The 57,671-nt window shown below is 42.0% G+C and carries 47 protein-coding genes and 1 pseudogene (1 of these 48 only partly in view); 28 read left to right on the top strand and 20 right to left on the bottom strand.

Annotated features, from left to right (window positions below):
- The first annotated feature begins 83 nt into the window (after positions 1 to 83).
- Positions 84 to 1,805 carry a phosphoethanolamine transferase family protein gene (locus tag HMPREF1536_RS18330; protein ID WP_028728773.1) on the top strand — a complete coding sequence of 574 codons (1,722 nt, stop codon included), beginning with the start codon at positions 84 to 86 and terminating at the stop codon, positions 1,803 to 1,805.
- Positions 1,806 to 1,835: 30 nt separating this feature from the next.
- Entirely contained in the window at positions 1,836 to 4,325 is a 2,490-nt protein-coding gene (locus HMPREF1536_RS18335; RefSeq protein WP_028728774.1) for a hybrid sensor histidine kinase/response regulator, read from the top strand.
- On the opposite strand, the gene HMPREF1536_RS18340 is transcribed toward HMPREF1536_RS18335, so the two are convergent.
- Together HMPREF1536_RS18340 and HMPREF1536_RS18345 are read right to left on the bottom strand one after the other, a co-directional pair.
- Positions 4,288 to 4,617 carry a hypothetical protein gene (locus HMPREF1536_RS18340; protein WP_028728775.1) on the bottom strand — a complete coding sequence of 110 codons (330 nt, stop codon included), beginning with the start codon at positions 4,615 to 4,617 and terminating at the stop codon, positions 4,288 to 4,290. The genes HMPREF1536_RS18335 and HMPREF1536_RS18340 overlap by 38 nt on opposite strands.
- The gene (locus tag HMPREF1536_RS18345; protein ID WP_044192828.1) at positions 4,605 to 5,099 is read right to left on the bottom strand and encodes a glucosaminidase domain-containing protein; all 495 of its coding nucleotides are present in this window, start codon (positions 5,097 to 5,099) and stop codon (positions 4,605 to 4,607) included. The genes HMPREF1536_RS18340 and HMPREF1536_RS18345 overlap by 13 nt, the downstream gene beginning before the upstream one ends.
- 113 nt (positions 5,100 to 5,212) lie before the next feature.
- On the opposite strand from HMPREF1536_RS18345, the gene HMPREF1536_RS18350 reads away from it, so the two are divergent.
- Positions 5,213 to 5,440, top strand: a complete 228-nt coding sequence (locus HMPREF1536_RS18350; RefSeq protein WP_028728776.1) for a DUF4248 domain-containing protein — start codon at positions 5,213 to 5,215, stop codon at positions 5,438 to 5,440.
- Here HMPREF1536_RS18350 and HMPREF1536_RS18355 read toward each other — a convergent pair whose 3' ends face one another.
- From HMPREF1536_RS18355 to HMPREF1536_RS28200, 8 genes are all read right to left on the bottom strand, one after another.
- Positions 5,441 to 5,893 carry an HU family DNA-binding protein gene (locus tag HMPREF1536_RS18355; protein WP_028728777.1) on the bottom strand — a complete coding sequence of 151 codons (453 nt, stop codon included), beginning with the start codon at positions 5,891 to 5,893 and terminating at the stop codon, positions 5,441 to 5,443.
- Positions 5,894 to 6,025: 132 nt separating this feature from the next.
- A complete protein-coding gene (locus HMPREF1536_RS18360; RefSeq protein ID WP_028728778.1) occupies positions 6,026 to 6,424 on the bottom strand; it encodes a HEPN domain-containing protein in 399 nt (132 codons plus the stop codon).
- Entirely contained in the window at positions 6,421 to 6,765 is a 345-nt protein-coding gene (locus HMPREF1536_RS18365; RefSeq protein WP_374938065.1) for a nucleotidyltransferase domain-containing protein, read from the bottom strand. Before HMPREF1536_RS18365 ends, HMPREF1536_RS18360 begins: the two co-directional genes overlap by 4 nt.
- A gap of 54 nt (positions 6,766 to 6,819) precedes the next feature.
- Positions 6,820 to 8,313 (bottom strand): CHC2 zinc finger domain-containing protein, encoded by a 1,494-nt coding sequence (locus HMPREF1536_RS18370; protein WP_028728780.1) that lies wholly within the window; start codon positions 8,311 to 8,313, stop codon positions 6,820 to 6,822.
- 37 nt (positions 8,314 to 8,350) lie between these two features.
- Positions 8,351 to 9,760 (bottom strand): replicative DNA helicase, encoded by a 1,410-nt coding sequence (locus HMPREF1536_RS18375; protein ID WP_028728781.1) that lies wholly within the window; start codon positions 9,758 to 9,760, stop codon positions 8,351 to 8,353.
- A 22-nt stretch (positions 9,761 to 9,782) separates the two neighbouring features.
- A complete protein-coding gene (locus HMPREF1536_RS18380) occupies positions 9,783 to 10,244 on the bottom strand; it encodes a hypothetical protein (protein WP_052349870.1) in 462 nt (153 codons plus the stop codon).
- A gap of 380 nt (positions 10,245 to 10,624) precedes the next feature.
- Positions 10,625 to 11,101: a hypothetical protein gene (locus HMPREF1536_RS18385; protein ID WP_028728782.1), complete on the bottom strand. Its 477-nt coding sequence runs from the start codon at positions 11,099 to 11,101 to the stop codon at positions 10,625 to 10,627.
- An 801-nt stretch (positions 11,102 to 11,902) separates the two neighbouring features.
- Positions 11,903 to 12,193 (bottom strand): hypothetical protein, encoded by a 291-nt coding sequence (locus HMPREF1536_RS28200; protein WP_150115635.1) that lies wholly within the window; start codon positions 12,191 to 12,193, stop codon positions 11,903 to 11,905.
- A gap of 79 nt (positions 12,194 to 12,272) precedes the next feature.
- On the opposite strand from HMPREF1536_RS28200, the gene HMPREF1536_RS18390 reads away from it, so the two are divergent.
- The 3 genes from HMPREF1536_RS18390 to HMPREF1536_RS18400 all read left to right on the top strand — a co-directional run bounded on the left by HMPREF1536_RS18390 (position 12,273) and on the right by HMPREF1536_RS18400 (position 18,084).
- Positions 12,273 to 15,161: a hypothetical protein gene (locus HMPREF1536_RS18390; protein WP_167331513.1), complete on the top strand. Its 2,889-nt coding sequence runs from the start codon at positions 12,273 to 12,275 to the stop codon at positions 15,159 to 15,161.
- A 378-nt stretch (positions 15,162 to 15,539) separates the two neighbouring features.
- A complete protein-coding gene (locus HMPREF1536_RS18395; protein ID WP_028728784.1) occupies positions 15,540 to 16,715 on the top strand; it encodes a DUF418 domain-containing protein in 1,176 nt (391 codons plus the stop codon).
- 49 nt (positions 16,716 to 16,764) lie between these two features.
- Entirely contained in the window at positions 16,765 to 18,084 is a 1,320-nt protein-coding gene (locus tag HMPREF1536_RS18400) for a sigma-54-dependent transcriptional regulator (protein WP_028728785.1), read from the top strand.
- Here the strand turns inward: HMPREF1536_RS18400 and HMPREF1536_RS18405 are convergent.
- Entirely contained in the window at positions 18,081 to 18,545 is a 465-nt protein-coding gene (locus tag HMPREF1536_RS18405) for a TspO/MBR family protein (RefSeq protein ID WP_028728786.1), read from the bottom strand. The genes HMPREF1536_RS18400 and HMPREF1536_RS18405 overlap by 4 nt on opposite strands.
- 376 nt (positions 18,546 to 18,921) lie before the next feature.
- Between HMPREF1536_RS18405 and HMPREF1536_RS18410 the strand changes: the two genes are divergently transcribed.
- The 5 genes from HMPREF1536_RS18410 (at position 18,922) to rsgA (ending at position 23,087) form a co-directional block, all read left to right on the top strand.
- The gene (locus tag HMPREF1536_RS18410; protein ID WP_225608020.1) at positions 18,922 to 19,227 is read left to right on the top strand and encodes a hypothetical protein; all 306 of its coding nucleotides are present in this window, start codon (positions 18,922 to 18,924) and stop codon (positions 19,225 to 19,227) included.
- The gene (locus tag HMPREF1536_RS18415) at positions 19,175 to 20,479 is read left to right on the top strand and encodes a DUF3440 domain-containing protein (protein WP_081693367.1); all 1,305 of its coding nucleotides are present in this window, start codon (positions 19,175 to 19,177) and stop codon (positions 20,477 to 20,479) included. Before HMPREF1536_RS18410 ends, HMPREF1536_RS18415 begins: the two co-directional genes overlap by 53 nt.
- Positions 20,463 to 20,972 carry an IbrB-like domain-containing protein gene (locus HMPREF1536_RS18420; protein WP_007659314.1) on the top strand — a complete coding sequence of 170 codons (510 nt, stop codon included), beginning with the start codon at positions 20,463 to 20,465 and terminating at the stop codon, positions 20,970 to 20,972. Before HMPREF1536_RS18415 ends, HMPREF1536_RS18420 begins: the two co-directional genes overlap by 17 nt.
- Before the next feature lie 283 nt (positions 20,973 to 21,255).
- Positions 21,256 to 22,035: a class I SAM-dependent methyltransferase gene (locus HMPREF1536_RS18425; RefSeq protein ID WP_028728789.1), complete on the top strand. Its 780-nt coding sequence runs from the start codon at positions 21,256 to 21,258 to the stop codon at positions 22,033 to 22,035.
- Entirely contained in the window at positions 22,032 to 23,087 is a 1,056-nt protein-coding gene (gene rsgA, locus HMPREF1536_RS18430) for a ribosome small subunit-dependent GTPase A (RefSeq protein ID WP_028728790.1), read from the top strand. The genes HMPREF1536_RS18425 and rsgA overlap by 4 nt, the downstream gene beginning before the upstream one ends.
- A 77-nt stretch (positions 23,088 to 23,164) precedes the next feature.
- Here the strand turns inward: rsgA and HMPREF1536_RS18435 are convergent, their stop codons facing one another.
- Genes HMPREF1536_RS18435 through HMPREF1536_RS28450 form a run of 3 tightly spaced genes read right to left on the bottom strand, consistent with a single transcriptional unit; the run spans position 23,165 to position 24,872 of the window.
- Positions 23,165 to 23,836, bottom strand: a complete 672-nt coding sequence (locus HMPREF1536_RS18435; RefSeq protein ID WP_028728791.1) for a DUF2461 domain-containing protein — start codon at positions 23,834 to 23,836, stop codon at positions 23,165 to 23,167.
- Positions 23,837 to 23,839: 3 nt separating this feature from the next.
- On the bottom strand, positions 23,840 to 24,667 hold the full coding sequence (locus tag HMPREF1536_RS18440) for a zinc finger domain-containing protein (RefSeq protein ID WP_028728792.1): 828 nt from the start codon (positions 24,665 to 24,667) through the stop codon (positions 23,840 to 23,842).
- Between the two features lie 4 nt (positions 24,668 to 24,671).
- Positions 24,672 to 24,872 (bottom strand): GyrI-like domain-containing protein, encoded by a 201-nt coding sequence (locus HMPREF1536_RS28450; RefSeq protein ID WP_081693368.1) that lies wholly within the window; start codon positions 24,870 to 24,872, stop codon positions 24,672 to 24,674.
- A gap of 527 nt (positions 24,873 to 25,399) precedes the next feature.
- Here HMPREF1536_RS28450 and HMPREF1536_RS18445 point away from each other — a divergent pair.
- Positions 25,400 to 27,211 carry a reverse transcriptase/maturase family protein gene (locus tag HMPREF1536_RS18445; RefSeq protein ID WP_046151773.1) on the top strand — a complete coding sequence of 604 codons (1,812 nt, stop codon included), beginning with the start codon at positions 25,400 to 25,402 and terminating at the stop codon, positions 27,209 to 27,211.
- A 64-nt stretch (positions 27,212 to 27,275) separates the two neighbouring features.
- Here HMPREF1536_RS18445 and HMPREF1536_RS18450 read toward each other — a convergent pair whose 3' ends face one another.
- From HMPREF1536_RS18450 to HMPREF1536_RS18460, 3 genes are all read right to left on the bottom strand, one after another.
- A complete protein-coding gene (locus HMPREF1536_RS18450) occupies positions 27,276 to 28,313 on the bottom strand; it encodes a zinc ribbon domain-containing protein (RefSeq protein ID WP_052349858.1) in 1,038 nt (345 codons plus the stop codon).
- A gap of 213 nt (positions 28,314 to 28,526) precedes the next feature.
- Positions 28,527 to 29,486, bottom strand: coding sequence for a nucleotidyl transferase AbiEii/AbiGii toxin family protein (locus HMPREF1536_RS18455; RefSeq protein ID WP_028728371.1), 960 nt, complete (start codon positions 29,484 to 29,486; stop codon positions 28,527 to 28,529).
- A complete protein-coding gene (locus tag HMPREF1536_RS18460) occupies positions 29,483 to 30,208 on the bottom strand; it encodes a DUF6088 family protein (protein ID WP_028728370.1) in 726 nt (241 codons plus the stop codon). Before HMPREF1536_RS18460 ends, HMPREF1536_RS18455 begins: the two co-directional genes overlap by 4 nt.
- A 226-nt stretch (positions 30,209 to 30,434) precedes the next feature.
- On the opposite strand from HMPREF1536_RS18460, the gene HMPREF1536_RS18465 reads away from it, so the two are divergent.
- Both HMPREF1536_RS18465 and HMPREF1536_RS18470 read left to right on the top strand, forming a co-directional pair.
- The gene (locus HMPREF1536_RS18465) at positions 30,435 to 31,700 is read left to right on the top strand and encodes an ATP-binding protein (RefSeq protein WP_028728369.1); all 1,266 of its coding nucleotides are present in this window, start codon (positions 30,435 to 30,437) and stop codon (positions 31,698 to 31,700) included.
- A gap of 190 nt (positions 31,701 to 31,890) precedes the next feature.
- Positions 31,891 to 32,050, top strand: a pseudogene (locus HMPREF1536_RS18470) (AAA family ATPase); the annotation flags it as partial.
- Positions 32,051 to 32,816: 766 nt separating this feature from the next.
- Here the strand turns inward: HMPREF1536_RS18470 and HMPREF1536_RS18475 are convergent.
- Genes HMPREF1536_RS18475 through HMPREF1536_RS18485 form a run of 3 tightly spaced genes read right to left on the bottom strand, consistent with a single transcriptional unit; the run spans position 32,817 to position 37,904 of the window.
- Positions 32,817 to 34,031 (bottom strand): 5'-methylthioadenosine/S-adenosylhomocysteine nucleosidase family protein, encoded by a 1,215-nt coding sequence (locus tag HMPREF1536_RS18475; RefSeq protein WP_157395722.1) that lies wholly within the window; start codon positions 34,029 to 34,031, stop codon positions 32,817 to 32,819.
- A gap of 14 nt (positions 34,032 to 34,045) precedes the next feature.
- Positions 34,046 to 34,489 carry a response regulator gene (locus HMPREF1536_RS18480; RefSeq protein WP_028728366.1) on the bottom strand — a complete coding sequence of 148 codons (444 nt, stop codon included), beginning with the start codon at positions 34,487 to 34,489 and terminating at the stop codon, positions 34,046 to 34,048.
- Positions 34,470 to 37,904 (bottom strand): hypothetical protein, encoded by a 3,435-nt coding sequence (locus HMPREF1536_RS18485; protein ID WP_147337555.1) that lies wholly within the window; start codon positions 37,902 to 37,904, stop codon positions 34,470 to 34,472. The genes HMPREF1536_RS18480 and HMPREF1536_RS18485 overlap by 20 nt, the downstream gene beginning before the upstream one ends.
- A gap of 1,124 nt (positions 37,905 to 39,028) precedes the next feature.
- Here HMPREF1536_RS18485 and HMPREF1536_RS18490 point away from each other — a divergent pair.
- The 14 genes from HMPREF1536_RS18490 to HMPREF1536_RS18555 all read left to right on the top strand — a co-directional run.
- Positions 39,029 to 39,949 (top strand): tyrosine-type recombinase/integrase, encoded by a 921-nt coding sequence (locus HMPREF1536_RS18490; protein WP_028728364.1) that lies wholly within the window; start codon positions 39,029 to 39,031, stop codon positions 39,947 to 39,949.
- 468 nt (positions 39,950 to 40,417) lie between these two features.
- The gene (locus HMPREF1536_RS18495) at positions 40,418 to 41,833 is read left to right on the top strand and encodes a DUF3575 domain-containing protein (RefSeq protein WP_028728363.1); all 1,416 of its coding nucleotides are present in this window, start codon (positions 40,418 to 40,420) and stop codon (positions 41,831 to 41,833) included.
- 4 nt (positions 41,834 to 41,837) lie between these two features.
- Positions 41,838 to 42,776 carry a DUF5119 domain-containing protein gene (locus HMPREF1536_RS18500; RefSeq protein WP_225608021.1) on the top strand — a complete coding sequence of 313 codons (939 nt, stop codon included), beginning with the start codon at positions 41,838 to 41,840 and terminating at the stop codon, positions 42,774 to 42,776.
- Positions 42,777 to 42,824: 48 nt separating this feature from the next.
- A complete protein-coding gene (locus HMPREF1536_RS18505) occupies positions 42,825 to 43,775 on the top strand; it encodes a fimbrillin family protein (RefSeq protein ID WP_028728361.1) in 951 nt (316 codons plus the stop codon).
- A gap of 9 nt (positions 43,776 to 43,784) precedes the next feature.
- Positions 43,785 to 44,759, top strand: a complete 975-nt coding sequence (locus HMPREF1536_RS18510) for a fimbrillin family protein (protein ID WP_028728360.1) — start codon at positions 43,785 to 43,787, stop codon at positions 44,757 to 44,759.
- A 42-nt stretch (positions 44,760 to 44,801) separates the two neighbouring features.
- Positions 44,802 to 46,106, top strand: a complete 1,305-nt coding sequence (locus tag HMPREF1536_RS18515; RefSeq protein WP_225608022.1) for a fimbrillin family protein — start codon at positions 44,802 to 44,804, stop codon at positions 46,104 to 46,106.
- Positions 46,107 to 46,134: 28 nt separating this feature from the next.
- Positions 46,135 to 47,247, top strand: a complete 1,113-nt coding sequence (locus HMPREF1536_RS18520; protein WP_028728358.1) for a fimbrillin family protein — start codon at positions 46,135 to 46,137, stop codon at positions 47,245 to 47,247.
- A gap of 11 nt (positions 47,248 to 47,258) precedes the next feature.
- Positions 47,259 to 48,419: a BF2992 family fimbrillin-A clan protein gene (locus HMPREF1536_RS18525; RefSeq protein WP_028728357.1), complete on the top strand. Its 1,161-nt coding sequence runs from the start codon at positions 47,259 to 47,261 to the stop codon at positions 48,417 to 48,419.
- A 39-nt stretch (positions 48,420 to 48,458) separates the two neighbouring features.
- Positions 48,459 to 51,455 carry a BACON domain-containing protein gene (locus HMPREF1536_RS18530; RefSeq protein WP_028728356.1) on the top strand — a complete coding sequence of 999 codons (2,997 nt, stop codon included), beginning with the start codon at positions 48,459 to 48,461 and terminating at the stop codon, positions 51,453 to 51,455.
- Between the two features lie 38 nt (positions 51,456 to 51,493).
- A complete protein-coding gene (locus HMPREF1536_RS18535) occupies positions 51,494 to 51,772 on the top strand; it encodes an HU family DNA-binding protein (RefSeq protein WP_028728355.1) in 279 nt (92 codons plus the stop codon).
- Positions 51,773 to 51,880: 108 nt separating this feature from the next.
- A complete protein-coding gene (locus tag HMPREF1536_RS18540) occupies positions 51,881 to 52,363 on the top strand; it encodes a hypothetical protein (protein WP_028728354.1) in 483 nt (160 codons plus the stop codon).
- Between the two features lie 338 nt (positions 52,364 to 52,701).
- The gene (locus HMPREF1536_RS18545; RefSeq protein ID WP_044192562.1) at positions 52,702 to 54,543 is read left to right on the top strand and encodes an MrcB family domain-containing protein; all 1,842 of its coding nucleotides are present in this window, start codon (positions 52,702 to 52,704) and stop codon (positions 54,541 to 54,543) included.
- 5 nt (positions 54,544 to 54,548) lie between these two features.
- Positions 54,549 to 56,822: a DUF2357 domain-containing protein gene (locus HMPREF1536_RS18550; RefSeq protein ID WP_044192559.1), complete on the top strand. Its 2,274-nt coding sequence runs from the start codon at positions 54,549 to 54,551 to the stop codon at positions 56,820 to 56,822.
- 775 nt (positions 56,823 to 57,597) lie between these two features.
- Positions 57,598 to 57,671, top strand: the beginning of a protein-coding gene (locus HMPREF1536_RS18555; protein WP_007659352.1) for an HU family DNA-binding protein. It continues 370 nt past the right edge of the window; 74 of the gene's 444 nt are visible here — the first part of the coding sequence; its start codon is at positions 57,598 to 57,600; its stop codon lies off the right edge, out of view.

Genomic DNA, 57,671 nt, shown 5'->3' on the forward strand with positions numbered 1-57,671 from the left:
ACCTACTTTTGCCGTTCGCCCGGTGATTAATCCGGGCGGCGAATAAAAGAATAGTTGTTTTTTCAGGTATATACACTACATCGATGAGTTATTTTATTAAGTTGAGGGATTGGTTTACTTCCCAGAAGCATTTACTGTTTCTGTTTGCGCTGTTGTTTATCATTCCTAATTGTGTGTTTCTTTTCACGGAGCCTTTGCCTATTACGGTAGGAATTGCCTCTTTAATATTACCCTATGCTTTCTGGGTCGCTTTGCTTTTGCTGGCGCGTAAACCCGGGATTGTCGTATGGTGCCTGTTGCCTAAAGTGATTCTCGACGGCGGACAGCTTGTCCTTCTTCATCTTTTCGGCGAATCGGTTATTGCGGTAGATATGTTCCTGAACCTGACCAGTTCGACAGCCTCCGAAGCCAGCGAGCTGCTGGGAAATATCTTCCTGGTCATTATCGGTGTCTTTTTCCTGTATACCCTGCCTACGTTGCTGCTGGCAACCTGGTCTATCCGGATGAAGGAGAAGCTGGACAACCCGTTCCGCAGGAAATGGGCTATCAGAAGCCTGGGTGTTTTTGTGGTCGGGATCATTCTTTGCCTGCTGGCCCCGATACAGGGACATAATGTTTCATTGAAGGATGATTTCTATCCTGCAAATGCGCTTTACAACCTTTACTTTGCGATCAATAAAGCGGAGAAGAACAGCAATTACCATATCACTTCATCCGATTTTACCTTCAATGCCACGAAACCTGTACAGGCCGAAGGCAAGCGTGAGATCTATGTGCTGGTAGTGGGTGAGACTTCGCGCGCTATGGAATGGAGCCTGTATGGTTACGAGCGGAAAACGACTCCCCGTATGGAGAAGCTCGACGGCTTGGTGCATTTCACGGATGTAGTCACCCAGTCGAACAATACCCATAAGAGCGTCCCTATCATCCTGTCTGCCGCCAGTGCGGAAGACTACGGGGTTATCTACGATGAGAAAAGTATCGTGACGGCTTTTAAGGAAGCCGGTTTCCATACGGTTGTGATCGCTAATCAGAACCTCAATACCTCGATGATCGGTGCTTTTTACCGGGAGGCCGATACCTTTATCGACATGAGCCAGTTCAAAACAGGCTCCGCTTATCTGACCTCCTTGCATGACGGGGCATTGCTCCCTTACCTGCAAAAGGAACTGGATAAGACGGACGGAAACCTTTTCTTTGTGATCCATACGTACGGATCGCATTTCAACTATCACGAACGTTACCCGAAAGAGTTTGCCTTCCACACGCCCGACAAGGCGGAAGGTATACGTGCTTCTTATAAGACGCAGTTGCGCAACGCATACGATAATTCGATCCATTATACCGATTACGTGTTGGGAGAGATCGCCGATATGCTGGCCAGGACGAACGCCTGCGTGTCGATGCTTTACCTGAGCGATCACGGCGAAGATATTTTCGACGACAGCCGTGCCCGTTATCTGCATGCGTCTCCGATCCCGACCTATTATCAGCTGCATATACCGTATATCATCTGGTTCTCGGAAGCCTATCGTGAAGCCTATCCGGAGAAATACCAGACAGCGATTGCTCACAGTACCTTGCCGGTCAGCACGAACAGCGTGTTCCATACCGTGCTCGATATTGCCGGAGTACATACTCCGGTAGCCGATTCGACACTGGCCGTGTCGAACTCCGCTTTTACCGTTCGCGACCGTATGTACCTTGGAGATCATGACGACCCTGTTCCTTTCTGGAAGATCGGACTGAAGAAAGCCGACTTCGTCATGCTCGATAAATGGGGTATTGTGTACGATAAAGATTGATATTCCGCAACAAACTTTTATCTTTGTTTCATGGCTGAACAAAGTGGACATATCACCCTCAAGGTAATTATGGGATATTTGCTGTTGGTTGCAATAGCAGTATGCTCGGTTGTCTACATCTACCAGATCATAGAGCAGGTGGCAGGCGAAGAGGAACCGGACAACAAAGCCCGCCAGAAAGTCTATCTCGTAACGAATACCTTATCGCTCCTTTACGAAAGCGAGGCGATGGGACAGCTTGTCGGCATGCCCCAGAACGACGTGAACCATTTTAACAGGACGCTGAACAAGGCACATCGCAACATGGATTCCCTGCGGGTGCTGATCACCGACTCCGTCCAGCTGCTGAAGATCGATACGATCGATATGCTGCTCAGGCGGAAACGCTTGAATACGAAACGCCTGCTCGAAACCTGGAAAGAGACCAATGTGGAGCACCTGTATACAGTCAATATAGAAAAGGTCATAGCCGAACAAGATACGATCATCGAACAGAAAGAGATCAAAGAGCATGTCGTTGTCAAGCAAGACACTGTTTTTTCTCCTAAAAGGCCTAAAGGATTCTTCCGCCGCCTGGCCGATGCTTTTTCGCCGGGCAAGGCAGATACCAGTATCATTGTCAATACCACCCGCCAGGTCGTGACCGATACGTTGGTGACGGCCTACAACCCTTCCGACACTATCGTCAGTGTGCTGAAAAGCCTGCAGGACAGTGTGGCCGGACAGCGTAAGTTGCTGGTGGAACAGCTGCTCGACCGGGCGGCCAACCTGCGCTATAATAATAGTGTGGTGACCAGTAAGATCAACCAGATTCTGCGTGATATAGAAGAGGAGGAGGTGAACGCCTCGATCGAACGTATGCAGAGCAAACAGGAGCTGTTGCGTGAGACATCCCGATCGATTGCCGGCATTGCCATTGTCGCGGTCGTTGTGCTGATCGTCTTTATTTTTATGATTACCCGCGATATTTCCAAAAGTAAATATTACCGTATCCAGCTGGAGAAAGCCAAGCAATATGCCGAAGACCTGCTTCATAGCCGGGAGAAGATGATGCTGACGATCAGCCACGATATCCGTGCCCCGCTCTCGTCCATCATCGGGTATATAGACCTGCTGATGCGGAGACATCCCGACGAAAGGCAGCAATATTATCTGGAAAACATGTCCGGTTCGGCCGGCCATATCCTTTCGCTGGTCAACGACCTGTTGGATTTCCATCGCCTTGAATCCGGGCAGATAGAGATACAGCGGGTGCCGTTCAGCGTGTCTACGTTGTTTAATGAGATTTATACCAGCTTCCGTCCGATTGCCGAATCGAAATCATTGGAGTTTGTCCTCAATCTGAAGGGGGATAGCGTTGATAAATTGTATGTCGGCGACCCGATCCGTATCCGCCAGGTGGTAGGCAACCTGTTGTCGAATGCCATCAAGTTTACCCCCGAAGGAAGGGTGGTGATGGTCGTGTCCGTTCGTCCCGGGGCAGACAACAGTGCGCAGCTGAATGTCATTGTAAGCGACTCGGGCCCCGGTATTCCGGAGGCAGAACAGGAACGTATTTTCGGAGAGTTTACCCGCCTTTCGGTCAGTGAAAAGGCGGAGGGCTTCGGACTCGGATTATCCATCACCCGCAAGATGACGGTGCTGATGGGTGGCTCCCTTTCTCTGAAGAGCGTCGTCGGAAAAGGATGTGATTTCACGATCGAGCTTCCTGTAACGGTGGCGGACGTGCAGGTTCTTCCGGCGCCGGAAAAAGAAGAAGAGGCAGCGGAGTCTCTTCCCCCTGTCTTTTCGGGACGCGACGTGTATTGCCTGCTGGTGGACGACGATCCGCTGCAACTGGCCCTTACCGAAGAATACTTGCGGCAGAACCATGTCGAGGTGCTTTGTTGTACCGACCCGTTCTCCGTTCTCGGCCTGTTGGAGAAAAATACCTTCGATGCTGTTATCACGGATATACAGATGCCCGGCATGGACGGCTTCGAACTGCTTTCCCGCATACGTTCTTCTTATATGCCGGGAACGGATACGATTCCGGTAATCGCCCTCTCCGCCAGCGTGGAGAATGAGCATACCCATTACCTGGAGTCCGGCTTTACCGGTTTCCTGAACAAGCCGTTTACGGCCCGCCAGCTGATCACTTTGCTGAATAAGCTGCTTTCGACGGAGATCGAAGTAACGGCGGAATTCAATTTCGACTCGCTGACCGCATTTGCCGGTGAAGATAAGGAAGCCTCCGCATCGATCCTGAACACCTTTGTCGAGGAAACGGGCAAGAGCAATGCGCTGCTGGAAGCAGCTTTGCAGGAGGGCAACCGTGAACAATCTGCGAAAATATCCCATAAGATGATCCCTCTGTTCACTATGCTTGGCGCCACTTCATTGGTCGACACTTTGCGGACGATCGAGAAAAACGCCGTTACCCTGCCGGCCGATGAATGGGAGGCGCGGCTCGGGGAAGTGATCGCTTCCGTCCGTTCCATCCTCAATAATGTACCATCTTATATAGATAACCGGCAATAGCTACGAGGATCAGTGCCTGTCCCATCAGCCTGCCGGATCGGTCGGCGGCTACCGGTTGGTCGGGTTCGGGGGCGTCTTCCGTTTCGGCGGTCGTTTCGCCGGTTTCGCTATCGACAGGATGGCTCCCACTGCTGCCAGGGCTACTTCCGTCTCCCTCAGGAGCAGGGCGATCAGGGCAATGACACTCAGGAACGGGGTGATCCGGATGGCTGTGCCTCCCGTTGTTCTTTCCGGGAAAGAATACCTTCACGACGGAAAGGATGAAATCGAAAATAACTTTTAGTGTTGACATAAGGCTTCCGATAGATTAATACGTTTATAATTATTTACTTCGATAAGACGTTGCAGGCTGATGGTGATGCTGAACAACAGCCGGCGGTAGGCCACCCGGTTATCGCCGTTCACCTCGCTGATATAGCGGCTGTAGGCAATTTCGGAGGCATAGGAGGCAGGTTTCCGGCTGACGTTGGCAGCCGTAGGGTAGGCGGTGCGGATCAGGCGGGCGAAGTCGAAAATGCTTTCGCGGGTCGTGCGGTATTTACGGAAACAGAGTCCGCCTTCGCTCAGCTCCACTTTGCAGCCGTGCCAGTACTCGTTGCTCCGACCATAGCCGGTGATGCCGAACAGATTGTGATGCTCTTTGGCCAGCCTGCTCTCTCCCCAGCCGGACTCGATGGCTGCCTGTGCCAGGATAACAACGGGGTAGATGTGGTAGATGCGGCCTGCCTCTTCTGCATCGGAGAGGTAAAGGCCAATGAATTCTTGTTTTGTCATGTTTTTGTGGTGTAAACCTTGATTGTTAACTGAAGATAGCTGTTATTTCGCTTGCTTATGTGATAGGTTATTCGTATATTTATGACTAATAAACAAGCAAAAAACGATGAGTTATGACTGACGAAAAACGAAAGATCGAACGTGCGTGGGGGTATCAGGAGCTGGCCCTGAAGTATTTCCCCGACAGTAAGCCCGAATGTGCTTCCGTGCAGTTGCGGCGCTGGATCAAACTGAGTGGCGAACTGACCGCCCGGCTGACGGCTTGTGGCTGGCGGCCGGGAAGGAAAGTGTTGACTCCCCGTCAGGTGGCCTGCATTGTCGACCACCTGGGGGAGCCTTGACTATTCGATCACGGGCCTGTCGTCTTCGCCACCGCCGCCTGTGGGTGGGGTGGCAGGCGTATCGGTGGAGTAGCGCTCCGTCTTGAGGTTCTGCGCCAGCTGCACCAGCTGTTTGCCGGGGCGGAAGAGGATGTGGCGACGCTTGATCAGCGTAGCGGAAAAATCCTTTTCGGTATCTGCCCCCTTGCTTCCCAGTATCGCTTGGAAATAACCCAGGTCGCCTACCTGTACGGTCTGCCCGTCGGGCAGTTTCTGTTTCAAAACGTAGAGTATCCCGTCGAGCACCAGCTTCACATCACCCGGGGTAGCCGCCGAACGGTCGGCAATGATTTCACACAATTGGGTAGTGTCGCACATACCAGTGGAACTACTCACCGCAAAAAATAACTTGGCATCCGGTGCTGCATCCTTACTCATGTCCTTTCGTTGGACCAAACGATATTTTACTGCCATAATCCAATAAGTTTTAATAGTGAATACCTGTGTTGTCTGTTGTAATATTACATTACAAAACTACGACAGGCGGCAGCGTGCCGGTTCGGGTTTGTCGGCCGATGTACGGGAAGATTCGGGGTTGTTTGGGTTCTATATTATATTTTCGATAACTGTAATGAATTCTTCTGACAAGGGACGTAATTCGGAGAGCATATCTTCATCGTAGAACAGGAAATCGTCATAATCGCCACTCATCCTGTCGTTAAATAACTGGCTGTAGAAGCGAGAGTATCTACGGTCGATCTTACCTGTTAGGACAAAATGCATTCCGAACATCTGTTTTACGCCATCATGAGTCTGTGCTGTGATATGATTTTTTACTAACAAAGCTATAACAGCATAATAGCAAGCATAATAAAGCCTGTTTACAGCCGCATTATAACAGTTGTCCTTAATCAGGATATCCGCTTCATGTAATGTCTCTTTTGCCCGTTTCATGCGGTATGAGACGAGTGCCTGTATGCTTTCTTCATCCATTTGTTGTCTCATAACCTGATCCCTTCATTCATTACATTTATATAAAAAGGAGTCTTGAAAGGTCTGTTTTCCCATTGTTTACGCGTGTAGACCAAGGGGCTGATACTGACGTTCTCAGATAGTTCCAGATCGTATAAAGGATAAGTGATGGAGGTTATATCCTGATAAGATAGACGATCTTTGTCTATCAGGATGAGAATATCTATGTCCGAATCGGAACGAGCTTCTCCTCTCGCTTCCGATCCGTACAGAATGACTTCTGCCCGTGGAGCTATACGGTGCACAATCTCTTTAATCTTATGTACAATTTTAAGTCTGTTCATTGTACTACCTTTTTCACAAAGTAACGATATATTTCACAGAAAAGCAAATTCGGAAACTGTTTTTCGCCGGAGACGGAAACACTTTCAGAACCATCTTTCCTCCACTGCCGGCGTTCGTTCCGCTTCGCGGGTGAGGGCGGAGAGGAGGTGGAAGTGGTGGTGGAGGGAGTGGAGAAGGGGCGGGCGGAGAGCAGGCGGCGTCCGGGAAAGACGGCTGCGCAGGGTACGGGCTTCGCTGATGACTCTTTCTTCGTAGTATTCGGTGAGGAGTATCCGGAGTATCGTTTCGGGCGCAAGAGGGATCCCCCCGTCGTACATTCCTTCCGGTACTCCCGCGAGGTCGGGTGGCGGAGGGAAGAGGACGGCAGCCAGCGAGCGGAGGAAACCGGCCAGCACCTGCAACTCCTCCGGGCAGCCCGACAACTCCTCTGCAGGGCGGAGCGCCAGGAAATGCAGCATATCCCTGTAATCGCTGTCGGCAAACGGCATATCGTCTGTTTCCATCATCCGTTCCAGTAGCGGGGCGGTGGCCCGATGGTCGAGGCACCAGGCCAGCAGACGGCGTGCACAGAGCTGTCCTGGCGTGGTGAGGTAGCGGAGATAGGTGCGGAAATCCGCTTTACCCAGCCGGCGGAACAGCTCGTCGGGATCTTCGCCGGAAGGGATGAAAGAGAGGCGCATGGCGAACCGGTTCCTGCGCTCGCCGGCAATCTTCGTGGCAGCATTGCGTCCCGGGCCGTCGCCGTCGAGCAGGAGGTGCAGGCAGGCGGTATGGCGCGCGAGGATCTCCGCCTGCTCGTCGGTCAGCGCCGTACCGCAGAGGCCTACCGTGTGGCGGTAGCCGGCGGCATGCATGGCCAGCACATCCTTGTAGCCCTCCACCACGAAGACGAAGCCGGCCTCACGGATAGCCCCGGCTGCCCGGTCGATGCCGTAGAGCGTGCGGCTTTTGTCGAACAGCCCGTTGTTAGCCGTATTGATATATTTCGGGGAGGAGTCGGAGGGGGCGCCGTTTTTCCCGTCGATGCGCCGTGCACCGAAACCGGTCAGCCGCCCCGTCTCGTCCCGTATCGGGAAGATGAGACGGCTGCGCATGGCACGGAAGGCATCGGGAACGAAGGCCGGGGCAACGCCGACACCGAAGTCGATCCAGGTAGGCGACAATTCGCTGTGGCCGGATGCGGCGGGAAGGAGAGAGCGGAGGAAAGCTTGCTGTTCGGTGGATAGCTTTTCGGGATGGCTGTGACACACCCCCTGCCCCCTCTCGAGAGGGGAAGGGGTACTCTTTGTCGCACAGTTGTTTGTCGTGTCGTGCTGGCAGCTGTCTCCCCCCAACTTCTTCACCGCCTCCGCAAACGAACATTTCTCGAGCCCCATCACCAGCCCGATCACATCGCCTCCGGCCCCGCAGGCATGGCATTTGAAATACTGTCCCGCCACATGCAGCGAGAGAGAAGGATGGTGGTCGTCGTGAAACGGACAAAGCATCTTATAATTCGCCCCTGCACGGTGCAAGGTGGCATAACGTGCAGCCACCGTCTCTATCGGGTTGGCTGCCTTAATCTGTTGAGTATTCATTGTTAATTATTCCTTATTAATTATTCATTGAAAAACATCACTTGTATGCATAAATCTGTGTCAGGCTCTTGTTGTACCGGAAGCGGATCTCGCCTGTCGACCCGTTGCGGTTTTTGGCGACGAAGAGCTGGCCTACGCCCCGCATATCCTCTTTCGTCTGCTTGTCGTAATACTCGCGGTACTGCTCCGGGCGGTACACGAAAGCGATACTGTCGGCTATCTGTTCGATCTCACCCGAGTTGCGCAGGTCGCTCATCACCGGGACATGGTCGGTACGCGCCTCGCAGTTGCGGTTGAGCTGTGCCAGCACGATACCCGCCACGTCGGCCTCCATGATCAGGTTCTTCAGCCGGCGGCATATGTCGCCCAGCGCCAGATCCATCGTGTCCTTCACGTCGCCCCGGCCGGCCGTCGGCACCTGCACCAGGTTGAGATAGTCTACCTCTACCAGGTCGAGCGGCAAGCGGCGGTGCAACGCCATCGTCTTGGCGCGTATCTCCTCGAACGAACAGCCGCTGCAATAGTTCAGGAAGAGCGGCAGACGTTCCAGTTCGCGGCCGGCGGCATCCAGCTTCGTGCGGTCGGCCGCCGTCAGTTGCTTGAACCTGAGCTTGTCGGGCTCCACGCCGCTGATCATACAGAGCAGGCGGCTGATCAGCTGCCGTTCGGTCATCTCGAGGCTGAAGAAGCAGACCCGCTTTCCCTGTCGTGCCGCCCCGAGAGCCATATGCAGGGCCAGAGCCGTTTTACCCATCGAGGGACGTCCGGCCAGCACCAGCTGTTCGCCCCGGTAGAGTCCGCCCAGGCAGCGGTCGAACTCGTCGATCCCGGTGGTCAGCTGCTGCATCTCGCCTGCGGCCTGCAGTTCCTGTTCGCGGTAGATCGTGTCGAGCACCTGCCGGCTCACTTCGCCTGCCGCCCGGGTGGTGCTCGACACGGCAAAATGCTCCTCGAGTTTCTGCATCCCCTTGTGGATGCTCCCCAGCAGTGACACCACATCGACCGCCGGCTCGTGTGCCTTCACGGCATATTCCTTCAGGTCGGCACACATCCGGCGGAGCACCCAGCAGCGCACCACCGCAGCGGCATAGGTACGGATATGTGCCGCGTTGCGCACCGTCAGCAGATGGTCGGCGATGAAGGAGAGGCCGCCCAGCCTTTCCGCCTGTTCGGGTTCGAGCGTCCGCATTTCGTTTTCGATACTCAGCATATCGATGTCCGCCTCGCGGTCGAAGAGGGCGGTCATGGCGCGGTAGACCAGCCGGTAGTTGCCATCGGTAAACATATCCGGCAGGAGCCGTTGTGCCACATCGGCAATGGCCCCGCTTTGCATGATCACCGCCATAATCACCGCCAGCTCCATCTCCACCGCCGCCGGTTGGGCGGAAGAGGGGGCAGGAGAAACAGATGGGACGGATGGAATAGGAGGTTCTTGTTGTTGTTTCATGATGATTTGTTTTTAATATTTTCTAATTCTCCATTAACCGCGTATACACCGGTATGAACACTTCCCCCTGGCGGAGGGGGGACGGAGGGCCGGCAGGAGCGGGGGTGGAAGAGACGGGGATCTTGAACCAGCTGTCGTACCCGATGATCGTGATTACCGTGAAACGTGCAAACCGCCGGATGCTGATCAACCCGTCTTCCACCAGCGTTTCCAGCAGCTCCCTCAGGCACGAACGCGAGATATTTGTTTTCTGTTCGATGATGCGGTAACAGGTCACCCACTCGCCCCGGCGGCAAGGCACCGTCTGTGCATTGATCATCGCATCGCGGTCGCGGAAACTGGCATGATACAGCAGGCAGAGATACAGGAAACCATACATACGGGTGCATGGCTGCTCGGAATAGACCTTGCCTAAAATCTCATTAGGCACTTTTGTAAACCCTTTTGAGAAAAAACTAAGTGTTTTGTTTTCAGTTGTTTTCATAATAACTCGTTTTATGTAAGAATTTAACAAATAATTGCAGACGATCTCACTGACAGTCTCCCTGACACCATTTTGTCCTTGTAACCGGTTCTGTCTTAACCTCTTGCCCGGCCTGTTTTCGCTACCCTTGCGAGCCTTGCCGGACGATCTCACTGACGCTTTTCCTTATATATAATATTATATATATAATACAGGGGAGAACGTTCCCGTTTTTCTGATTACAAAATTACATCTCGGAGACCTACCGGCGTATAACTATTTTCTGAGCCGTTAAGGTCTTGATAGACAGTGCAACCCTGTCGATCGCGCCTTCATTTTCATACAAATCCGGGAAATCCGGCCGGTAAAAAAATACACAAACCGCCTCTCCCGGGTGTATATTATTTGTCTTCTTTCATTGTTTTGTTCAGGGAGTTGACGGCGTCGCGTACGAAGTCAAACTCCGGCAAAGGATTTCTCAGGCGGTTGACCATGCCGCTCTGCGTATAGCCCGTATCGATGGAGCAAACCAGTATCCGTGCAAGTCGTGTGACGGGCATGTCGCCCAGCAGGTTTTTGGAATGTAGTGCAAGCATCAGTTCGATCAGGAATTGCGTTTTCGAAGGGTTATTGATCCGCAGATGGTCGGGTACCACCTCACTGCATCCGCACGGCCCGGCCAGTTCGCGGGCAAAAGTGGCGAAAAAGCTGTTTTTGAAGGCCAACTGTCTGTCTGTCAGTGTGTCTTTGCTTAAAAGATAGGTTGCCATATTGTATAGGGCTTTTGATCTGTCGGTTTGATGTTCCAGGTATTTCCGGAATTGTATAAACGACTCCGCTTCTTTGGCGGAAATGATTCTTTTTTGTTTACGTTGCATATTCTTTGTTGGTTAACGGGAGGGCGGTCTGGTATGTGCATATTGTAAAATATTAATTATTTAAGGTGTCTGTTTTCACTTCGTCGCAACGGCTTTCCGGCACTACTGTGCTACCGTCGTGGCCTGCCTGTGCCGGATCGGCAGCACTACTAACCTACGACGCCGGCTTGCCTAAGTCAGTTTATCGTGTATATTTCGTGTAAGCTTTAAAAAATGATTTCTGACGAACAAAGATAGGTTATTTATTTCTGAACGGACAAGATGCGAAGAGCGGCTACAATCGCAATGCATTGCCGGAGGATTGCGGTTTTTATGAAGGGGAATTAATGACAGAGTCTTTATAGAACTATGGTATCTCAGATACTGTATATTTCCATTCAGCTAAACAGACAAATTGTCACCACTTTATGCGGAAATAAAAAACATAATAAAATACAATAATTCTACAGATAGAATACAGGTATCTTTTGGTAGTCTTTTTAGACCGAAAATCCTATCAATAATGTGGTAAAATTACGTCAAATACCATAAGAACCTACTGCAATATAAACCTTTCAGTCGTAAACGAATTGTTTATTAATGCAAATATAAGCAATTATTTACGGGATATGAAAACAATGGCGATAAATTGATAAAGATATTTCATCGGCTGAAAAATAGTGCTTAGCTGTTGTGACTATTGTATTATAATTTTTAATCAATGTTAATAAGAATGAATGAGAAAAAGTGAATAACCCTTAATCTGTCGGATTGGGAAAATTGTTGAATATCCTTAACTATCATAGTTCTATAAAGACTCTGTTAAAGTAGAGATAAAAGATCGTAATTGATAATTAATAAATACATTACAATGATACACAAAAACTTGATTTTTACAACATTACTTTTATTTCTTCTCCCTGTGTTAGCTTGGGGGGATGGTGAAACTATTGATTTATCGTTACCAGAAAACTCTGAAGGAGTTACAATTGATAATGATGGAACATATACATTTGCAGGTACATATCCGTCAAGTGCAACCCCTGGCCAAGATATAAATGGAACAAAAAAGGCTGTAATAAATGTTGCAGCTGGAAAGGAAGTTACTATCATATTAGATAATGTAAATATATATCTTACCAAAGCATACCAATGCCCTCTATCAGCCAAAGATGCCAAGAAGGTGACAGTGATGTTAAAAGGAAAGAATGTTTTATCAACAACGCATGCATCAGGACAATGTCCCGGCCTTTGGGCGCCGCAGGGAGATGGGAATGAGTTGGTAATACAGAATGGAGAGACAGGGAGTGTTCTTGGTCTGTTGGAGGCTCAAGGTGCAGAGTCTTGGCCTGGAATAGGTATATCTCAAGGTACAACAGGGAAAATAACGATTGAAAGTGGAAGTGTAACTGCATATGGAGGTGAGTCAGGAGCAGGAATAGGCGGTTCTAGTGGTGGCAATTATAAAGGAGTTATTACTATTAATGGAGGTGTTATATCTGCTATCGGTGGAATTGATGATGACCGCGGAGGTAGTGCTGGAATAGGAGGAGGTTATGGAGGTAGTGGTGGTACTATTATTATTAATGATGGAATTGTGAATGCAAAAGGTGGAGCTACTGGTGCAGGTATTGGGGGAGGAAGTGATGGTTCTGGAGGTTCTATTACTATTAATGGAGGGAAAGTAAATGCAATCGGAGGCGTATTGGGAGCTGGTATCGGTGGAGGTGGCGGTGGAGCAGGAAAGTCTATTGTTATTAATGGTGGAATAGTAAATGCAACGGGAGGAGAGTTTGGAGCAGGTATAGGTGGTGGTAGCGATTGTTCTGGTGGAACTATTAGTATTGGTGCAGGAACAGTAACAGCAACAGGAGGAGATTATGGTGGAGCTGGTATCGGAGATGGGGATTATGGATCAGGAGCCACTTTTTCTACCGGCTCAAATGGTAATGCCTTTATTGTCGCAAGCAGCATCAGCGACAAATCTGGAAAAGACTCGAACTGGAAAGGCATCATCTTTGAAGATAACGACGGCTCAATATACGGTAGCCCAACTCTTTCCACAGACGCTGTAATACCCGAAGGAAAAACTCTTGTTATTAATACTTCACAAACGCTTACGATTAATCTGGGAGTTACGCTGGTTAATATAGGAACAATCAGTAATAGCTCCGGCGGAACGATTACTAATAATGGAACAATATTAAATACAAAGTTAAAAGAATATGTAGGGCCTGGAAAGATAGAAGGAACTTCACCCAATAATGGTGTTAAAGAAGGCTTTGCCGTTACTTGCTATTTGAATTATGAAGATGCTCCTAGTGAAGAAATACAATATATAGAAAGCGGAAAAAAACTTTCTGATCCAATTTTTTCTCCTAAAGGCTATGCTTTTGATGGATGGTATACCAAGGCAACTGATGGTACTCCGATTATGACCATTTCAGCTCCTGTTGATGCATACGCCAATTGGAAAAGCAATATGAGTTCGACAGAAATTAACGCATTCCCTACAATAAGCAACTTTACCTATTCGGGTAAAGCAATCAGTATAACTGCGCCGGATGTAATGGACAAAGCCAACAACAGCAAAATAACAGATGCAGCATTAAGCTATCTGATTAAAGATATCTTAGGTTCTTATTCTGAAACAACAGCTGAAAACAGTGGTGCAGATGCAACAGGTGGTGCACCAATATATGCAGGCGATTATAAGGTTATAGCAAGCTATGCCGGTGACGACTCCCATTACAAAGCAGACGATCAGGAAGCTACATTCATTATTAACAAGAAAGCCTTACAAGTAATACCAGATCAAGATCAGAAGCTCTATGCCGACGAAACACCAACTTATAAAGTTGAAGATGCCGTTAATGGGGATGTGCCGGAATTTGAAGGAGCATTAACCATTGAAGGAACAACAATCGTTGCCGGTAATGATTTCAAGCTTAAAGCTCCTTTCGATAGAAACTATTCATTTACTATCACCGGGGACGTTTCAGTCACTATCTTAGGAGACAAGGTTGCCGAGGCAACAGCCACTAAAAGTAGTATGGCCGAGTATGGCGGCTGGCATACCGGTATGGTTACCATTACAGCCCCCGAAGGTTTCAAAATAGCCTTTATCAGTTCCAGCTTGAAAAGTACAACAACATTTGAAGATAACTTTACCTGGGATAGTGATGTAGATGGCTGTCATATCATTACCTATGATTTGCAGCGTCAATTAGGAGAGAAGCAGGAGTTTGCAAATAAAACGATTGAAGTGAAACTTGACAAACAGGATCCTTATCTCGCTAATGAAAAGCCACAGACTTCTGATCTGTCTGCTACCTTCACCCTAAAAGACGATGGTAGCGGGATAGCTTCCTATTCTTATACCTTGAATGGCGACAACCAGAGTGTTACGATCGATAACGCTCCACAGGAACTTTCATTTAATGTCGCAGGTAAGAATGGTGACAATACAATGACGCTAACAATTACAGATATAGCAGGGCATACAAAAAACTACAATGACATTTCTTTTGCATTAACGGCAGAGCCGGAGCCTGAAGACCCTGACGATCCGGTCATTCCCGATGATCCCGATCCTACGCCTGTTATCTATACCGTTATTCTTCCTGTAACGGAAGGTGTCACTTTTTCACCTGCTGCAGGCCGTTATTACGTGAATGCCGATAATGATTTTGTCTTTTCGCTAACTATCGATGAAGGGTATCGCGAGCAGTCGCATCCCGTAGTAACTCTTTCCGACGGCACGATCCTTGAGCCGGATGTTTCGGGCCGATACACAATCGCCGACCTTTCTTCCGATCAGGTCATTTCGGTGAGTGGTATCGAAAAGGATACTCCTGTGGCCAACGAATCCTTGTCGGCCGGTGCGCAGCTAACGGTCTTCCGCAATGCTTTCCGCTTGCAAACGGATCGTGCGGCTACCTTATATATCTTTACGATAAGCGGCCGTCTCGACCGCAGCATCCCTGTCGCTCCCGGTGAAACCCGTGTCGGTGATCTGCCGTCCGGTATCTACATCCTTCGCCTGAGCAGCGGGGAGAGGTGGAAGGTGATGATGCGGTGAGAATAGGGGATAGATGAGGATTACTGTGGAAAAGTGTGTGGAAAAAATCCCCACCTGTGTACGTTCTTTCCACAATAATCTCCGCCTATATTTTTTTATTGCAGAACATTTTATCTCTCTTCTCTGTTAAGTTATAAGAGTTTATGAAATGAACGAAGCTTTTTTGCGGACTTTGGCATGAATTTCGTACTCCTAGTATCAGAATCGTAAGTGGACGTTTCTACATTTAAACCGTTTAAAACAAGAAAAGATTATTTCTGAGTATTCTATTAAGTCTGCAAAAACAAAAAAAGCATCTGTTGGGGATGCTTTTTTTGTTTGGTGTAAGTTTGTTTGTTAACTTTGCGTCCATTATTAAAAAAGACCAATAGTTATACCATGAAGCACGAAATGCCACTCAAGTCGGCACGCATTGAAGTTGTCGACGCCCTAAGAGGTTTTGCCGTTATGGCGATTATGTTTTTGCATAATATCGAACATTTTAATTTCTATGAGTTTCCCGAAGCGACTACTGAGTTTATGAAGTCGTTGAACGAAGGTGTTTGGGATACGTTGTTTTTTCTCTTTGGCGGGAAAGCGTATGCTATCTTCTCCCTACTGTTCGGATTTAGTTTCTTCATACAATATAATAACCAGGCTAAGAAAGGGAAAGACTTCCGTCTGCGTTTCCTGTGGCGGTTATTCCTGCTGTTCCTGATCGGATGTTTTAATGGTGCATTCTTCCCCGGTGATATCCTGGTGTTGTATGCGATAGTAGGTGTCATCCTGCCCCTGGTTTGCAAATGGAGCGATAAAGCTGTGTTGATAACGGCTATTCTCCTGATGCTTCAGCCTGTAGAATGGGCAAAGTTCCTTTATGCGCTGAACAATCCCGACTATGTGGCTGCTCCGGGACAATGGCTGGTGCATCATAGAAATATGTATCCCTTCCTGGGACAGACGGACTTCTGGGCGATGGTGAAGTCGAACCTGTGGGACGGACAGCTTTTCAGTCTGTTATGGGGTTGGGGACATGGCCGTTTCTTCCAGACCGCTTCCCTGTTCCTGATCGGTATGTTGATAGGACGTCGGCAATTCTTTGTCGATCTGTCCGGTCACCGGAAGTTCTGGCTTCGTACGCTCCTGATCAGTGCTGTCTGCTTCATTCCTCTGTATTATTTTACGGAGGCTTTACCCGATCTGTTTACAAATAAGAGTATGTTGTCTCCGCTCAATACGATTTTCTCCTCTTTCCGTAATTTTGCATTTATGTGTGTACTGGTGGCTGTCTTTGTTTTCCTTTGGCAACAGGTTTCAGGACACAAAGTGTTGCATGGACTGGTACCCTATGGAAAAATGAGTCTGACTAACTATCTGAGCCAGTCTATTATAGGTTCATTTATCTATTTCGGTTATGGTTTGTCGCTGTATAGCGAATTGGGCGTTGCCGCTAGTTTCGGGGTGGGAATCGTGCTGTTTATCCTTCAGCTGGGCTTCTGCCATTGGTGGTTAAAGAATCATAAACAGGGACCGTTCGAAGGAGCCTGGCGCAAAGCAACCTGGATTTGTTCCTGATTTATTCCTAAAATATATATCTTTGCGTAAGGATTTAATATAATTAAGTATGCTATCAGTTCTTATTGTTGAAGATGATATAACTTTTTCTTTAATGCTCACAACCTGGTTAGGAAAGAAAGGTTTTGAGGTAAAAGCACTTAGCTCGGTTTCGGATGCAAAACGCCAGATTGAGAGTGTCAGCTACGACCTGATCTTGTCGGATTTACGTTTACCGGACGGTGACGGGATCGACTTGTTGAAGTGGGTAAAGGAAAAATATGCCTCTTTGCCTTTGATCATGATGACTAGCTATGCGGAGATACAGACCGCTGTTCAGGCCATTAAGCTGGGAGCATCCGATTATATTGCCAAACCCCTGAATCCGGAAGAGTTGCTGAGTAAGATTCGCGAGGTGGTGAAAACGCCTGCGGTAGAACATACTCCGGCAAAGAAATCGCCGGAAGGGAATACTTATATTGAAGGACAGAGTCCTGCCGCCCGTCAGTTGTTCGATCATGTCCGCTTGGTTGCCCCGACGGATATGTCGGTACTGATCACCGGGGCGAGCGGGACGGGGAAAGAATATATAGCCCGTCGTATCCATGAGCAGAGTAATCGCAGTAAGGCTCCGTTTATTGCAGTCGACTGTGGGGCGATCCCCAAAGATCTGGCGGCATCCGAGTTTTTCGGTCATGTGAAAGGTTCGTTTACCGGGGCGATAGATAATAAGACCGGTGCTTTTGTGGCTGCTCACGGAGGAACGATCTTTCTGGATGAGATCGGTAACCTGACCTACGAAGTGCAGGTACAACTTCTTCGTGCCTTGCAGGAACGTAAAGTGAAGCCGATCGGTACAAATGAAGAGATAGCTATCAATGTCCGGTTGATCTCTGCCACAAACGAGAATCTGCGGACAGCTATCGATAAAGGTGATTTTCGTGAGGATCTTTATCATCGTATCAATGAGTTTACTGTCCGTATCCCGGATTTGAAAGAGCGGAAGGAAGACTTGTTGCTTTTCGCGAATAATTTCCTCGACCAGGCGAATGCCGAGCTCCAGAAAGATATCATCGGTTTTGATAACGAGACGATCCGTCTTTTCCAGTCTTATTCATGGCCGGGTAACCTGCGTCAGATGAAGAATGTCATCAAATATGCCACCCTTCTGGCCACCGGCCGGTATATCACCCGTCGTGAACTCCCCGAAGAGCTGACGGAAGCCCCGGAAAAAGACACCCGCATCCTCCTGAAAGACGAAACCCATGAATGCGAACTCATCAAACGCGCCCTCCAGGAATCCGGCAACAACAAAACCCGTGCCGCCCAACTATTGGGTATCGACCGGAAAACGCTTTATAATAAACTGAAGCTTTATAATTTGGATTAGTTATACATCAATATATACCCATTTAAATAAGTTGCAAACAACAACCATATTAAATATGGTATGAAAAGTATTGAGCTGGCTTTGTTTACCTGATAACTCTTCAATGTGTAATTGATAACGAAGATGTCGAGCAACAGGATATTGATAAATCCGATAAGCGGGTTCTGGATATAAAAGAAACTGATGCTCCAGGTGAAATTGAAAAATAGCTGAAAGATAAATGCTTTGATGAAGAACCTTCTTCGCTCTATGGTCGAGTTGATAAGTAGTCCGATGGATAACCCCATGCATACATAAATAATGCTCCACGCAATCGGGAAAACAATATTCGGAGGAGTTACCGCCGGTTTGATAAGGGTTGGATACCAGTTCTTTATTGCGTCAGCCTGGAAATAGGTGGCGGAAAGCCCTACAAGGAAACAAACCAGGATAGGGATAATAATATTCAATGCTTTTCTCATTATTTTTTGTTTTTCTTATTGAATAACAATAGGAACTTCGCTCTTGTTGTCTGAAAGTAGAAAGTTTTTGTGATATATGATATGGGCGGGATATCTACTCTGTTTTCTGCTGCTCCTGAAAATTAAAGGGTGAACTCTTTATTTTAAGTTAAAATATTAGCTGTTAATACCCTTTGGTATAGTATTTTGTTTATTTTTGTGTTTCGAAGGATTTGTATAATCTTAGTCTCTTTGGAATATGAATATAGAAGTGTTATCCGGAATCGCCCCGAGGCTATATGAATTAGTTGCTCCACTAGTTATGAGTTGCAGCGTTTTGCGACAGAATAATAATTATCCTTTCAAAACATCTAAACATTATTTATGGTTTGTCGCTATGGAAAGAGACACGGTGATAGGGTTTATACCCGTTGAAATCAAAGGTACATGTGTCGTTATTAATAACTATTATGTGAAAGGAGAGGACAATGCGGTACTGGCATCCCTGATCGATGCTGTTTTGGAACATTTCAAGAATATTTCGGTTGTCCGGGCCGTTGCCCATACCCGGCATAAAGAGCTCTTTGCTTCAGCTCATTTTTTCGTAACTCAGGAATGGAAACTATATAATAAAATGGAATATAGATGTGATGATGAGAGAGAAACTCAATGTGTACGAAGCAGTACAAGTTCGGTTGGATAAGATATTTTCCGACTTCGATAACGTATACGTCTCTTTTTCCGGAGGTAAGGACAGTGGTGTTTTGCTGAATTTATGTATTGACTATATACGCGAACACCGCCTGAAACGGAAACTGGGAGTCTTTCACATGGACTATGAGGTGCAGTACCGGGAAACCACTTCTTATGTAGACCGCGTATTGTCTTCCAATTCCGACATCCTGGAGGTCTACCGGGTGTGCGTCCCTTTTAAGGTTCCTACATGTACTTCGATGTTCCAGAATTACTGGCGTCCGTGGGACAGAGAGTTGCAGAATTTATGGGTGAATAAGATGCCCGAAAACTCGCTTTGTGTGGAGGACTTCCCGTTTTATGATGAGAATATGTGGGATTACCAGTTTCAGTTAAAGTTTGCGGAATGGTTGCATGAAAAAAAGGATGCCGGACGCACCTGTTGCCTGATAGGGATACGGACACAGGAAAGTTTCAACAGATGGCGCGCTATCCATATAAAGAATAAAGTGCAGACTTACCGCCGGCTGAAATGGGTTCACCAGCTGGCACCACGTATATATAATGCTTATCCTATATTCGATTGGAAAACAAAAGATATATGGGTTGCCAACGGTAGGTTCGGTTGGGATTACAATCACTTGTACGATTTGTTTTATCAGGCAGGAGTCCCGTTGGAAATGCAGAGAGTAGCAAGCCCTTTTATCTCCCAGGCCATAGCCAGCCTGAAATTATACCGGGCAATAGATCCGGATATGTGGGGAAAGATGATCGGGCGTGTCAACGGAGTCGGTTTTGCCGGGTTGTACGGTGGCACTTCCGCGTTGGGATGGCAGTCTGTCAAATTGCCGCAGGGAATGACCTGGAAGTCTTATATGGAATTTCTATTGGGAACCTTGCCGGAGAAGACACGGGAAGGGTATTTGCAGAAACTCTCCGTCAGCATAAAATTCTGGCGTGAGAAGGGTGGTTGCCTGGCAGAAAACACCATCGAGAAGCTGATACAGGCAGGAATTCCGATACGGGTTGAAGGCCGTACAAATTACAAGACGGTAAAGAAACCGGTTCGGATGGAATATCTGGATGATATCGATATTCCGGAATTCCGCGAACTTCCAACCTATAAGCGTGTCTGTATCTGCATATTGAAGAATGACTACTATTGTAAATATATGGGCTTCTCACTGAATATTCACGAGAGGAAACAAAAGGAAGACATATTAAAACTTTATAACTCTGAATTATATGGAGGAATATACTAGTCCTGTGTACAAAGTAAGGGCTGTCCCTGTGGAAAAGGTGGTAGCCAACAGCTATAACCCCAATGTCGTAGCACCCCCGGAAATGAAATTGCTGGAAGTCTCTATCTGGGAAGATGGGTTTACTTCCCCGTGTGTATGCTACTATATTCCGGAGGAAGACATCTATGAACTGGTCGACGGCTATCACCGCTATATGGTGATGAAGACATCAAAACGTATCTATGAGCGTGAACGCGGCTTGCTCCCCGTCACTGTCATCGAAAAAGACCTCTCCAACAGAATGGCTTCGACCATCCGCCATAACAGGGCACGTGGTACCCACAATATTGAACTAATGAGTCATATCGTCTCCGAGCTCTCCAAATGCGGCATGTCGGATGCCTGGATACAACGTAATATCGGTATGGACAGAGATGAAATATTGCGTTTGAAGCAAATATCAGGTTTGGCGGAATTATTCTCTAATAAGGAGTTTAGCTTGTCGGAAGAGTAAAAATTATATGGCCGTTTGAGGTTTTAAGGATGATGGAATGGCGTTTATAGTAGAGTTTTTGCATATTTGATAATTACTATGTATCTTTGCCCCATGTTAAACAAACTATTTAAATCGGATTTGGTGTAGTAAACAATCTGTATTCCTTGTACAGGTTGTCCTTTCGTTTGTTCTCGGGTAATTCTATCCGGGCATAATTCCTATTGTATTAATTCAATTTTAATCAGTGTACAATGATGACGGCATTGTTATGCTTTCACGGGTATACTATATACATAAAGAAATGAGTAACGAAAATAAAACAATTCACGAATTCGATTTTAATTTAATCTGCGAATACTTTTTAAATACAGAACGCCAGGGGCCCGGAAGTCCAGAAGTGACTCTTAAAGCATTGGGCTTTATAGATAACCTTACCGATCAATCCCTTATCGCCGATTTGGGTTGTGGCACAGGCGGCCAGACAATGGTATTGGCCCAGCATGCACCGGGACATATTACCGGTCTTGACTTTTTTCCGGGATTCATCGACAGGTTCAACAGTAATGCCAGAGGGCTGAATCTTCAGGATAGAGTGAAGGGAATCGTCGGTTCGATGGACAACCTTCCTTTTGGAGAAGGAGAGTTAGACCTGATTTGGTCGGAAGGAGCCATTTATAATATAGGCTTTGAACGCGGACTGAACGAATGGCGCAAATATCTGAAAACAGGAGGATATATCGCTGTTTCTGAAAGCGCCTGGTTTACTGAAGAACGTCCAGCAGAGATTCATGATTTCTGGATGGAAGCTTATCCGCAAATAGATACGATACCCAATCAGGTTGCCCTGATACAAAAGGCGGGGTATCTTCCTGTCGCTTCTTTTATTTTACCTGAAATTTGCTGGACAGAGCATTATTTTGCACCGTTAGTTAAAGCTCGGGAAAAGTTTCTGGCCAAATATCCGGGAAATAAAACCGCCGAAGAACTTGTCGCGATGTCGCATCACGAAGAGGAGTTATACCGCAAGTATAAAGAGTTCTACGGCTATGTATTTTATATAGCTAAAAAGATAACGCTATGATTCGTTTAAATATGTATGGTTGGAACGACCGGTTGAACCAACTAAAACAAGAATCGGCTTATAATACATTGTCTCACGGACGGATAGCCATCGTGCATCGTACCTGTTACGAGGTTGTATCCGAAAGCGGACTGTACCAATGCGAGTTGACGGGAAATATGATGTACGGGAAATCTGACTTTGAACTGCCCTGTACAGGTGACTGGGTGCTGTTTCAGCCATTCGACGATAGCAAAGGCATTATCGTCGGTATGTTGCCTCGTGAACGGACTTTATACCGCAAGAGAAATGGAACGGTAGCCGGAAAACAGGCAATTGCTTCGTATGTTGACAAGGCGTTTATCGTGCAGAGTCTCGATGATAATTTCAATATGCGCAGGGTGGAACGTTTCATGGTTCAGATATTGGAAGAAAACATCCATCCCGTATTGATACTCAATAAGGCTGATTTGCCTTTTGATAAACAGGAGACAGAGGAAGCAATCAGGCACCTTACCCGTAGGATGCCGGTGTTCTTCACAAGTATCCATCACCCTGAAACGGTCTCCCGGTTACGGGATTCCATATCGGAAGGCGAAACGGTTGTCTTTGTCGGTTCTTCGGGGGTAGGGAAGAGTTCTCTTGTTAATGCACTTTGTGAAAGGTCGGTGCTGCTGACGTCAGATATAAGCCAGTCCACCGGAAAAGGACGGCATACTTCCACCCGGCGGGAAATGGTCTTGATGGACGGTTCAGGTGTTTTAATCGACACTCCGGGTATCCGTGAGTTTGGATTGACTGTAGATAATCCCGATTCATTAGCCGAAATGCTGGAAATCTCCAACTATGCAAAATCGTGCCGTTTCAAGGATTGCACACATACCAACGAACCCGGTTGTGCTGTTCTGGAAGCAGTCGCAGGAGGTTCGCTAGATACCAAAGTGTATGAAAGCTATCTGAAACTAAAGCGTGAAGCCTGGCATTTCTCCGCTTCTGAGCATGAGAAACGTAAAAAGGAAAAATCCTTTACAAAGCTCGTGGAAGAAGTGAAGAGGCGCAAGGCTGAATCCTGATTTTATATTTATGGTGCAGGTGTCTTCGGATTCCTGCACTGTATTTTTCAAGGTGTATGATCCTGATTTGATCTTTATTATTTAGGGTTTCTAGATAATCCTTTATTTATAAAATCATTAAATGGTTTCATTAACTTGATTTTATGGACTATTTCATCAATGAATAAATCAGATTGGAGGAAACAATTATCTTCGAGTTCGGCATAAATGTCCCATGATTTATGTTTTAAGTATTCTGATACAGGAGACTTATCAGAATATTCCTTTGGAACTTTTTTTAGTTTTTCCCCTTGAATTACAAAATTCATCGAGAAATCGGGATTGTTGATGATATCTAAGAAGTCATTAGAATTATCTGAAATATGCTTTCGTATAAGTTTTGTTGCTTCCGGTATCTGTGAAGTGTATATTCCGCCACCCAATAATATATTATGTGGCTTAATATGGATAAAGTAGCCTACAGGTATTGGATACTTTCCAGCGGGAGAAATATGAGCGCGAAAAGCAGGAGTATAGGGTGATTTGTCTTTGCTAAATCGTATATCCCTATTCAGCCTAAAAATCATATTGGCAGGAGTTAGTCCAGTATATGAAACGTCAAAATAACTAATCCGGTTTATTAATTCTTGAATTATATTTTCAAATTCAGCTTTTGCTCTGTCATAACGCAGTTTGTTCTCTTTCATCCATTCAGATGAATTGTTTAGCTCTAAATCGTTTAAAAAATCTAGAATTATATTTGTATCCATATTTTATATTTTTTGGCAAGTAGGACAGTAGTAAACGGCTCCGCCACCGTTAGATGCATCTTTAATAATAGAATTATCACATCTTGGACATGGATTATTCAATGTATTTCTGGACAAAATGGTTTTATAGTTCCCATGTTTGCCGAACAGGTCTGTTTCAGTATCTCTTCCGCCTTGAAGAATCATACTCTTTAAGGTCGTTTTGATCGATTGCAATAAGGCCGATTTATCGGTATCTGTCAATGAACTTATTTCTCTTTTAGGATTAATTTTTGCATTGAACAGTATGTCTTGCAATACTCCGTTCCCCAAACCGGGAATGCGTTGTTCTGCAGCCAACAGCATTTTAACTGATAATTTAGGCTTTAAACCAATAAATAGCTTCTCAAAATAGGAATCATTGAATTCATTATTTAGCGGAGAAATGCTTTCTGCACTTTTTTTGTAATATACTTCGTCATATATTCCGGTATATGCAGCTATCACTCCAAACATACCTACGGTAAAAGCAAGATAGGTATTATCATCAAGCGTAAGCAATAGTTGATAATTATTCGGCATCTTGCCCGATATTGTACCGTATTTCAGGTTTGTTCCATCTCCGAAACTGATTTTTGTGCCTTTATCCAATATTATATCTACATACATACCAAAACTTTCGGAAGATTTGATTTCTCTTCCGGTAAGTAGTTTGCCATAAGTGAGGGGATCGCCATAATAGAATGTATTCTTATGATATTTTGTGGCATTGAATACTTCTGTGATAATTCTACCTTTTAAGGTAACATCGATCTGTTTCGCTAATGTTTGATTTTCCGGTAATTCTTTCATGGTATTATTTCTTTGTTGTTTTTTCAATAGGAATATATATTTCTGTCAATAAGTTATTATAGTCTTCCTCTATCGGAGTCTTAATATATAACTCGAAAGTTAATGTGTTTTTCTGTCGATATTCACTCTGTGGAAGCCATGTTAAGTAAATGTATCTATGTGCGCCCGTAAAGGTTGCATCGTAAACATCTCTTTGGCAAGAGATTAGGAAAGTGTTCTTTGAAAATAACCTATCATCAGCCGACTTATCTGTTTTCGGGAAAACTTAACCGAGCAGGGAGTGTAGCATGTCGGAAAAGTCATAAGTCAGTTAGTTACCAAACTGCGACTGAATGGCGAGATGAAAAGATAGATATGAGGATAAAGTCCGAATTGATTAAACGATAGTCCGAGTGGTTCCCCTTTAGGCTATGGCGTAAGGTAACTATCAATCGCCATATCGTGATACTACTTCAGTGTATAGGTATGAATGTAGCAAGAACTTATCACGACACAACCGCAGTAAGCGAGTGAAGGACGGAAGTCGTATCCGACAATCTATCATGCCAACAGTTACGATGTAATAAACGGGGATTACCTATCCCGAAGTGCCGAAAGGCTATTAGGTTTGACCTATGAAAATTCGGAGTGGTAACGGAGCTTCCATAGTAGTCCGAGCAAGGTAACGCCTTGTACATGGCGAAGGGAAGCAGCTAATTATTAATACAATTAACGGAAAATGTGAGAGACATTATGAGAAGTCCAGAAAGAGTATTAAACAGTCTATCAGAACACAGTAAGGATGTAAGCTACAAGTTTGAACGTCTTTACAGAATTTTGTTCAATGAGGAAATGTTCTATGTTGCCTATCAGCACATCTACGCCAAAGAGGGCAACATGACTAAAGGTTCGGACGGTCAGACCATTGACAACATGAGCCTGAAACGAATTGAAAAGTTGATTGATACGTTAAAAGATGAAACGTACCAGCCCCAACCGTCAAAGAGGGTGTACATACCGAAGAAAAACGGTAAGAAAAGACCTCTTGGCGTACCGACTTTCAATGACAAGTTAATACAAGAAGTAGTAAGAATGGTATTGGAAGCCATATACGAGGGAAATTTTGAATACACCTCGCATGGGTTTCGACCCAATCGAAGCTGCCATACTGCATTAACTCACATCCAAAAGGAGTTTAGCGGTGCAAAGTGGTTTGTAGAGGGAGATATAAAAGGTTTCTTTGATAATATAAGCCATGATGTATTAATAAACATACTCAAGGAGCGCATTGCGGACGAACGCTTCATACGCTTAGTACGCAAGTTTTTGAAAGCGGGATATATCGAAGAATGGCAATTCCACAATACTTACAGTGGCACACCGCAAGGGGGTATCATCAGCCCGATATTGGCTAATATATACCTTGACAAGCTGGATAAGTATATAAAGGAATACATAGCCAAATTCGATAAAGGGAAGAAACGAAAATTCAGTAGAGAAAGTTTGGACTTCGGCAATGCAAGAAAACGTATTGTGCGAAGATTGAAGTCCGTAAAAGACGAAAGGCAAAGGGTAAAGCTAATCCTTGAACTGAAAGCAATAGAACAAGGACGGGCTAAATATCCCAATGGCGAAGAAATGGATGCCGATTACAGGAGAATGAAATATGCGAGATATGCAGATGATTTTCTCGTGGGAATTATCGGAAGTAAGCAAGATGCGCAACAGATAAAGGGAGATATTAAAAACTTCCTTGCTGATAAACTGGCATTGGAACTGTCTGATGAAAAGACACTTGTCACCCATACCGAAAGACCTGCCAAGTTTCTCGGATATGAAATTACTGTAAGAAAGTCCAACGACCAAAGACGTGATAAACGGGGTAGATTAAGAAGAACCTATGGTAAAAGGGTCTGCTTGAATGTCAGTATGGAAACTGTCCGTAAAAAACTGTTCGATTGGGGAGTCTTGGAAATGACAAACCGTAACGGAAAGGAAATATGGAAACCGAAATGTAAATCGGGACTGATATTCAATGACGACCTTGAAATCCTTGATAGCTATAATCGGGAAATCGTGGGTTTCTATAATTACTACTCCATAGCCAACAACTGTGCCCATGCCTTGAATAATTTCAAGTACATCATGGAATACAGCATGTACAAAACGTTTGCAGGCAAATATAAGTGCCGCACACGCAAGGTAAACAAGAAATATCGTAAGAACGGTAGGTTTATCATAAAGCACATGACTAAAACAGGTGTAAAGGAAAGATACTTTTACGACGGTGGCTTCAAACGCAAGAAGCCCACCTATAAATCGGAATGTGACACCATGCCACGAACAATTTATACTGCGGGGCGGACAAGTCTTGTTGAAAGGCTGAAAGCCCATGAGTGTGAATTATGTGGAGCGACAGACGACCTTGTTATGCACCATGTAAGGAAACTAAAGAACTTGCAGGGTAAGGAAAGCTGGGAACGACACATGATTGCCCGCAAACGCAAAACGATTGCCGTGTGCAGGAGTTGTCACAAAAAGATACATGACGGAAAGATAGACTAAAATTAGTGGAGAGCCGGATACGCTGAGAGGTGTAAGTCCGGTTCGGGGGCGAGCATTTGGAAACCTACCATAGAAATATGACAAGGCGCTGGGTGCTTAGCCTACATAAATCGGGTAAAGAGGAATAATCGCCTTCATATTTGAATACCGCATAATGTCCGGCAGGTATTTCCATCATTCCGAATTTGCCTTTTGCCTTCACTTTTTGATTAACAGTAAGTCCGATAAGAAAGCGGCAATTGCTATAAGCAGTAATAAGCGGGTCATCCATACTCACGCTTATAAATCTGTTTTCAGGACTTTTTGTAATATTGCTTTCTGCAAAAGATAGTAGTTCTTTCCATATATCCTTATAGGCTTTTATCGTAGAACACGTATTATCAATGGTTCTATAAATCATACTTAAACTACTAATCTTCTTAATTTGAGGTAATCTTTTTTCTGAAAGTATGGGTGCTTCATTATAGGGCTGTTGTTTGTATTGCTGTTTATAATCTGATGGAGACAACCCAAAGTGTTTCTTGAACGCTTTGGATAGGCTATGTTTGGTTTGATAGTTAGTTTGCAGCACGATGTTGTTCAGAGAAAAATTTGCTGTCAAAAGCAGATGTGCGATATGTTCTAAACGTATACGCTGGACATAAACTCCTATGCTTTCGCCGGTGTACTCTTTAAATATACGCAGGAAATGGAACTTTGATAGTCCGGCAATTTTGGATAATTGTTCGGTATTGAGCATATCAAACAAATGGCTGTTGATATAAACCTTTATCCGATTTATTATTTCATGATAAATATTTTCAGTGTCAATCTTTTGCTTCCATCGTTTAAGGGTAGGTAATCTTTTGTTAAGAACAGTTCGAAGTTCATTCGGTGTATATTGGGTATGAACATGATTATTGAAAAGATCTGTATTCTCAACCCATACATCAATTACTTTTTTCATTGAATAATCCACTGTGTATTGCCCATTTTGATAACAGTAGACACAATATTCATCACATTTCGTTTGATCGCCATTAGTTCCAAGAAGTTCTTCCTGATTTATATCTAATGGCATTCCGCAACTTTGGCAATATCTCTTTTCTATTTCCAACTCCATAATTAACTATTCGAATTATATCATGCAAATATAGAGAAGATATATCCGGAAAGGTTGTCCGGTGTTGCTATCTTGTATAAGACGTACAGTGGATACCCAATTAACCGTGAATTTGGTATTTATCGTCTGGGATTTCCTAATCGTGAAGTGGAGGAGGGCTTTATGAAATATTTGCTTCCTTTATTTTGTACTTAAACCGGGGAAAGGAAAAAATCATAGCTGATTTTTAATAAATCGAATAAAGTCTTCTATTTCAATTTTTATTTTATTAGAAGTTGGTATTTCGCTATAAGCTAATGCTTTTAACTCCTTTTCATAAAGTCCGCTTAGTTCATTCCACAACTTATCAAACAAATTTAGCAAAGGAGCTTTATTGATAGAACTATTGTGCCATTTCTCTGGAACATCAAAAGCCTCCTTGTCATGTTCAATCAACTTTTTTAAATCTTTGATAAAGTCACTTTTCACATATTCTGCACATTCCATATCATTCAGTAGAAAGTAAATGTCATAGAAGTGACGAATTTTACTCCCCAATCCTTCTGCTGGGTTATCCATGAAAGAGAAGCGTAATAATGCAACAATCTTTTCACATAACGTTCTTCGTTTGTCCAGTATATTCAATTCAAATGGATACATATCGTGTTCTTCAATCAAAGATTGCATGCCGGTTTCTTCCATATAAGATGTGATAAAACTTCTTATATACCGTTTTATATAAGGGTATGGGTTTGCAAAGGAATTAATTTCTACGATGACGTGGTTGGCGACAAAACTATGTAGCGGCTCATTTGTCGATGAAGGATACTGATACAATGCTTTTCGATACCGCGAACCTTTGCTTGTCAGTTCAGGTACGATTTGTTCCTGTAAACCTTGTGTCATTTCCTTGCATACTTTTGAAATAAGTGTCTTTATCTGGTTTCCACTCAATTCGCCGGTAAGCACAGCGACATCAACATCCTCTGAGAACCTATTTATCAAACCATATCCTTTTGATAACGAAGTACCTCCTTTAAATACTGTACTTTCAGCATAAATACTGCTGGAAAGTTGTTGCAGTATTTTGCTTATCCAATAGTCTTTTTCTATATAGACCGGTGCTATATGGTAATATTCCGACGTGGCTCTTATTGCGTCCGCCAATAGTTCCGGGTGTTGATCCAATTTCATTCAATCCTCCATTTTCTTATTTCGGGTAACACTTGTTCGTTAATCCCTATTTTATAGGTGGTCAGCGGATTTAGCGTATTCCACAATGATACTGCTTTGTTTGTGCCATAGATGTTCTCTACCATCGCTCCGAACAGGGCACGTGCCATTGGAGGATATTTTTCTGCAAGTATAAGTAATTTATTTGTTTCTCCCTCCTCTAATTCCTGGATAATAGCAATAATACGTTTGCATGACTGGTTGATAGTAGTATCCGGTATTTCTTTAATAAACCGGATGGTATCCAGTATTTGTAGCAGAGGAATATTGTCTTTCGTTATGGGATTGGATTGCAACACAAAGCTAATTGTAAATAAACCTCTTTGTTTTTTGTTCTTACGTACATTTGTACCGATTTGAATGGTATTTGGAATTTGTGTAGTTAATCCCAGTCTGTTAAAGACTGAATAGCCAGTCATATAACCGATAATTTCTCCATCTTTTTCAAGTAGGTCTTTTACAATCTCTTCCTGTTTAGGCTTTAAAGCACCAAAAACACTTTTTTTCGGCTTGTAGAAGCGCCCTTTCGAAATTTTAGCAATAACACCTTCATTAACCAGACGATTCAGCATTTTGATAACGCTTTCACTCCACTCTGGAGGTAAATTGAGATCCTGATATGTGAAAACATAGTCAGGTTGAAAGTTTTCGACTAATTTTTGTACTTCTCTTGTTATGGTCATGAACTTATTTCCTTGTTTTACAGATGCAAAGATAATAAATATTCCAGTTTTTACGCCATGAAACTGGAGTTTGTGTATTGTTTTATCCCTATTTTTTTAGACATGCCTACTTTAGAATAGGATAAGTTTTATTCTGTCGGTAAAACGATAAGTATGAATTTTTGTTTTGTGTGTAAAACAAAAATAGACTATCTTTGTATTGTGACTAGAATGAAAATAGGAAGATATGGACAAAAATATTTTGAAAACAGTTATCGCCGACAATCAAGTGGAAGTTCCCAGATATAAGGTGATTCCACGAAATTTTACTTTCGAGGAGTTTGGAAACTATGTTTTTGTGGGTATTCGACGAGCGGGAAAGTCTTTTCTGCTATATCAACGGATGCAACAACTACTTGCACAGGGTGTACAGTGGAGTGAAATGCTTTATATCAATTTTGAAGATGAGCGTCTTACCGGAATGAAAGCAGAAGATTTAAATCTGTTGTTGGAGGTTCATTTAGAAATGTATGGAAAGAAACCTATCCTGTTTTTGGACGAAGTGCAAAATGTTTGCGGATGGGAGAAATTTGCCCGCCGTATGGCTGACACGAAACATAGGGTTTATATTACTGGAAGCAATGCCAAAATGTTAAGTCAGGATATTCAGACAACTTTAGGTGGACGTTATATTCCTATTGATGTTTATCCATACTCTTTCAAAGAGTTTTTGACAGCAAACAATGTTCCTGCTACTACTAATCATTTGCTGTCTACGGAAGGCAAAGCCGAAGTATTACGAAAATTCAATGACTATTTCTATTTTGGCGGATTCCCGGAAGGAGCCGAGTTATTGGTTAAACGGGATTACTTGACCAGTGTTTACCAAAAAATCTATTTGGGGGATATTGCAGCCCGTCATACGATAGATAACACATTCGCTTTACGTATCATGTTCAAGAAATTGGCTGAAAGTGTCAAGCAGCCTTTGTCATTTACCCGGATAGCAAATATTGTATCGTCAACCGGAGCAAAGGTCGGAACGCAGACAGTTATTAACTACATGGAGTACGCTAGAGATGCGTGGCTTATCAATCCTATACAGAATATAGCGGGGAAATTGGTTGATAAGGAAACTTCTCCCAAGTACTATTTCACAGATAATGGCATTCTGAACCTTTTTTTATTGGATGGGAATACTTCTTTATTGGAGAATATGGTAGCCGTAAATCTACTGCGTAAATATGGACGAAATGATGCTGTTTATTTCTATAATCAAGGTATTGAGGTAGACTTCTATATTCCCGACGATTACACAGTGATTCAGGTTTGTTACAATCTCGACAATAGCGATGGCACATTTGACCGGGAAATAAAAGCCTTGCTGAAAATTACCGAAGTTTTGGAATGTAAGCAACTATTAATTATTACCCGCGATACAGAACGAACGATAGAAATGAGTGGAAAAACTATTGAAGTCCTTCCGGTTTGGAAATGGTTGTTAAGTTTGTAATAATAAGAAAAGTATGATGCCCTGCGAAGAAATCTTTAAGGGCATCATACCTAATTTGAGTCAACTTAATTTGTATAGGAGTTTTCATATATCAGATTTGAATACCTCTAATTAACCGATTCTTTTTTTTGTAAATGCTGATCTTTATTGAGTACTTTGCGTAAAAGGTATTACTTCAATCAGATAAATTATGGCAAAGCTTTATCCTATCGGTATACAGAATTTTAAGAGTCTTCGTCAGGACGGATATATCTATGTTGACAAAACAGAGCTGATTTATCAATTAGTGAAAGCGGGTCGCTATTATTTTCTGAGTCGTCCGCACCGGGAAAAGTTTGCTTATTTCTACCTAGGAAGCTTATTTCTTGGGGAAGAAAGAGTTATTTGAAGGCTTGGCTATTGAAAAATGAACTTTGGGCAATAGGGAACACAGAGTAGGGGTAATCTGAAGTGGATATAAAGTTTTATGGTAAGATACATTTTGACTGTAGCCGTTCCGATAACAAACTGAATATGCACTTTATTTGATTGTGAGCCAGAAAGACTAAGCTAATAAAAATTCCGTTTACCAATCCAAGAATATCAAGAAGGGAATGATAACAGCTGGTTTTGATTGTGTGAACCATTCCAGCAAACAGAATTATTCAATTATCCCAGCATAATAAAGAGCACTTCTATAGTTGAACAGCTTAAGTTACAGGAATAAAATATTCAATTTTATGAAAGAAAAATAGGAATCAATCAGAATAGCATTCAAAAAACTTGTTTTTATCAATCTTAAAATCAAGGAAGCAAATAGTCAGACATTCAATATAGACTCATGTTGCTATCAGACAAAAAATATCAAAGATACAGTCTATTCAGTTCAACTATTCCCCTAGATATACACTTGTCTTTCAATTAAAACAAAGAAGAAAGAGCGCAAATTATAACTATTGTACTGAATATTAATATGTGCTGTAAACATTAAAAACAAAGGTAAACATATAGAATATACCATATGCTTACCTTTGAATTATTTTATTACTTCCATTCTAAATCTCAAATTTGTATTTTACAAAATAAAATATATCTAGGAATTGCATTATCTGAATTGAATGAGCGGTGTGAACAGATTTAATAATTATATTTTAAGAAAAAGTACACAAAACTAGCACTGGAAAAAGCGCACATATTTTGATAATCATCACCTTTTGCTTCATTGGCAAAATCACATACTGATTTAACCATTAAACATTGTTTTTTTTCTATATAACCTGTTTTATATAATCCATATCCTTCCATTTCCACCCCAGCAAGCTTTCTTTCGCCAACTTTCAGGCTGTTTGCAAATTTAGAATTAGCAACAACATATGAACCACAAGCTGTAGGAGCAATCACTATTTGGGGAATTTTGTCGGATTTATGCAGAAAAGCTTTTCTTAATTGATTGTAAATTTTAGTATCTATATCTTCTTCTGTAAGAAAATGATGGATCGTACCCAGCAACTCATATTCAACATCTAAAGGGTTGTAACTAGGTTCCAAAAAAGCTTCACCATTTTCATTCGATTTTAATTTTCCACTACCATAATCAAAAATTCGCTCGGCTATAATAATATCCCCCATGTTTACTTTTCCTTCAATACCAGCACAAATCCCTGTCATAAATAAACATTTAAGCTCAAAAAGGCTAAACATCAATGCGGAAACTACTGCAGTAGCTTGCATCCCCATTTCGTTTACACAACACGATACTATTTTTAATCGACTTCCATTCATTGTTGAGATTTCTGCTGAGTAAAAAATAAACGGATGTCCTTCAATTTTAAACTTCTTCCAATCGATATTCATGAATGCGGATTGCATTAGTGAAAATTCTTTGTCTAATGCACAAATTACACCATAATCAAAGCGATACTTTTCACCTAATGATTTTGAGAAATATTCTTTAGTTCTTATTAAATGTTGTATCTTATTTTGCAACTTTGTTTTCCAATCATTTTTACTTAAATCAAATTTAAGCAAATGCCACAGCTTATCTTCAAATTTACTCTTAGAGGTTTCTAGTAAATCGTCAAATTGAGAAAATCCTATTATATGTATAGGGATATGAATATATGTACTTGTGTATATTTCATCAATAAATTTAGGACTTTCTTCAGCATCTGGTTCACTGTCATCATTTAAAGGCATGACCAAATCCAAAAGCAGCAAATCATAGTCATACTTAGTTAATAATTTACGTCCTTCATTTATTGTTATTGCAGTATCAATTTTATCAGAAGGTATTAAACAATCATCTGTTAAATATCTTTTTATAGCCTCTGTTTTAGGACGAGAGTCGTCCATTATTAAAATTTTAATCATATACTTTCTTCTATCATTTTTTTTAAATTAAATTGCCATTCATTGTTAGAATGAGAGAAAAAGACATATCCACAATATATATCTGCATATTCATTCCTCAAATTCTCATCCAATTGTTTAATCTTAGTTCCTACAAAATTTTCGTACATTGTAACAACTATAACCTTTACTGTAATTTCTCGTAAGTACATCTGACTTAATATTTTAGTGCCTGCAAGTGGTTCAGGCTCTCCACCCATTTCATCTTCTGAGATATCATATGTTTGCATACTCATATCTAATAACATAAGGTCATAATTTTTATAATTGAGCACAATTTCTTTTGTTGCAGAATTATAAGACTGACGATCTGTTATCTCATAATCAGGAAACTCCTTAGATATATATTCTTTCAATTTATCTAATTTTTTTTGATTATCTTCAACTATTAATATCCTCATCTTCTATTTTTAGGTTTTCAACATTAATATCTATATTTACAATGAATTTTCCATCTTTTAATTCAACTTGTGCATTGTTATTCTCGCACCTTAAGTCATATTTGATAATTTTTTTAGCTTTACCTAATCCACTCTTTCCTTCTGTTAAGCATGAAATATTCTCATTTGACATTGTTGTTTTTACACCCTCTATTTCAATCCTTTCTGGAGATTTATTCTCAAACACACAATTTAAATGATTTTTATTATTTAAATTACATATTATATTAAAGTTTTTTTCATCTTTAATCGGTTGAGTGTACTTGAACATATTATCTAAAAAGATGCGAAATAAATCTGTAAAATGTATCAAATAGTCTCCTTTTATTTTCAATCCTTTAACACACTGTATTTGAAGATTCGCATTGTCTTTAGGATAGCATTTTGCAGTATTTTCCCAAACTAAATCCAATAAAGTTTCTATATCGAAATCTTCCAACTCTGGTCCAGAGATTTTAAACCACCCCTCTATTTTATATAGACGTTGATCTATGGTATTATACGCTGTATTTATTGCACTGTAAATTTCTGGAAAACTCTCTTGTGATATCTGTACCAACAAATTACTTCTTAGTATATTAAATGCTTGCTCAAAATCACTTCTGACATTTGTATTAATGAATCTTCTTATGTTTTCCAAATTTGATTCAGTACGCTCCCATAATTTACGTAATATAGCCCAACAGCACTCCTGGTAAGTTTCCATATTTCCTATTTCATAAGTCCATTGTTCTATTTCTGAATTGCTAACATCGTAATTAAACAACCCATCTTGATGAATAGCATCTTCTTTAATTTGAAGCTTTTCTTTTATTAGGTGATATAATAGCGAGTCTACTTTTATAGAAAACTGTTCAAGTTCTTTATTAATGATAGCATTCATTCGACTATCAATACCATATTTTTTTTGCCAAAAATTGTTAGAAATATACTTGTTGTTTGTCCGATTAAAAATCAAGTTCTCTTTGTCTATTTCTGGTCGTAATTCTCCTTCTAATACCCCATGCCTGATTCGAGTACTTAAATAGGCCACAATACCATACTTACTATTAAGAAATTTATCTCTAACCAAATCAAATATAGAATAAAATACCTCCAATAATGCATTGTCTGAAAATTTCACCCCAGGATCTTTTTTTTCTCCATCTTCAAACTGAACAACTTTATAGGTTCCACCTTGTAAAATGACAATTTTTAAATTGTCTTTTATAACAAGTTTGAATATTGTTTTGAATCTATTGAACAGTCCATCAACATCTCTCAATTCATAATTAACAATAGCCTGATCATTTGCAAATATTTTACTGTCATCTAATTTCTTACTTCCTTCATATACAATAAGACTATTTGATACTATATCTAATTGTTCTTGATACGCTTTTCGGTTTGGAGTGTTTAGATCTACTAAAAATTTTAAAATACGCTGCTTTTCTTGTAAGTTATCTAATGTACTATTTATGTATATAAAATGTCGTAATGTTTCTTCTTTATAAATAACATAATAGAAGCATTCGATTTTTTTTATATCCTCAGTAATTAACTCTTCAAATAGTTCAGAGGGCTTTTGTTTGTCGTAAACTTCACAATAACTTTGCAATATAAAGCTTTTATCTGCATCATCTCCAGCGTTTAATCCAACAAAAATAGGTAACTCTATACAACGTCTAATTCCCTTATATTTCATTTTTCTCAATATATGCATAAAATCAGTAATATTGATTTTTGCCACACTGACGGGATTTTCAATATAATTATTTACATAGAATTTTATAGCTTCTAAATATTTATCTTCATTAACCATACATTCAAATGCATATTTCAATGCAACTTGGACAATAGACTTTGAATATTTATACTTTTCCACTATGCACTTCCATCCTTCTAAAGATAAGTTAAATTCCTTATTCTCAAAAAGGATTTTTGCATTGTCTATATCTCGTATGTAATCTACAACTTCACCACTGGGAGTATCTTCTTTTTTTATTCTTCTCAAATATTGTCGAATCGTAATTGAGTTATTAAATAACTTTTCCCCTAGTTTCAAATACTCTAGAGCTTTATTTTTTTCACGTTCTGCAATTGCTAATGGATCATAGTGACATAATGAACTTTGTTTTAAACGTAAGGATTTCTCATTATTTTCCTCTTCTTTTATGAAATAATCCAAACCATAAGCTAATTTGAAACTATAAATATTTTTATTTTTCTGATATAGATTATATAAAGCATCAGAACTGTTATCTTCATTGTTTAATGCATAAAATATTTTTATAGATATTTGATTTAGTAATGAATCAATATCGTTTGAGATATGTATATATCCTCTATTTAGAGCTAATAAACTTCGACAATAAAATACTAAAACATCAAAACAGCATGAGGATTTTTTTACATATAATTTTGATAAGTTTATTACTTTCTCATATTCTCCACTGTAGTAACTATCTAAAATATCTAAGTATTCGAAGTCGAAATAAATATCAGGAATACGTTCAGGATACACCAATGCAAATAAAGGTATCCACATTGTATCTTTAGTTTTATTGTATAGATATAGAGCTCTATTGGCTATGTATTCATCATTTTTACCATGAATATATATAGTTTGCATTAAATAAATTAAAGTTAAATATCTATCAACTAATGAATTGGTATTTTCAAAAGCGAATATTGTTTTGAATTCATCGACATTGTAGTTCTTAAAATAATTTAATTTAAACAGAAAGTAGTCACAGTTGCTTTTTTGAAAATCAGTTCTATTTCTTTGGAAATAGTTTTGTAAATCCAAATCATATTTATAAGCTGATAGATTTCTAGCTGTGCGGTAAGAAATAAAATGTAGAATGGAAGTAACAAAACCAGCATGTGTCTCCCCCTGTTTTTCATTAATATCAGATATCAACAAAAACTTATCATCTGTTTTATTACTATATTCATATAATAAAAGTTTTGCTTCATAATACCAAATAGATACACCTAATTCTTTTCTCACATTTTCTAGTACATTCAAAGCTTCACTGTATCTACCATGTAAAAAAAGATGTTCAAACAATCTTTTTTGCAAAACAAAGAACTGTATTTTTTCTTTATTATACTTAATTTGTAATGAGATCCAGGAAATTTCACTTTCTATGCTGGTTGGTTTCAAATAGAAATCTCTATTACCTCCCAATGTTTTTGGATCATTGGGGAAAATAGTTCCAAACATATACTCTTTAAACTTAGAAGATTTTTTAATAAAACTTTCAACTATTTCCAAAAGTGTACTATAGTCTACAGAATTCCTTATTGATACTAATCTTCTTGTAAACCTTGGATAATCTAATCCTTGGTTTAGTAAATCTTGTATTAGCTGATATTTCTTTATTTTTTTCATATTATTACATAGAAATACGACAACACTATTATCACCTGATTTAATAATCATGGTAAAGATAATAAAAATATGGCTTAAATCTATTTACAATCAAAAGAAATAAAAAATAATTACTATTTCATCTAGCTGTACGTTTCTACATTAAAGTATATACTGAATTAGAAATTGAAACACTATTCTAATGTGAACATAAAACAAAGATATACTGCAATATATCTTATCGAAAAATCATTAACCACTAGTTCGTCGATAGTTTTGTAACTCCATGCTACCTTTACCTCTAATATTCTCCATAGAGTAAACTACCGCAGAAGCACGGAGAAAATCAGTAAGTTAAATCATGGAGTATGTTTGGAATTGAAAAATATAAAATTCTAAATATCAGTATTGTAGTTCTGGGACGAGAATCCTAGGTAGATTATCAAAAACTAACTAGGGAAAAAACTCCTAGAATACAAACATATTGTAGAATTTTTTATGTCTAAGTATTGTTTGAAGAACCCAAATTGACACTTATATCAATTGACATTCTGTCAATCTAACCATTGTCTCCCCACTCTGTACATAAGCAGGGAATAGATAAAGCGCATTTATCCCCTCAATCCGAACTTCAGCAATAACGGATTGAGGGGATTTTCTTTTTTTCAACGGCATTCGGATACTTGAAAATGCAATCATCATAATGATTTCAGTCCAAATGACAGACATAAGACAAAACCAACTACAATCTGTCACATAAAAACGGCCTATCCAAAAAGAGCTTCCAGCTTTGTAAAAGGTATATTAGCCTACTTTTAGAGTATACCCCCGAAGAAAATTCCCTTATATTCTGCAATGTTAAAAATTTCATTGTAATGATCAACCCAATTCATTGTGATAAGTGCCTGGAGTCATTGTGATGACTTCCCCAAGGCATTATGATGATCGGGAAGAATCATTGCAATGAGTTTGTGTAAAGGTGGAAATGAGGGTAGGAAATGATGGTGAAAGATGTGATTTTCTTTCTAAAACATACTTTTTTAGAGATAGTGCCGTTAGCAGAAACTGCGAAAACCGAACAATCTGCAAGCCCTGAATGTTTATCTTTATCTTTTTGATTAATAACGATAAAGAAGGAATAAGTTATGAGAAATAAAGATTTTTGCATACTGATGCTTGAGCAGGAAAAGCAGAAGCGCAGTAATGGGGATGAAAGCACGGCCGATCTGTATCGTGCTACCCGAAATCATTTTGCAGCATTCATTCGTGAGAGAGGAAAGAGCAGATTGTTGGGAGATGTGACGCAGGATGTTGTGCAGGAGTTTATTCGGTATCTGAAAGGAAAGAAACTGCGCGTGAATTCGGTGAATAGTTATATTAGTAACTTGCGTGCGATGTACAACCGTGCTTGCCGGGGGTGGAAAGGGCGGCCTGAGGAACGGCCGTTCGAGGGGATGCAGTTGCAACGGGAGGAAACTGTTAAACGGGCAGTCCCGGTGGAAGTGATCAAGCAGATGGCTGCACTTGATCTGGAAGAGGAACCGGAGAAAAAGCTGGCGGTGGATATGGCCCTGTTTTCTTTTTTGGCTTGCGGTATGCCTTTTGCGGATATCGATCGTCTAGGAGGGGAGAACCTGGTTGAAGAAGGAAAAGTATTGTCGTATCGCCGGCAAAAAACAGGTGCACTGATCGAGATGGAAGTTTCGGAGCCTATGCAGTTACTGATTAATCGTTACAGGCGGGCGGATTCCAAATATCTTTTTCCAGTGTTACAGGAGGGAGCTACGCATGAACAGTATAAACAATGTCTGGCACAGGAAAATCAATATCTGGCAGATGTGCAGGTCTTATTGGGTTTATCTGCAAAGTTGACGACCTATGTTTTTCGCCATAGCTGGGCATCTGCGGCTTATCATCTTGGGATACCGATCGCTATCATTAGCCAGGCCCTGGGGCATTCTTCCGAGAAAATGACACGCATTTACTTGTCTGCATTTGATGCAGGTAAGGTAGGAGAAGCAAATAAAAGGGTTTCTGAAGGTGTGAAGGAACTGATGGCTGCATAAATTATCCTTATTTATATAATAAGGTAATTACCTCTCTTTTTGTTTGATATCCAAGCCTTTACAACTTGTGGATTTCGCAAAAGAGTTTGAATGCTCTGCAAACATAGGAAGAATCTTATGGAAAAACAAAGCTTTTGGGTAAAATCCTAAAAAAAACATATAGAATTTGTATTAATTAACCTAGTTTCCTGCTTGTGACCTTTAAATCATAATTTTCAAAGAATAAGACATAAGGCGGGTGAAGACTGCTGTCTTATTAATATCCGTTTGAAAAAAACTGTTATCATTTTTACATGTTTTTACTCCACAAAATATTGAAATAAGACATCATTCTAAAATATCCCAGGGATAAAACTCATTAAATCCCCCTTAAAACCGAGGTGCTTTTTATCTTTTCCCCTTATTATATAAATAAGGGGCACCTTAGAAGTAAATCGGAAAATCAAAGACTGGTATTGATATAATATTATGTATAGGATAAAAGGATCACAAAGAAAAGCGTTCTACCTGTTGTTATTTTTCAGCCTGGTTTGGCGGGAAGTGACTGCGCAGACAACGACCTATCATAAGGCGGAATCTTTTTTATTCTCTTTCAAAGAGAACAGCGACCTGTTCCTGGCTGATTACGGCGATAACGCTTACCAATTAGAGCGTATGGGGCAACTTCTGGATGCCTCCCGCAACCGTCTGCTGAAAGGAGACAACCACCTCTTGATCGTTTCACATGTGGATGCTTATGGCTATGAAGAGGATGCGGTGGTGAACGAAGCCTCGCTGCGTGCCAGTCGTATTCGTGCCTATCTGAAAACCCGTTTCGACATCCCTCATGACTGTGTCGCTTTTTACATCGACCGTAGCGGCAGCTATCGCGATCAGATACATATATATAATGTATACCGTCCGCTTCCGTGGTTTGCCAATATCTCGATCCATTACAGTGAGAGCCGTTATCCGATAGCCGTAAAGGCAGCTATCGGTGAGTACGGTGCAATCCCTTATGTTGATTTGTACCGTCGTGGAGAAGCTGGTGGTTACGACCGCGAAGTCTATCGTATCGACGATCCTCTTTTCGACCGTACGGAACTGGAAGATTACCGGCTGGCATCGGTGACGGATACGATTCGTCGTAACGAGAGAGTAGAGCTCTCGGCTGTCAATCTGGCAACGACCGTTACAACAAAGGAAGTGGTACGGGTGGTCACAAAGCATAAAGAGAGAACGGATGAAACTGCAACCCCTGAGGGGATAACTCCTGTTGCTCCCGCTGTCAAAAAGAAAACAATACCGATGGAGCAAAGTCCTGTATATCTGGCCGTAAAAACAAACCTTCTTCCCTGGTTTGGCGTAGTTCCTTCACTTCGTCTGGGAACGGGTGAGACGAAAATAGAAACAGGCGCCTTTATGCCTAATCTGGAAGTGGAATGCAGTTTTGCCGGTCGCTGGTCGCTGGCGCTGTCGGGCATGTATTCCGACTTTGCCTATAAAAACAAGACGCGCGATAGCTGGTCTGTCTCTGAAATATCCCTTGAATCAAGAACCTGGCTGTCCCCCTCGGGAAGGTTTACCGGCCTGCATACCGGGGTGTTTGCCGAGTATGGTGACTTCGATGTACGTGGCAACGCGATCGATAGCTCTGAGGATATACTTTACGGCCGGACGGGCTGTTTCTGGTCGGCGGGCTTGTCGATGGGGTATCGTTTCTCCCTGGCCGGAGGTTTGGGGATGGGGCTGAGTGTACGTGCCGGTTACCGTTCGGTCTTCGACGGGAAGAAATACCGCTATGACGCGCCGGATGACCGAAATTATTTGGAAACCCGTTTTGCCTCGACGGGATTTATGTTGGGGCTTCGGATCAGTTTGTCGTACCGTTTTCAAATCAGATAGGAAGATGGAAAGGAATAAAAGAAATAAGAAATATCGTATAATACAACTGATGGGTTGGATGATATATGCCGTATGGACCGTAGCGGTCTTGTCTTGCGCATACCGTATGACGGACGAGGATTGGGAGAAGAACGGAAAAGTACGTTTACTGCTTCGTCGCCCTGACAGTGGTTGCCCGGAGAATATGACGTGGTATTTCTATCCGGAAGGTTCGGATAGTCCGATTATCCGTACGGGGGACGTTTCGGGATATGAAGGTACATTGCCTTCGGGTTGTTATCGGGTGGCTGTCTGTAACAGGGGGTGTACGGGTGTCACGCTTGAAATGGAGAAGGGATATGAGGAAGCTTGCGGAAGAGCGCAGCGGCTTTCTTCCCTGAAATCTTCATCGGTGCAGATAGCCTGTCCGGGTAATCTGTACGGGGCAGGTTTTGACCTGATCGAGGTGGACGGAAGAGAAGTTGTGGCAAAGGAATTGTCTGCGGTAAACCTTGTCCGTACATTAGAAATGAATATAAAAGTCACAGGAGGGGAAAAGGGAGATGTCGTTCCGGCGGTCTTGTCGGGAAGGTTGACCGGTGTTTCGTCACGGGTTCATATACCTTCCGGCAAGCCGCTATTCGATACGCAGGCCTTTATGACGTTCGAGCCGGAAGAGACCGGACCTGGCATTTATACATCAACCTTGAACCTGTTTGGATTGTCTTCGGGTGAGGAAAGCGGTGAAATGGTCGACCTGATCCTAACGATGACACTGGCAGACGGAAAGGAAATCACTTCATCCACGGATATAACGAATGAGGTGAAAGAAGCATTCGCTGTCGGAATTACGACACATGTGATACTGGATCTGGTTGTCCGCTATAATGAAATGTCCGGTTTGACGATCACGCTGAAGGAGTGGAAACCGGGTAGCGGCGGTTCGGGTGTGGTTACTCCCTGAAACGAAATGAAAACGATAGTAATAATAACGATAAAACACTGGTATAATATGGAAAGAGGAAAATTATTGATCATGAGTCTGTTGGCGACAGCTTTCTTAAACAGTTGCACCGACATGGAAGAGCCGGTGACGGATGGAGCGGCTGAAGCAATAGAGGTGAATGCCGGAATAGCGGAGGCTACCCGTGCGGTGATCGGCGGTGGTTATACGAATGATCTGGAAGTATCGTTTGCCCGTTTGAATAATCCCGGTACAGCTGGCGCTGCGTGGACCTCTATCGACGCAGTCCGTACAGGTGGTACGGGTAATACGGCGCTGACTTTTGAGCCGGAACAAACCTATCTGGCGGAAGAGAGAAAGTCTGTCCTGATTGGTTATTATCCCCGCAAGGAACCGAGCGGAGCCACCAACCCTGCCAGCGTCACTTACACTATAACGGGCGACGAGGACATCATGGTGACAGGTGTGCAGACCGGTTCGCTGGTCGATAAGTTCGAGACTTTTACTTTCAGCCACCTGCTAACCCAGTTGCAGTTCAAGTGTGTTGGTTCAGCCGGTGCGATCGGTAAATGGACGGCGGTCGCTTCCATTAAAGTAAAAAATGTAGCCACGGGATTGAAGCTATCGCTGGATAAAACAAGCGGAGCTAAACTAACGGTCACGGGTACGGCCGACCAGACACTGACAGTTAAGAACTGTCCTTCTATGATCTCTGCTTTAGATGCCGAAACTCCGCCAACCGGTTATCTGCTGCTTTACCCGACGGCCAATATGGGAACGGAGAGTCTGCCTGTCTCTCTGGAAGTGAAAGGAACATATGATGGGAATGCGAAAACCCTGAATGTCATAGTCTCGAATATCGGTGAAGGAGTGAAAGCAGGCTATTCGCATCTGATCACGCTCACCTTTACGGAGGACGGTAAAATAGCGGTAGAATCCGGTATCGCCCCGTGGCTGCCGGGTAACGGCGGCAGTACAATAGTAACCTCCGGAGAGTAATTTTCAGAGATGAATAACCTTAAAGTCATAGTATTAGCATCAGTCGTCATCCTTTCGGGCCTCGCCGCCTGTTCGGACAGCAATCCTGCTCCGGAGCCGGTCCCGGAAACAGCGGTTTGCTTGGAAGGTGCGATCGGAGCGTCGACGCGCGGGATAATCGGCTCGGGCTATGAACAGGATCTGAAGGTTAGCTTTGCCCGTCAGGATGAATCGGCGGTTTCAACGGGTACATATAGTGGGTGGGCTGTACACGAGGCTGTGCGTCAGGGTGGAAGGGGGAACCGCCCGATTGTATTTGCCCAGTCGCAGTCGTACCCGGCGGATGGCCGTCATATCCGCCTGCACGGTTATTATCCGGCGAAGGGGGAGCCGACAACCGATGCAGGAACGGGCAAAGTAACCTTCTGCATAGACGGAACGACGGATATCATGGCAACGGGAATCCTCGAGGGAAACGGCTATGTTCCGGTGACGACCTGTACGTTCCGTCATTTGCTGACTCAGGTCCGCCTGGTCTGTTACAGTGACCGAGCCGATGCATGGGGAACGATACAAACGATCGAAGCAGCAGATGTACATACCCGTCAGGAACTGGATTTGTCAGCGGAAACGCCCCGTTTGGCGGATATATCCGTGGCGGAAAATATAAAGAACCTCCCGGTGCAGGATATTACCGGTCTGCTAATCCCGCAGGTAGCGTCCGACGGATCGCCTCCTGAGGCACAAGGCTGTCTCCTTTTTCCGGTATTTCCGGTGGATGGGACGGCGGCTCATCCGCTCCATCTTCGGATTACGACAACGAAAGATGGCAATGGCAACCTGAAAGAAACCCTCTCCGATGTTTTCATCCGGATAGAGGGCGGTTTTCAAACCGGTAAAAGCCATATCGTCTCACTCTTTTTCACCGAAGCAGCCAACATACAAACCACGCATGTCAGTGTGGAAGCGTGGATGGAGGATGAACAAGGGGAGATGCCGATATGATAAAATATGAATGAATAACAGGAAATAAAACTTTTAAAACGAATGAAAATGAAAACGATCACGACAAAGTGGGCCATGCTGATAGCCCTTGTGACAGCGATAAGCTGTTCGGAAACAGAGACAGGAATAGAGCCGGAACTGGGTGGCAGTGACGGCCAGGTGGCATTGGGTATCAACCCGAACCTGAAGGTGGATGCCGGACTGAAATCGACAACCAAAGCGGTGGTAAGCGGCAGTGCGATTACCTATACGGATTATAGTACGGCTCCTGGTCTGGGAGTAGTGGTGACCAACTCGGATGCAACTGACTGGTATTCTCCCGATGCATCGAGTTCCGGCTATACCGGCCCTCATGTATGGTATATGGGAGATGCAAAAGGTGAGAACTGGATTTCGATTACCGAGAAAGGTCTTAGTTATGACCCCAAGAATGAAAAGCCTTATTATCTGAAAGAAACGATAGGTAAGGTATATGCTTATTATCCGTATGATGTAAATGCACTGAGTAGCCTGCTAAGTATAAACAGTGAATCCGATCTTAAAATCCCGATCACAGTTATTGCCAGCGGAGAGATGGATGCTTCGGCAAATAATGCGAATAAAATCTGGAATGCCACTTCATGGTCAGCTAACAAAAACAAGGGGGTAAGCCTGTCTTTGACAACCGAAAAAGACTACCTGTATTTTGATGGGACGGAGGGTGGCCGGAATGTAAACAACGGCCGTGCCAAAGGGCAGATACCTTTCGATCCGGAGAGTGGCCCGAATAATACCGATGCGAATAACCCCGGCTACCTGATCAACCTGGCCATGAAGCATGCCATGGCGATGGTATCTTTCCGTGTGTACGATGGTGGTAACTTGAGTGATAATGATGTGAATTTTACGAAGTTTGAAATCAAGAACCATCAAAACAGCTCCAATCTTTTTAAAACCGGAACCGGCAAGATGGCGTTGGCAGATGGCGCAATAAGCGATAATTCAACCACCGGAGCACTTAGCCGTACAATTACGAATTACGTCCTGATGAAGCAGATCAAGGAGGGAGAGCAAAGCGACAAAGCATTTATCGAAGACAAAACTACGACCGGACAGGCCGTATCTAAAAAAGTCAGTGCAATCGTCTATCCGATAGCTGGTTTTGGCGATAATGAAATCGATGTAGTGATAACTCTCCAGGAGGGTGGTAATACGCCTGTCGAATATACGGTTACTCTGCCGGCTCATGAATGGACGGCGGGTTCCAACTGCATCTATACGTTCTCTGCCGGCCGTAATAAGTTGACAGTGATGGATGTAACTGTGGAAGACTGGGTGGAAGACGAACAACCGGATATTTCATTGTAATACATTAATAATAAAAAAGACAAATCCCATGAAACCATTCTTATACCGATTAGTACCTGTGTTTTTGTTACTGTGTGCTGCGTGTACAGAGGCAGAGATCGTTTTGCCGGGGTCTGGTGGCGACGAGCCAGAAGAGGGTGTTCCTTTTCGAGTGAAGAATCTGGGCATGTGGATGGAGGTAGAGTCGAGAAGTGTCGTGACGGGCGGCCCCGGGGAAACGAATAGGAACCCGAACCCGCTGACCGGGATAGGCATTTGCGTGACGAAACAGAATAGTAGTGGTACGGAGATTTTATACAACAATGCTGTCAGTAGCCAGCAGTTCGTATACAACCCGGCAGGGAGTCCTCCTCTTTGGGAACTGGCAGAAGGAGAGGAAACGCTTCCTTTGTATTCGGAGAAAGGGACAGTTTATGGCTATGCTCCGGCAGAAAAGAGTGTTTCGCTCGCAGGCATTCCGAAAGCTCTTTTAATGAATGGTGTAAAGGTGTTGGACGAGCAGAAGTTCTACTTTTCTGACGGTAACGCAACGGTAGATGCAGCAACGGATGTGCAATGGGAAACCGACCAGGAGGATTACCTCTATTGCACGGCTACGGATCAGGTAGACCGTTGGCATCCGGAGGTTTCTTTGACGATGAATCATGCATTGGCAAAAGTGAGTTTCCGTGTACTGGAAGTTAATGCAGGTTCTTCTTTTGCCGGTTGCCGGGTGGCTAAAATCGTATTGAAAAGTAACGGAGGATTCAAAAAGTCTGCTGCCGCCCAATTGAATCTGGTAACGGGTGAAACAACCGGAACAATAACGCCTGTCGATCTGCTGCAATTTACGGCCGGAGGTGATAAACGCGTGGTAGGAACCGGTACAGACGTAACGTCGGAAGTTCCGGTACAGGCTTTTGGTCTGGTTATTCCTGTCAGTGATGTAGGTATCTCCCTGGAGCTGACACTCGATGACGGTCGTACGTTTAATATGGTTCCGGGAGCCGACAGTGACGTTCCCGGAACATTTACCGCTAGTTGGGAAAAAGGATACAACTACATCTATAATATCCGTATGTCGCCGCAAGGGATCGAGATAGCAGATGTGAAAGTGGCCGGTTGGAACGATGGCGGTTCAGTGGATATTCCTGTCGAATAATAAATGAGAAAATGAAACGGATGTTGACACGATTATTTTTGCTAGAACTCTTGTTGGCCGGACTGCTTACAGGATGTGCCTGCGGTATGGTAGAAGATATTGTACCGGAGGAAGCCCGGTTGGTAGAGGTCGGATTCGTTAAACCCGACCTGGGGATACCCGCTGTGCTGACGCGTGCAGAAGACACAGAAGTTCCGGCTCCGACTCCGTTGCCGGAAGGTTCAACTATACGGATTGTTGCTTATTACAGGAGTAGCATAGGGGTAGAGGCTTCTCCCGTTCCGTTTTCTACGACGACTCCCACCGTTGAAGCTACCTATAAGGTCATGGCCGACGGTTCGTTGGCACTTTGCTCGGTGGACGATACGGGAAAACCGGTCGATGGCAAAGCCGAAGGCATGGTTGTCAGGGGAGGAGTGTATGATTTTTATGCTGTTTCTCCGGCAAGGAAACTGGCAAAAAGTGTTGATGGAACGTATAAGATAACAGATATTCCTCATAAAGAGGATGTAATGACATCTTTTGTCCGTGGCGTAACTATAGCGGCAAGTTCGCGTCTGGTAACTTTGGCGACTTTCAGTCGTAAATGTGCATTAGTGGTATTTAATGTAGCTCCGTCCAAAGAGAATGTGATCCCTTTCACCCGACTGTATGCAACCGGGTTGACCATAAGTAAAATATCCTCGTCCGGTGCAGCTCTTATAGTAGGTGAAGATACCGGTATTCCATGCACCGGTGGTGAAGCCGGAGATAAAACAGAAGTGGTATTTGCTTCGGAAGAATTTGAACCGGTGGAGTCTGATACCGATAATCTGGGTTTGAACAAGACAAAAGGAATACTTCTTCCTAAAAATACGGAACCTTTTGATGTGGAGATCGAAGTACAAAGGGATGATAAAACGGCGACGTTGAAAACAACGATCGATAAAAATATATCTTTCGATGAAGGTAAACGATATGTTTTCACCCTGAAGGTGAAGAACAACGAAAGCTCCCTGCTCATGACAGTACTGGATTGGAAGGAGACAATCTTCTTTACAGATGCGAATGTAGGAGCTCCGGACGAACCCTATCCTGACCCGGATATCAATGAAGGAATAGGAACTTCGTTTGTTGTGGCAAGCTGGAAAGAAATTGTATGGACTGATGGGGAAGTTGGCGGTGGTCAATAATTGTGGATATAAAATGACAATAGAATAAAACAGGATATAATGAAACAAATAAGTGAAATAAGGAACAAACATTGGATTCGCCTGTTTGGCTGTTTGGTTTTACTTTGGATAGTCGGTTGTACACAGGCAGACGTGGATGATGATATTCTTTTGCCTACGCTGAAAGAAGTGGATGCCGGTTTTAATCTGAATGTCCTGGCAAACCATATACCGGTAACTCGCAGCATACTGTTTACTGCCGATGGCACTATGGAATCGGATTCGATCGGTACTCGTGCAGCTACTCCGCTGGAAGAGGCACAGGAAAGTAAGATTGCCAGTGTCTGGGTGGGGCAATATGTTGGCGGTAAGCTTTTGTATGCTAAATATATTTCTTCATTAACAGGCAATACACTTAATATTAAATTGAAACATGATAGAGAAGGTTCAGAATCTCATGTGTGGTTCATTGCTAATATGGGTGACCAGGGAGAGATAGCAACCGAAACTGCCTTGAAAAAGTTGCTGTTGACGTATGTTTCGACCGAAACCGGATTACCCCAAAGTAATCTGTGTGGAATGACAGGGATGTGGAGCGGAGTAGTACAAGAAGGGGGAGTAAAGGATATCAGGGTGAATTTATCCCGTATGGTGGCTAAGATATCGTTTACTTATTCGATCGCCGGAGAGGGGTTTACTTTTACTCCTAATACTGTGACATTGAACTCGGTTCCGCAGAAAATGCAGGTTGATGTGCCTGAAAACCAGTTGGTAGGTATGACATATACAGATTATACTGGAATAGCGGATAGAGACGGTGCTACCATGTATTGGTATCTACCGGAGAATATGGCGGGTATTGTCAGTGATGGGAACGCAATCGACTCAGAAAAGAAGAAGATCGGTATGGGGGTGACAAATGCTACTTATATCGAATTGACGGGTACGGCTGTGCAGGGGGGAGTGACATATAACAATGTTGTATTCCGTTTTTATCCGGGTGATGGAATGAATAATTACAATATCGAGCGTAACTACCATTATGTAATGAAGGTGACGTTGGTCGGTATAGATATTTCCGATGAACGTATTACGGTAAATGAGATACCGCCAATAGAGGTCGATCCGGGAAAGATGCCGGCAGAGAAGGGGGGGATAAAAGAGGTACAGATCACCGCCCGTCCGGGGCAGGCGTGGTCTTTCGATTTGGAAGAATGGTTGTCGGTAATGATAGGAGGTGTGGTTGCCGGAACTGGGGTAACAGTAAGCCATCAGGGGCCTGCTATGGTTACTTTCCAGTCGGTGTCTGCGAATCCGAAAGCCGAAGACAGGTGTGTAACTTTTTCTGTAAATGTGAACGGAGAGAATCAGGAGATAACCATTACGCAGGAAGGATCCGCCTTCTCTAAAGGGAGTGATGTTATCTCTTTAGGCGCGGCAGAGGGTTCGGAAGGGGCTTCTTCCTTTACTACTACAAAAGGTTTACCATGGCTTGCTGCCTTAAGCGGGGAGAATTGGTGGAATTGGGCAGACGATAATCCTGCTTTTTCAGGAGATGAAGCCACGGGGACTGAGCAGGCTTTGAAAATAAAAGCGACAGCCAGTAACCCCTTGGCTTCGGAACGGAGTGGAAAGATAACAGTGAGTGCCGGTGCATCGATAGCAGAGATTGGTTATACAGGCTTGAAAGAGGAAATAGTGGTACAGCAAGCAGGTTCCAAGGTAGAAGGTTCGAGCATGGAAGTAAATCCGGAAGCAGCTAATAATCAAACATCGTCGTTTGTCGCTACATCCGGCTTGGACTGGGTGGCAAAGGTAACGGAAGGTGACTGGATTACATTGGTTGGTGCGACCTCAGGTTCTCAAACAACGGGAAAAGCACAGAATGTGACTTTTAATATCGCTGTCAATCCCTCTTCTTCTGCGCGAAGCGGCGAGATAGTTGTTCGTGCCGGGGATGAAATCGGCGGACCAACCGGAACAATAAAGGTGAATCAGAAAGCCTCTGCACTGACAGTTTCTGCCAGTCCCACAACGTTGGCTGCAACAAAGGACGCTGCCGGAACACTCTCTTTTAAAGGAACTTCGGGATTATCTTTTTCTGTTACCAAGCCTGATTGGCTGACCCTGACCGGTACTATTCCGGAAACAACGAATGGAAACGAACAGAATCTGGGGTATAAAACAAGCGAGGTGAATCTCAATAGCATAGAAATTTCGGGCGATATAACAGTGAAAGCAGGAAATATAGAAAATAAAGTGGCAGTTAAACAATCGGGTTCCACATTTTCGGTGTCTGAAACCGAACTGTCTTTAGAAAAGGATGTGACTTCAGGTAGTGTAAAGGTAAAGGGAACCTACGGTCTACCTTGGAGAGTCAGTCCGGCTGGCGAAACAAATGGTATCACTCCCTCGATCGACTCTTCTATCGCAGACGGTTCGGAGCAAGTATTAACATTTAATGCAACTGAAAATTGGGGGAGTGCCCGTTCTGCAACATTTACTATTGCTGTAACCGGTGGTGATCATTCAAAAACAGTAAAGGTTAATCAAGCAGGAGATTTAACAAAGATTACTGTTACAATTAATCAGCAAGTATTGAGAAGTTATTATACTCAGATGACTAAAGATGGGGGCAATTGGAAACTATATCCTCCTTTTGATGCAGGTGGAACAGATATGGCTGAATCTCATGGCGTAACAGTTAATTTATCAGAGTCGCCTACAATGAACGGTTCTTATTCTATACAAGTACAAAAAAGCCAGAACTCTAGTGTTTTAGCACAAATAAATACGAAGAGTTATTGTTCCAAATTGGATGAAGATGGCACAGGTTGGCGCTTACCTACTCAAATAGAGTTACATGCCATGTATATGAATAAAGAATATATAGAGGGTATTAAAGGTTCTGGTACATTTTTCGGCAGTTACTATTGGAGTAGCTCAATATATGGTGGAAATGGTAAATTTTGTTTATTGCGCTTAAGCGATGGCACATTCAATTATTTAACCACGAATAATCCCTATTATATTCGTTGTGTCCGGGATAACTATTGATGAAAGAAATATAGTTAAACACGTAAAGAAAACATATTATGAACAAAGCAGATTTAGTAAACGAATTAGCAGAGAAAATGGGTATTTCGCAGAAACAGTCCCGTAAGTTTATCAATACTTTTCAGGCAATACTGACAGAGAGGGTAAAAGAGGATGAAATAATACTTCAGGGTTTCGGTACTTTCAAAGCCTGGGAACAGGCTGAACGTACAGGTTGCAACCCTCGTACCGGTATTTCCTGTAAGATACCGGCCCGTAGGAGTGTGAAGTTTAAACCTGGTAAGTTTTTGCTTAGAGATTTGAACCTATCCAAATAGAGAACAAAAGGGAGGTACAAGTGTTGACCATATAAAAATAGACTTTGTGTCTCCCTGCTTTTATTTTGGATTTCCCTCAATTATTTATTAACGCCTATCAGATATATCATGAAGAAACAGAACAAATTAGAGGCATTATTCCCAAATGGAAAAGTGCCGGAAGTGAACGAATTTAACCGTAGCCTTGACAAAATGTCGAAGGAAGGCCGTAACCGTTTACGTGAAAAGATTTATAAAATTGCATTTACCGTATGGTCAACCTTGCCTAAAAAGCACCAGAAGTTTATTGAAGAAGTTATCGTCCATGATCGGCAGTCATACGTTGATTTCATCATTGAAAAAACAGTGATGACCTGTCTCCGTTGCCCCCTCCGGTTTCCCGTCTTGTTTATCCGGATGCTCCATTTAACGGAAGTAGTAGAGCGTACTGCGCAAACTTCAATAAATCATTTATCAATGTCTGTTCTTATCTGTTTCTTAATTTGCGGCAAGATCGGTACGCTTGCCGGGAATATTAGTAAAGGAGGGATTACTAGTGGGGAGGTGCTGGTGTTGGCGGGGAAGGTGAGGGTGGGGGAGTATTGTGGATGATTAGTTTCTTAGAGTGTTATACTAAAAGTTCTTGGACTGATTCGGTGTATGAAACTGTTAGAGTGACAGATGATTAGAATAGTTACTTTTTATTTGAATGACAACATAAAGAATACGAAGATAATGCTTTGAGGGTATAAAGGATTGTTTAGATTAACTTGAAAAGTTATACATTAGATATATATTCTCTATCGATAAAATCTATTTTTTTGTACTAGAATATACTTTTTTTGTAAGAATTTTGTAGTTTTACAGTTAAATGTAGGAAAGGATATTGAAGTTATGTTTGATGTATTAAATAGATATTGTTGTTTTTAGATATTGAAAAAGTATTATTTATGAGAGATATACCAAATAATATTAAGCCTAAACATATTGTTCAGGCTATTAATAAAATTGAAAAAGAAGGAATTCCTCCACAAGCGCATTCCTCTAGTTATGATGTTCTTTATAATGGAAAAAGATATCCACCTAAACTGGTCTTGTCTTATGCTAATATTTTTGCAAATGGTGTTGTCTTAGATCGAAATGAATTTGAAGGAGGATTAAATACTCCCTGCTTTAAAATACTTAAAAATAATGGATTTGAGATTGTAACAAAAGAATCTATAGCTGAAATGTTGAAATTGTTTCTAGAACAAGCTGTTACAACAAAATTGACAACGAAAAATTATTTGAAAAATTATGATGGACTAAAAGTAAAAGTAAGTTTTGGACAAGGTGGAGTTGCGCGTATTCCTTGGATTTCGTTTTTGGGTGATGGGCAAACAACTAGTGAAGGTATTTTTCCTGTGTTTTTATTTTATAAAGAATATAATATACTTGTCTTAGCTTATGGAATTAGTGAGACCAATAAACCGAATATTGAGTGGAATATAGCAAATGATGTAAAGACTATAAGGGATTATTTTAGTCAAATAGGAGTTGTTCCTGATAGATATGGTGACTCTTTTGTTTATAAAACTTATGATACATCTGATTCTATGAATTTTAAATCCATAGAATCAGATTTGAGAAATTTAGTTTATAAATATAAGATTATTTTGAAAAATGTGGAAAATTTGGAATTAAAAGAAAAACAACAACCTTTTGTCTTTTCATCTTTTATGGAAGATTTGTTATCTACAGGATTGATATTTTCCGATCAATTAGTTACTCGTTTTGTTTTATCATTACTGACTAAGCCATTTGTTATTTTGACAGGATTATCAGGCTCAGGTAAGACACAGTTAGCCATTTCTTTCGCAAAATGGATCTGTGAAAATGAGAAACAAATATGTATTGTCCCTGTTGGTGCGGATTGGACAAATAGAGAGTTTTTATTAGGTTATCCTAATGCTATTGAGCCAGGTAAATATATAAAACCTGATAATGGAGTGTTAGATCTTATTTTGGAGGCTAATAAAAATGTGAATAAACCTTATTTTTTAATCTTAGATGAAATGAATCTTAGCTATGTAGAGAGGTATTTTGCTGATATTCTTAGTGCAATGGAATCTGGGGAGAAAATACCATTAATGAGAGATAGCGATGATGTTCCAGCTTCAATTGAATTACCTAGAAATTTATTTATTATTGGAACTATTAATGTGGATGAAACTACATATATGTTTAGTCCTAAGGTGCTTGATCGTGCTAATGTAATAGAATTCCGTATTATGCCTAATGAAATAGATGTTTTTTTTCAGAAGGTAAGTTCTTTAAATAAAGAACTGGTCTTTGGCAAAGGAACAATGCAATCAGAAGCATTTGTGGAAATCGCTAATAATTGTATTGATCCACAAAAGATTGAAGGAAGAGGGGCTATAGTAGGAATCTTGAAAGATTTTTTTATGGAATTGAAAAAAATACATGCAGAGTTTGGATATAGAACAGCAAATGAGATGTTTAGATTTATAGGCTTAGGGCAGATATTGCAAACGAAATTGAATTTTGATATGATTGTTGATGCTGTTATTGTTCAGAAATTATTACCTAAACTACATGGTTCTCGTAAAAAAGTAGAACCTATCTTGAGATCTTTATGGTCTTTATGTATTAATGATAAGAAACAATCTCTAGAAGGAATATTAGAATTTCCAGATGAGAAGAATTTGAAATATCCTTTATCTGCTGAAAAAATATGGCGAATGTATCGCATTGCTCAAGATAATGGTTTTACAAGTTTTGCTGAAGCTTAATTTATATGAATGAGTTATCAATAAATATATTTTTAGATAATCATGATGTTACTGTGTTGACTCTATTTGCTCAACAGGAGAATTCTTTATTTGAGGTGAAAGATGCTGGGGAATTTGGAGAATCACCTTATCAATTAAAAGAAGGATGTAGGTATGATTTTGAGCTAGATAAATATGAGTATTATATAGCTGACAACCAAATCTTAACAAATAGTCAAAGTCGTCAAAAAGTAACTCGAGGTTATATTCAAACAGGTATTTTTGTTGGTACATGTCAAATTGAAATTTTAGAAAGGGAGAGTGGACAAAGGGTCGGTAATCTAAAATTTGAAGTATGTTCTTCGAAAGCGAGTTATAGGGATGATTATAGAAAGATGCTTGAAGATATAACTGTATATTGTACAGAGTTGTTAATGTCACAAAACTCTCCAGTTATACAGAAATTTGAAGTGGATATAACAAAAAATCCTAAGGCAGAATATCAACGTTTTGCATTTGTTCGTTCTCTCGTTGATAGTGAAACTTTCGCTGATGCTTTACATCAAATACAATTGTCACCTGTAAAAAAGTGGATAGAGACAGACGAAGAAAGAAATATATGTAATGTAAAACGGCTTGGACATCAAGCTTTGAGGCAAATTGTTTGTTCTGTAAACCGCATTAATATACCAGAAAAACATTATCTGAAAGGAACATTTGATTCATTACCTAGAAAAATATCTGTGGCCTCAAAAAGAGAGACTGTGGATATTTCTGAAAATCGTTTTGTTAAGTACGTTTTGCAATCATTTTTAGTCTTTTGCTCTTCAATACAAAGGTATCCCGATGCAAGTGAACGTCTGAAAAAAGAAGCAGATTTGACTTCTGAAAAACTGATAATGTATTTATCATATCCATTGTTTCGAAATATATCAAATATAAATATACTACCTCTCAATAGTCCTGTTTTACAAAAAAAAGAGGGTTATAGGGAAGTTTACCAAAAATGGTTAATGTTTGATATGGCAGCGCGTTTGACTTGGCAAGGAGGAGATGATGTATATGATGCAGGTAAAAAAAATGTAGCAATACTTTATGAGTATTGGTTATTTTTTAAGTTATTAGATATATTGAGTAAAAAGTTTCAAATATCTCCGAAAAGTAAAAAAGAACTTATTGAGTTTAAAGATGGCGTTTTAAATTTAGCATTAAAACAAGGGAAAGTTATAATGTTAGGAGGTGTATATGAAACAGCGAGTCGAAAATTGAATATTCAGTTTTCATATAATAGAGTATTTGGATATACAAAAGATTATAAAACAGCAGGTAGTTGGAGCCGTAGTTTTCGACCTGATTATACTCTATCTATTTGGCCTGGTGATGTAACGAGTGTACAGGCTGAAAGAGAAGAATTGATAACTCATATACATTTTGATGCAAAATACAGAATAGACCGGTTGTTCTTATCTGGTGATGAGAATATTTCCAATGAGAAAGATAGTAATGAGTTGTCTGATTTAAAGTTGGAAGAGGAATCTGGTACTTACAAAAGAGCAGATTTATTGAAGATGCATACTTATAAGGATGCTATAAAACGAACAGGGGGTGCATATGTTCTTTATCCAGGAACAGAAAATCATATAAAATTTGGATTTCATGAAATAATACCTGGTCTGGGGGCATTTGCGATATCTCCTAAAAATGAAAATCTATGTTTGGGTAAGTTTATTTCATTTTTGGATGATGTAATAGAGAACTTTTTGGATAGAACTTCTCAGAGAGAGAATTTAGCTTATCATACTTATTCTATTCTGCAGCAAAAAAGTACGAATTTATATGAGTCTTTGCCTGAACCTTATGGGATAAATCGAGATTTATTGCCTAATAAAACTTTTGTATTGATTGGATATTATAAAAATGAAGAACATTTGAAGTGGATTTTAAAATCAAACTTATATAATACACGAACAGGTACAGGGAATGGCTCATTAAAACTTAATACTCAGTTTACATCTGCAAGATATTTATTGCTCCATGGTTCTTTGGGACAATACTTTATTAAGATGAATACAGTCGGTCCTCGTATTTTATCAAAGCAAGATCTTATAAATAAAGAGTATCCAGGAATTCCTCAGGGAGAATATTATATTGTATTTGCATTAGAAAAAGAGAAGACTGAATATGAATTTACAAATATGAGATGGAACTTATCTGAAATAACGAATCATAAGGGACATCAGCGAGGAGTTCCTGATACGATTCTTTTATCAGATTTAATGAAACATAGAATTAAAGATTAATTTCAGAGATTTAATGAAAAATATTCTCTTGGTGAAAGTTGATTGTTTTATGGAAATAATTTGTGGATAGTTCCTTTATCGTCTTGTGTTAGTCAGCGTTGTTACGAATGCTTGTGAGTTTTGTATTTAGGATTTCTAGCTGTGAAACGCTGAATTTTATCTTCTTTATTCGACAATATTGTTGTATTGTCAATCCACTATAAAGAAAGGAATATGAAAAAAACGTTACCAAATCGTAGAAACTGAAGGTTGGGAAGGATGATTTATATCTTGGGGAAAATTGTATCTGTGATATTTTCATGTTTGTCCGTATCTCCAGGTACGATTGTATTTGCCGCATAGTATGCGGAGAATATGTCTGCTAATCTCCGCAAAAGGTATATTGCATCATTTGTTTAGTATAGAGGACTTGTTTTCTTTAAATGACTTATATTCTATTATTCGATACCCTTTCGGGTATTTATTTCGTGATTATATTAAAAAGAGTACCCGAAAGGGTATTAAGAATGTTAATGGAAGTTGTAAATAAATTAAATCCATTCTGGAGATTCCAGCAGAATAATCATTATTTCCCTGATAAACGTTAAATAAGAGCTTGGACCGATCAGTGTGATGATTCGCGAAAAATGGTATTTTAAGATTTTGCTTGTTCCTAAAGTTTTATTATATACTGTTTTACATGATGCTTCCGCGCCGATCTTTACATGTATCCCTATCTGTACCTTTGTATCGTTCCCCTGGAAACAGTAGTATTAATCATTAAAATAGAAAAGCTATGACACTGAAATTTAGAAAGGTGCAGCGCAAGGTTCTTAGCGGTGACGATAAGGACAAGGTGAAGACTTATGC

The sequence above is a fragment of the Parabacteroides gordonii MS-1 = DSM 23371 genome, from assembly GCF_000969825.1.
Classification (GTDB): Bacteria; Bacteroidota; Bacteroidia; order Bacteroidales; family Tannerellaceae; genus Parabacteroides; species Parabacteroides gordonii.

Excerpts from the sequence above, each read along its gene's own strand:
- HMPREF1536_RS18330 (WP_028728773.1), top strand. The coding sequence starts at position 84 with ATGAGTTATTTTATTAAGTTGAGGGATTGGTTTACTTCCCAGAAGCAT.
- HMPREF1536_RS18335 (WP_028728774.1), top strand. The coding sequence starts at position 1,836 with ATGGCTGAACAAAGTGGACATATCACCCTCAAGGTAATTATGGGATAT.
- HMPREF1536_RS18340 (WP_028728775.1), bottom strand. The coding sequence starts at position 4,617 with ATGTCAACACTAAAAGTTATTTTCGATTTCATCCTTTCCGTCGTGAAG.
- HMPREF1536_RS18345 (WP_044192828.1), bottom strand. The coding sequence starts at position 5,099 with ATGACAAAACAAGAATTCATTGGCCTTTACCTCTCCGATGCAGAAGAG.
- HMPREF1536_RS18350 (WP_028728776.1), top strand. The coding sequence starts at position 5,213 with ATGACTGACGAAAAACGAAAGATCGAACGTGCGTGGGGGTATCAGGAG.
- HMPREF1536_RS18355 (WP_028728777.1), bottom strand. The coding sequence starts at position 5,893 with ATGGCAGTAAAATATCGTTTGGTCCAACGAAAGGACATGAGTAAGGAT.
- HMPREF1536_RS18360 (WP_028728778.1), bottom strand. The coding sequence starts at position 6,424 with ATGAGACAACAAATGGATGAAGAAAGCATACAGGCACTCGTCTCATAC.
- HMPREF1536_RS18370 (WP_028728780.1), bottom strand. The coding sequence starts at position 8,313 with ATGAATACTCAACAGATTAAGGCAGCCAACCCGATAGAGACGGTGGCT.
- HMPREF1536_RS18375 (WP_028728781.1), bottom strand. The coding sequence starts at position 9,760 with ATGAAACAACAACAAGAACCTCCTATTCCATCCGTCCCATCTGTTTCT.
- HMPREF1536_RS18380 (WP_052349870.1), bottom strand. The coding sequence starts at position 10,244 with ATGAAAACAACTGAAAACAAAACACTTAGTTTTTTCTCAAAAGGGTTT.
- HMPREF1536_RS18385 (WP_028728782.1), bottom strand. The coding sequence starts at position 11,101 with ATGCAACGTAAACAAAAAAGAATCATTTCCGCCAAAGAAGCGGAGTCG.
- HMPREF1536_RS28200 (WP_150115635.1), bottom strand. The coding sequence starts at position 12,193 with ATGATAGTAACTTCCTTTCCAGCTGCAACATTTATTACAGCCTTTTTT.
- HMPREF1536_RS18390 (WP_167331513.1), top strand. The coding sequence starts at position 12,273 with ATGTTAAAAGGAAAGAATGTTTTATCAACAACGCATGCATCAGGACAA.
- HMPREF1536_RS18395 (WP_028728784.1), top strand. The coding sequence starts at position 15,540 with ATGAAGCACGAAATGCCACTCAAGTCGGCACGCATTGAAGTTGTCGAC.
- HMPREF1536_RS18400 (WP_028728785.1), top strand. The coding sequence starts at position 16,765 with ATGCTATCAGTTCTTATTGTTGAAGATGATATAACTTTTTCTTTAATG.
- HMPREF1536_RS18405 (WP_028728786.1), bottom strand. The coding sequence starts at position 18,545 with ATGAGAAAAGCATTGAATATTATTATCCCTATCCTGGTTTGTTTCCTT.
- HMPREF1536_RS18410 (WP_225608020.1), top strand. The coding sequence starts at position 18,922 with ATGGAAAGAGACACGGTGATAGGGTTTATACCCGTTGAAATCAAAGGT.
- HMPREF1536_RS18415 (WP_081693367.1), top strand. The coding sequence starts at position 19,175 with ATGATGAGAGAGAAACTCAATGTGTACGAAGCAGTACAAGTTCGGTTG.
- HMPREF1536_RS18420 (WP_007659314.1), top strand. The coding sequence starts at position 20,463 with ATGGAGGAATATACTAGTCCTGTGTACAAAGTAAGGGCTGTCCCTGTG.
- HMPREF1536_RS18425 (WP_028728789.1), top strand. The coding sequence starts at position 21,256 with ATGAGTAACGAAAATAAAACAATTCACGAATTCGATTTTAATTTAATC.
- rsgA (WP_028728790.1), top strand. The coding sequence starts at position 22,032 with ATGATTCGTTTAAATATGTATGGTTGGAACGACCGGTTGAACCAACTA.
- HMPREF1536_RS18435 (WP_028728791.1), bottom strand. The coding sequence starts at position 23,836 with ATGGATACAAATATAATTCTAGATTTTTTAAACGATTTAGAGCTAAAC.
- HMPREF1536_RS18440 (WP_028728792.1), bottom strand. The coding sequence starts at position 24,667 with ATGAAAGAATTACCGGAAAATCAAACATTAGCGAAACAGATCGATGTT.
- HMPREF1536_RS18445 (WP_046151773.1), top strand. The coding sequence starts at position 25,400 with ATGAGAAGTCCAGAAAGAGTATTAAACAGTCTATCAGAACACAGTAAG.
- HMPREF1536_RS18450 (WP_052349858.1), bottom strand. The coding sequence starts at position 28,313 with ATGGAGTTGGAAATAGAAAAGAGATATTGCCAAAGTTGCGGAATGCCA.
- HMPREF1536_RS18455 (WP_028728371.1), bottom strand. The coding sequence starts at position 29,486 with ATGAAATTGGATCAACACCCGGAACTATTGGCGGACGCAATAAGAGCC.
- HMPREF1536_RS18460 (WP_028728370.1), bottom strand. The coding sequence starts at position 30,208 with ATGACCATAACAAGAGAAGTACAAAAATTAGTCGAAAACTTTCAACCT.
- HMPREF1536_RS18465 (WP_028728369.1), top strand. The coding sequence starts at position 30,435 with ATGGACAAAAATATTTTGAAAACAGTTATCGCCGACAATCAAGTGGAA.
- HMPREF1536_RS18475 (WP_157395722.1), bottom strand. The coding sequence starts at position 34,031 with ATGGACGACTCTCGTCCTAAAACAGAGGCTATAAAAAGATATTTAACA.
- HMPREF1536_RS18480 (WP_028728366.1), bottom strand. The coding sequence starts at position 34,489 with ATGAGGATATTAATAGTTGAAGATAATCAAAAAAAATTAGATAAATTG.
- HMPREF1536_RS18485 (WP_147337555.1), bottom strand. The coding sequence starts at position 37,904 with ATGAAAAAAATAAAGAAATATCAGCTAATACAAGATTTACTAAACCAA.
- HMPREF1536_RS18490 (WP_028728364.1), top strand. The coding sequence starts at position 39,029 with ATGAGAAATAAAGATTTTTGCATACTGATGCTTGAGCAGGAAAAGCAG.
- HMPREF1536_RS18495 (WP_028728363.1), top strand. The coding sequence starts at position 40,418 with ATGTATAGGATAAAAGGATCACAAAGAAAAGCGTTCTACCTGTTGTTA.
- HMPREF1536_RS18500 (WP_225608021.1), top strand. The coding sequence starts at position 41,838 with ATGGAAAGGAATAAAAGAAATAAGAAATATCGTATAATACAACTGATG.
- HMPREF1536_RS18505 (WP_028728361.1), top strand. The coding sequence starts at position 42,825 with ATGGAAAGAGGAAAATTATTGATCATGAGTCTGTTGGCGACAGCTTTC.
- HMPREF1536_RS18510 (WP_028728360.1), top strand. The coding sequence starts at position 43,785 with ATGAATAACCTTAAAGTCATAGTATTAGCATCAGTCGTCATCCTTTCG.
- HMPREF1536_RS18515 (WP_225608022.1), top strand. The coding sequence starts at position 44,802 with ATGAAAATGAAAACGATCACGACAAAGTGGGCCATGCTGATAGCCCTT.
- HMPREF1536_RS18520 (WP_028728358.1), top strand. The coding sequence starts at position 46,135 with ATGAAACCATTCTTATACCGATTAGTACCTGTGTTTTTGTTACTGTGT.
- HMPREF1536_RS18525 (WP_028728357.1), top strand. The coding sequence starts at position 47,259 with ATGAAACGGATGTTGACACGATTATTTTTGCTAGAACTCTTGTTGGCC.
- HMPREF1536_RS18530 (WP_028728356.1), top strand. The coding sequence starts at position 48,459 with ATGAAACAAATAAGTGAAATAAGGAACAAACATTGGATTCGCCTGTTT.
- HMPREF1536_RS18535 (WP_028728355.1), top strand. The coding sequence starts at position 51,494 with ATGAACAAAGCAGATTTAGTAAACGAATTAGCAGAGAAAATGGGTATT.
- HMPREF1536_RS18540 (WP_028728354.1), top strand. The coding sequence starts at position 51,881 with ATGAAGAAACAGAACAAATTAGAGGCATTATTCCCAAATGGAAAAGTG.
- HMPREF1536_RS18545 (WP_044192562.1), top strand. The coding sequence starts at position 52,702 with ATGAGAGATATACCAAATAATATTAAGCCTAAACATATTGTTCAGGCT.
- HMPREF1536_RS18550 (WP_044192559.1), top strand. The coding sequence starts at position 54,549 with ATGAATGAGTTATCAATAAATATATTTTTAGATAATCATGATGTTACT.